45 protein-coding genes and 1 tRNA gene (2 of these 46 only partly in view) are annotated in these 57671 nt (G+C 62.6%); 19 read left to right on the top strand and 27 right to left on the bottom strand.

All coding sequences use genetic code 11. The features are described from left to right. Both J2Z31_RS19180 and J2Z31_RS19175 read left to right on the top strand, forming a co-directional pair. On the top strand, positions 1 to 757 hold the 3' portion of the coding sequence (locus tag J2Z31_RS19180) for a LacI family DNA-binding transcriptional regulator (protein WP_209603482.1). It extends 266 nt beyond the left edge of the window; 757 of the gene's 1023 nt are visible here — the last part of the coding sequence; its start codon lies off the left edge, out of view; the stop codon is at positions 755 to 757. Positions 758 to 827: 70 nt separating this feature from the next. Further along, positions 828 to 1790: a 2-hydroxyacid dehydrogenase gene (locus J2Z31_RS19175; protein WP_209603480.1), complete on the top strand. Its 963-nt coding sequence runs from the start codon at positions 828 to 830 to the stop codon at positions 1788 to 1790. On the opposite strand, the gene J2Z31_RS19170 is transcribed toward J2Z31_RS19175, so the two are convergent. Next, the gene (locus J2Z31_RS19170) at positions 1791 to 2546 is read right to left on the bottom strand and encodes a gamma-glutamyl-gamma-aminobutyrate hydrolase family protein (RefSeq protein ID WP_209603478.1); all 756 of its coding nucleotides are present in this window, start codon (positions 2544 to 2546) and stop codon (positions 1791 to 1793) included. It abuts the gene before it with no gap. A gap of 298 nt (positions 2547 to 2844) precedes the next feature. Here J2Z31_RS19170 and J2Z31_RS19165 point away from each other — a divergent pair, with 298 nt between their 5' ends. The 4 genes from J2Z31_RS19165 (at position 2845) to J2Z31_RS19150 (ending at position 6313) form a co-directional block, all read left to right on the top strand. Continuing rightward, positions 2845 to 3069 (top strand): aa3-type cytochrome c oxidase subunit IV, encoded by a 225-nt coding sequence (locus J2Z31_RS19165; protein WP_209603476.1) that lies wholly within the window; start codon positions 2845 to 2847, stop codon positions 3067 to 3069. Between the two features lie 274 nt (positions 3070 to 3343). Then, the gene (locus J2Z31_RS19160; RefSeq protein WP_209603474.1) at positions 3344 to 4492 is read left to right on the top strand and encodes a Re/Si-specific NAD(P)(+) transhydrogenase subunit alpha; all 1149 of its coding nucleotides are present in this window, start codon (positions 3344 to 3346) and stop codon (positions 4490 to 4492) included. Continuing rightward, a complete protein-coding gene (locus J2Z31_RS19155; RefSeq protein ID WP_209603472.1) occupies positions 4492 to 4902 on the top strand; it encodes an NAD(P) transhydrogenase subunit alpha in 411 nt (136 codons plus the stop codon). Before J2Z31_RS19160 ends, J2Z31_RS19155 begins: the two co-directional genes overlap by 1 nt. A gap of 10 nt (positions 4903 to 4912) precedes the next feature. Then, positions 4913 to 6313: an NAD(P)(+) transhydrogenase (Re/Si-specific) subunit beta gene (locus tag J2Z31_RS19150; protein ID WP_209603470.1), complete on the top strand. Its 1401-nt coding sequence runs from the start codon at positions 4913 to 4915 to the stop codon at positions 6311 to 6313. Between the two features lie 89 nt (positions 6314 to 6402). Here the strand turns inward: J2Z31_RS19150 and J2Z31_RS19145 are convergent, their stop codons facing one another. The 4 genes from J2Z31_RS19145 to rpsU all read right to left on the bottom strand — a co-directional run bounded on the left by J2Z31_RS19145 (position 6403) and on the right by rpsU (position 9762). Then, on the bottom strand, positions 6403 to 7623 hold the full coding sequence (locus tag J2Z31_RS19145) for an adenylate/guanylate cyclase domain-containing protein (RefSeq protein WP_209603468.1): 1221 nt from the start codon (positions 7621 to 7623) through the stop codon (positions 6403 to 6405). A 169-nt stretch (positions 7624 to 7792) separates the two neighbouring features. Next, on the bottom strand, positions 7793 to 8266 hold the full coding sequence (locus tag J2Z31_RS19140; RefSeq protein WP_209603466.1) for a DUF992 domain-containing protein: 474 nt from the start codon (positions 8264 to 8266) through the stop codon (positions 7793 to 7795). A 143-nt stretch (positions 8267 to 8409) separates the two neighbouring features. Continuing rightward, positions 8410 to 9300: a tetratricopeptide repeat protein gene (locus J2Z31_RS19135; protein ID WP_234939524.1), complete on the bottom strand. Its 891-nt coding sequence runs from the start codon at positions 9298 to 9300 to the stop codon at positions 8410 to 8412. 249 nt (positions 9301 to 9549) lie between these two features. Next, positions 9550 to 9762, bottom strand: a complete 213-nt coding sequence (gene rpsU, locus J2Z31_RS19130; protein WP_012709405.1) for a 30S ribosomal protein S21 — start codon at positions 9760 to 9762, stop codon at positions 9550 to 9552. Positions 9763 to 10082: 320 nt separating this feature from the next. Here rpsU and J2Z31_RS19125 point away from each other — a divergent pair, with 320 nt between their 5' ends. From J2Z31_RS19125 to soxG, 4 genes are read left to right on the top strand one after another with little or no spacing between them, the layout of a single operon-like run. Beyond that, on the top strand, positions 10083 to 11336 hold the full coding sequence (locus J2Z31_RS19125) for a sarcosine oxidase subunit beta family protein (RefSeq protein ID WP_209603464.1): 1254 nt from the start codon (positions 10083 to 10085) through the stop codon (positions 11334 to 11336). A gap of 16 nt (positions 11337 to 11352) precedes the next feature. Continuing rightward, positions 11353 to 11694, top strand: a complete 342-nt coding sequence (locus J2Z31_RS19120; RefSeq protein ID WP_209603461.1) for a sarcosine oxidase subunit delta — start codon at positions 11353 to 11355, stop codon at positions 11692 to 11694. Further along, a complete protein-coding gene (locus tag J2Z31_RS19115) occupies positions 11691 to 14684 on the top strand; it encodes a sarcosine oxidase subunit alpha (RefSeq protein ID WP_209603459.1) in 2994 nt (997 codons plus the stop codon). The genes J2Z31_RS19120 and J2Z31_RS19115 overlap by 4 nt, the downstream gene beginning before the upstream one ends. After that, positions 14677 to 15231 (top strand): sarcosine oxidase subunit gamma family protein, encoded by a 555-nt coding sequence (gene soxG, locus J2Z31_RS19110; RefSeq protein ID WP_209603458.1) that lies wholly within the window; start codon positions 14677 to 14679, stop codon positions 15229 to 15231. Before J2Z31_RS19115 ends, soxG begins: the two co-directional genes overlap by 8 nt. A gap of 141 nt (positions 15232 to 15372) precedes the next feature. On the opposite strand, the gene J2Z31_RS19105 is transcribed toward soxG, so the two are convergent. The 15 genes from J2Z31_RS19105 to J2Z31_RS19035 form a co-directional block, all read right to left on the bottom strand. Beyond that, positions 15373 to 16446: a DUF2332 domain-containing protein gene (locus J2Z31_RS19105; RefSeq protein ID WP_209603456.1), complete on the bottom strand. Its 1074-nt coding sequence runs from the start codon at positions 16444 to 16446 to the stop codon at positions 15373 to 15375. After that, positions 16439 to 16927, bottom strand: a complete 489-nt coding sequence (locus J2Z31_RS19100) for a MaoC family dehydratase (RefSeq protein WP_209603454.1) — start codon at positions 16925 to 16927, stop codon at positions 16439 to 16441. Before J2Z31_RS19100 ends, J2Z31_RS19105 begins: the two co-directional genes overlap by 8 nt. A gap of 75 nt (positions 16928 to 17002) precedes the next feature. Then, the gene (glgX, locus tag J2Z31_RS19095; protein WP_209603452.1) at positions 17003 to 18967 is read right to left on the bottom strand and encodes a glycogen debranching protein GlgX; all 1965 of its coding nucleotides are present in this window, start codon (positions 18965 to 18967) and stop codon (positions 17003 to 17005) included. Between the two features lie 260 nt (positions 18968 to 19227). Continuing rightward, entirely contained in the window at positions 19228 to 20856 is a 1629-nt protein-coding gene (locus J2Z31_RS19090) for an alpha-D-glucose phosphate-specific phosphoglucomutase (protein WP_209603450.1), read from the bottom strand. Between the two features lie 5 nt (positions 20857 to 20861). After that, the gene (gene glgA, locus J2Z31_RS19085) at positions 20862 to 22304 is read right to left on the bottom strand and encodes a glycogen synthase GlgA (RefSeq protein ID WP_209603448.1); all 1443 of its coding nucleotides are present in this window, start codon (positions 22302 to 22304) and stop codon (positions 20862 to 20864) included. A gap of 11 nt (positions 22305 to 22315) precedes the next feature. Beyond that, positions 22316 to 23578: a glucose-1-phosphate adenylyltransferase gene (gene glgC / locus J2Z31_RS19080; RefSeq protein WP_209603446.1), complete on the bottom strand. Its 1263-nt coding sequence runs from the start codon at positions 23576 to 23578 to the stop codon at positions 22316 to 22318. Between the two features lie 116 nt (positions 23579 to 23694). Then, positions 23695 to 25908, bottom strand: coding sequence for a 1,4-alpha-glucan branching protein GlgB (glgB, locus tag J2Z31_RS19075; RefSeq protein WP_209603444.1), 2214 nt, complete (start codon positions 25906 to 25908; stop codon positions 23695 to 23697). Continuing rightward, positions 25905 to 28367 carry a glycogen/starch/alpha-glucan phosphorylase gene (locus tag J2Z31_RS19070; protein WP_209603442.1) on the bottom strand — a complete coding sequence of 821 codons (2463 nt, stop codon included), beginning with the start codon at positions 28365 to 28367 and terminating at the stop codon, positions 25905 to 25907. The genes glgB and J2Z31_RS19070 overlap by 4 nt, the downstream gene beginning before the upstream one ends. Positions 28368 to 28737: 370 nt before the next feature. Beyond that, complete coding sequence (locus J2Z31_RS19065; RefSeq protein WP_209603440.1) at positions 28738 to 30024, bottom strand: TadE/TadG family type IV pilus assembly protein; 1287 nt, start codon at positions 30022 to 30024, stop codon at positions 28738 to 28740. A gap of 206 nt (positions 30025 to 30230) precedes the next feature. Beyond that, positions 30231 to 31109 (bottom strand): transglutaminase family protein, encoded by an 879-nt coding sequence (locus tag J2Z31_RS19060; RefSeq protein WP_209603759.1) that lies wholly within the window; start codon positions 31107 to 31109, stop codon positions 30231 to 30233. A 150-nt stretch (positions 31110 to 31259) separates the two neighbouring features. Then, complete coding sequence (locus tag J2Z31_RS19055; RefSeq protein WP_209603438.1) at positions 31260 to 33668, bottom strand: circularly permuted type 2 ATP-grasp protein; 2409 nt, start codon at positions 33666 to 33668, stop codon at positions 31260 to 31262. Beyond that, positions 33669 to 36992 (bottom strand): transglutaminase family protein, encoded by a 3324-nt coding sequence (locus J2Z31_RS19050; protein WP_209603436.1) that lies wholly within the window; start codon positions 36990 to 36992, stop codon positions 33669 to 33671. A 159-nt stretch (positions 36993 to 37151) separates the two neighbouring features. Continuing rightward, complete coding sequence (locus J2Z31_RS19045) at positions 37152 to 37913, bottom strand: VOC family protein (RefSeq protein WP_209603434.1); 762 nt, start codon at positions 37911 to 37913, stop codon at positions 37152 to 37154. Positions 37914 to 37983: 70 nt separating this feature from the next. Then, positions 37984 to 38457: a DUF1579 domain-containing protein gene (locus tag J2Z31_RS19040; protein ID WP_209603432.1), complete on the bottom strand. Its 474-nt coding sequence runs from the start codon at positions 38455 to 38457 to the stop codon at positions 37984 to 37986. An 87-nt stretch (positions 38458 to 38544) separates the two neighbouring features. Then, positions 38545 to 39267 (bottom strand): DUF899 domain-containing protein, encoded by a 723-nt coding sequence (locus J2Z31_RS19035; protein WP_209603430.1) that lies wholly within the window; start codon positions 39265 to 39267, stop codon positions 38545 to 38547. A 152-nt stretch (positions 39268 to 39419) separates the two neighbouring features. On the opposite strand from J2Z31_RS19035, the gene J2Z31_RS19030 reads away from it, so the two are divergent. Next, positions 39420 to 39866, top strand: coding sequence for a MarR family winged helix-turn-helix transcriptional regulator (locus tag J2Z31_RS19030; protein ID WP_209603429.1), 447 nt, complete (start codon positions 39420 to 39422; stop codon positions 39864 to 39866). Positions 39867 to 39887: 21 nt separating this feature from the next. Here J2Z31_RS19030 and J2Z31_RS19025 read toward each other — a convergent pair whose 3' ends face one another. Both J2Z31_RS19025 and J2Z31_RS19020 read right to left on the bottom strand, forming a co-directional pair. Then, positions 39888 to 40334, bottom strand: a complete 447-nt coding sequence (locus tag J2Z31_RS19025; RefSeq protein ID WP_209603427.1) for a DUF421 domain-containing protein — start codon at positions 40332 to 40334, stop codon at positions 39888 to 39890. A 154-nt stretch (positions 40335 to 40488) separates the two neighbouring features. Then, positions 40489 to 40989 carry a hypothetical protein gene (locus J2Z31_RS19020; RefSeq protein WP_209603425.1) on the bottom strand — a complete coding sequence of 167 codons (501 nt, stop codon included), beginning with the start codon at positions 40987 to 40989 and terminating at the stop codon, positions 40489 to 40491. A 201-nt stretch (positions 40990 to 41190) separates the two neighbouring features. Between J2Z31_RS19020 and J2Z31_RS19015 the strand changes: the two genes are divergently transcribed. Beyond that, complete coding sequence (locus tag J2Z31_RS19015) at positions 41191 to 41595, top strand: GFA family protein (protein WP_209603423.1); 405 nt, start codon at positions 41191 to 41193, stop codon at positions 41593 to 41595. A 262-nt stretch (positions 41596 to 41857) separates the two neighbouring features. Here J2Z31_RS19015 and ilvD read toward each other — a convergent pair whose 3' ends face one another. Continuing rightward, entirely contained in the window at positions 41858 to 43696 is a 1839-nt protein-coding gene (gene ilvD / locus J2Z31_RS19010) for a dihydroxy-acid dehydratase (protein ID WP_209603421.1), read from the bottom strand. Positions 43697 to 43958: 262 nt separating this feature from the next. On the opposite strand from ilvD, the gene J2Z31_RS19005 reads away from it, so the two are divergent. The 3 genes from J2Z31_RS19005 to J2Z31_RS18995 all read left to right on the top strand — a co-directional run bounded on the left by J2Z31_RS19005 (position 43959) and on the right by J2Z31_RS18995 (position 49153). Continuing rightward, on the top strand, positions 43959 to 47213 hold the full coding sequence (locus J2Z31_RS19005; protein WP_209603419.1) for an adenylate/guanylate cyclase domain-containing protein: 3255 nt from the start codon (positions 43959 to 43961) through the stop codon (positions 47211 to 47213). Positions 47214 to 47373: 160 nt separating this feature from the next. Further along, entirely contained in the window at positions 47374 to 48054 is a 681-nt protein-coding gene (locus J2Z31_RS19000) for a peroxiredoxin-like family protein (protein ID WP_209603417.1), read from the top strand. A gap of 817 nt (positions 48055 to 48871) precedes the next feature. Further along, positions 48872 to 49153, top strand: coding sequence for a hypothetical protein (locus tag J2Z31_RS18995; RefSeq protein WP_209603415.1), 282 nt, complete (start codon positions 48872 to 48874; stop codon positions 49151 to 49153). A 515-nt stretch (positions 49154 to 49668) separates the two neighbouring features. Here the strand turns inward: J2Z31_RS18995 and J2Z31_RS18990 are convergent. Together J2Z31_RS18990 and cpdR1 are read right to left on the bottom strand one after the other, a co-directional pair. Continuing rightward, positions 49669 to 49743: transfer RNA gene (locus tag J2Z31_RS18990), tRNA-Val, on the bottom strand. Between the two features lie 299 nt (positions 49744 to 50042). After that, positions 50043 to 50405: a response regulator CpdR1 gene (gene cpdR1, locus J2Z31_RS18985; RefSeq protein ID WP_209603413.1), complete on the bottom strand. Its 363-nt coding sequence runs from the start codon at positions 50403 to 50405 to the stop codon at positions 50043 to 50045. Positions 50406 to 50605: 200 nt separating this feature from the next. Between cpdR1 and J2Z31_RS18980 the strand changes: the two genes are divergently transcribed. Both J2Z31_RS18980 and hisN read left to right on the top strand, forming a co-directional pair. Next, positions 50606 to 51487: an N-formylglutamate amidohydrolase gene (locus tag J2Z31_RS18980; protein ID WP_209603411.1), complete on the top strand. Its 882-nt coding sequence runs from the start codon at positions 50606 to 50608 to the stop codon at positions 51485 to 51487. Positions 51488 to 51798: 311 nt separating this feature from the next. Continuing rightward, entirely contained in the window at positions 51799 to 52578 is a 780-nt protein-coding gene (gene hisN, locus J2Z31_RS18975) for a histidinol-phosphatase (RefSeq protein WP_209603409.1), read from the top strand. A 61-nt stretch (positions 52579 to 52639) separates the two neighbouring features. On the opposite strand, the gene J2Z31_RS18970 is transcribed toward hisN, so the two are convergent. Continuing rightward, positions 52640 to 53620 carry an alpha/beta fold hydrolase gene (locus J2Z31_RS18970; protein WP_209603757.1) on the bottom strand — a complete coding sequence of 327 codons (981 nt, stop codon included), beginning with the start codon at positions 53618 to 53620 and terminating at the stop codon, positions 52640 to 52642. Positions 53621 to 54066: 446 nt separating this feature from the next. Here J2Z31_RS18970 and J2Z31_RS18965 point away from each other — a divergent pair, with 446 nt between their 5' ends. Next, positions 54067 to 54528, top strand: coding sequence for an Hsp20 family protein (locus tag J2Z31_RS18965; RefSeq protein WP_209603400.1), 462 nt, complete (start codon positions 54067 to 54069; stop codon positions 54526 to 54528). Between the two features lie 127 nt (positions 54529 to 54655). Here the strand turns inward: J2Z31_RS18965 and J2Z31_RS18960 are convergent, their stop codons facing one another. Beyond that, positions 54656 to 55705, bottom strand: coding sequence for a threonine aldolase family protein (locus J2Z31_RS18960; RefSeq protein ID WP_209603398.1), 1050 nt, complete (start codon positions 55703 to 55705; stop codon positions 54656 to 54658). Positions 55706 to 56242: 537 nt separating this feature from the next. Here J2Z31_RS18960 and gltB point away from each other — a divergent pair. Further along, positions 56243 to 57671 carry the 5' end (the start) of a glutamate synthase large subunit gene (gene gltB, locus J2Z31_RS18955; protein ID WP_209603396.1) on the top strand. It continues 3296 nt past the right edge of the window, so the window shows 1429 of its 4725 coding nt (coding positions 1-1429); it begins with the start codon at positions 56243 to 56245; its stop codon lies off the right edge, out of view.

Below are 57671 nucleotides of genomic sequence, written 5' to 3'. Positions count from 1 at the left end.
TCGCGACAAGCAGACTTTCATCCTTTCCAACCATTACGATTCCGTCGAGAAGCAGCGCGATTTCATCGAGACGCTGCTGCAGCTTGGTGGCGACGGCGTGATCATGTCGCCGGCGATCGGCACGCCGCCGGAAGATATCCAGCTCGCCGAGGACAATGGCATGCCCGCGATCCTGATCGCGCGCTCCATCGACGGGCTGGATGTGCCTATCTTCCGCGGTGACGACGCCTATGGCATCGCCCTTGCGACCAATCATCTGATCGGCCTCGGCCACCGCTGCATCGCCATGGTCGGCGGCACCGACCAGACTTCGACCGGACGCGATCGTTACCAGGGCTATGTCAATGCGCTGCGCAAGGCGAATATCGAGGTCGACCCGGACCTGCGCATTCCGGGGCCGCGCTCGAAGCAGGGAGGCTTCGAAGCCGCGGTTCACCTTCTTTCGTTGCCGCAAAAGCCGACGGCCGTCGTCTGCTGGAACGACCTCGTGGCGATCGGCATGATGAACGGCATTGCCCGTGCAGGCCTCGTGCCAGGCGTCGATATTTCTGTGACCGGCTACGACGATCTCGAGGAGGCGTCGATTGCGACGCCTGCGCTGACGACCGTGTGGAACGGCCAGGCCGAGGTGGGCCGCAGCGCGGCGCGCGCTCTTTTGGACAAGCTCTCCGGCAGTCACGAGCCGGACGGGATCCACCTGATAAAGCCGGAAATGCGCATCCGCCAGTCGACCGGTCCTCTCCGCGTCATCGCTTGATCCCGGTCGCTCTACTGCATGTCTCCAGGATGCGGCGCATCTCGCACCGTCGCTTAGCAAAGGAACTTCGATGAGCCGTCCCCGAATTCTCGTTCCCGGCAAGGTCAATCCGAGCATTCTCGAACGGCTGCCGGAAATGTTCGAGACGGTGCTGATCGAACGTGCAGATCCGGCTCTGGTAACGGCGGATATGGCGGATGTGGCGGGCATCGCCGTTTCCGGTCGGCTGCCGAGCGAATTGATGGATCGGTTCCCGCAGCTCGAGATTATCGCAAATTTCGGGGTCGGCTATGATGGTGTCGATGTCGACCGCGCCGCCGCGCGTGGCATCGTCGTCACCAACACGCCGGATGTGCTCAATGAGGAAGTCGCCGACACGGCGATCGGCCTGTTGATCAATACGGTGCGGCTTCTGCCCCAGGCGGAACAGTGGCTGAGGCAGGGCCAATGGGCGCGCGACGGCAACTTTCAGCTTTCGCCCTTGTCGCTTCGTGGGCGAAAGGTGGGTCTCTATGGTCTCGGAAGAATAGGTCTCGCGATCGCCCGGAGGATCGAAGCCTTTGGCCTGCCGATCGCCTATCACACGCGCACCCGGCGCGAAGATCTCGCCTTTCCCTATTACCCGAGCCTGGTGAGCCTGGCCGAGGCCGTGGATACGCTGATCGTGATCGTACCTGGGACGCCGAGCACGGCGAAGGCGGTCAATGCCGAGGTACTCTCGGCGCTCGGTCCCAAGGGCGTGGTGATCAATGTCGGCCGCGGCTCGACGGTCGACGAAGGTGCACTTGTCGCGGCGCTTCAGAACGGCACGATTGCCGGCGCCGGACTCGATGTGTTCGAGAATGAGCCCCATGTGCCGGAGGCGCTCATCGCCCTCCCGAACGTCTCGCTGCTGCCGCACGTGGCTTCGGCCTCCGTGGTCACCCGCGGCGCCATGGCGGATCTGGTGGTCGACAATCTCAAAGCCTGGTTCACGCATGGAAGGGCCCTGACGCCCGTCGCCGAGACCCCGTTCGAGCGCAATATCCGATAACTATTTGAGCTTGCTCTCCCGGTAAGCGCGAACCGCGTCGCCAAAGGCTCTGAACAAGCCGGCCGACGGGGCGTCGGTCCTGACCCAATATTCCGGGTGCCATTGGACGCCGACGGCGAAGGCCTTCGCGCCGATGACCGATACGGCCTCGATCGTGCCGTCCTCGGCCACGGCCTCGATCGCCAGACGTGGAGCCGTGGCGGCAATCGCCTGGCGGTGCAGAGAGTTGACCCGAACTCGGCCAGCGCCGAGAACGGGAGCGAGGCAGCTCCCCTCCTTGACGATCACGTCCTGGCGAATGCCATAGGCGACGTCGAGATCCGGCACGTCCGGCTTCCGGTGATCCCAAACCCCCGGCTGTTCCTGGATCTCGGTCGCGAGCGTGCCGCCAAGCGCCACATTCAATTCCTGAATGCCGCGGCAGATGGCGAACAGCGGAATGCCGCGGTCGAGCGCACGGCGAATGAGGGGCAAGCTGGTCGCGTCGCGGCCCGGATCGAAGGGGCCATCCGCCTCTCTCGCCTCCCTGCCGTAGAGCGCAGGATGGACGTTGGAGCGAGAGCCGCTCGCGAGAACTCCATCGACGCGGTCGAGGATCTCCTCGATGTCGTTACCGGACTCCAGAGCCGGAATGAGGAACGGCATGACGCCCGCTCCCTCGACCGCCGCACGCACATATTGGTGGGCGACCACATGCCAGACATTGCCGTCGAAATCGCGAAAATCGCACGGGATGGCAACGACAGGTTTCGACATCATCAGGCTCCTCGATCATCTGGATAAAGCCATGGAATCAGATGCCGGCCAAAGTCAACTGGCGAGGTCGATGGAGGCGATTGCCCTGAGCACGGTTGTTCGCAAGGTATGGGGACTGCCTTTGGTGTCGCGCAATCGATTTGCCGCAGTCGTGTGGGCGGGTTTTCGTTGCGAACGCTTCAAGCATTGTGTATGCGGAAACCAAAGGCGACGCTTGCGCATTGCGCAAAAGGCGCTCCGTTTGTGGATCACGGGCCTGCCGCTTGGCGGTGCCGCAGTACTTCTGGAGATTTGGACGATGGCAGAGCATCATTCGGGACCGGTCGAGACGGGCGCTCCGATGGACTATTCCGAACATGAGAAGACCTATAATCTCTTCGTCAACGCGACGAAGTACGGCACGCTGTTCTGCGTTGCGCTGCTGATCGCGATGGCCGCCGGCTTCTTCACGACCATGGGCTTCTTCAGCTCGCTCATCCTCTTCGTCCTCCTCAACGTCGCCGGTTACTTCTTCCTGCGCTGAAATCTTGCCCTGGGTCGGGAGGTAGTCTCCGTCTCGGTTGGCTGACTTTGATCCGGTCGACGGCGGCAAATGCCGCCTTCGATGGAAGAGTACCGTCGCTGCAGCGCAGCCGTCGCTGTAAGGCTTTTGAAATTCTGCAGCTCTTGCCTGGATCGGGGGGTGATCCGAAGAGCTACGCGAGAGGGCGGCCGCTGCGCTGGTTGGTCGCTCGGCAATCGATCGAAATGTCCGTTTTCCAGCCCAGGTCTGGACGCGGGCCGGTGGAGGGGGACTATTGAGCGAGATCGTCTTTGTTGCCAAGGAATCGGATCCCAACGAGCCGCGCGTCGCGGGCTCGGTCGAGAGCGTCAAGAAGCTGACGTCGCTCGGCTTCGAGGTCGTTGTGGAGGCGGGCGCGGGGCTTAGCTCGCGCATCCTCGATGCCGATTTCGAGAAGGCCGGTGCCCGGATCGGCACGGCGAAGGACGCCAAGAGCGCCGACGTCGTGTTGAAGGTGCGCCGCCCGACCGCCGGGGAGATCAAGGGCTACAAGCCGGGCGCGCTGGTGATCGCCATCATGGATCCTTATGGCAACGAGGAGGCGATCGCCGCCATGGCCAAGGCCGGCGTCACCGCCTTTGCCATGGAACTGATGCCGCGCATCACCCGGGCGCAATCGATGGACGTGCTTTCCAGCCAGGCGAACCTCGCCGGTTATCAGGCGGTGATTGATGCGGCCCATGAATATGACCGGGCGCTGCCGATGATGATGACGGCGGCCGGCACGGTGCCGGCGGCGAAGGTCTTCGTGATGGGCGCGGGCGTCGCCGGCCTGCAGGCGATCGCCACCGCAAGGCGCCTGGGCGCCGTCGTCTCGGCAACCGACGTCCGTCCGGCGGCCAAGGAACAGGTTGCCTCGCTCGGCGCCAAGTTCATTGCCGTCGAGGACGAGGAGTTCAAGGCGGCAGAGACCGCCGGCGGCTATGCCAAGGAGATGTCGAAGGAGTACCAGGTCAAACAGGCCGCACTCGTCGCCGATCACATTTCCAAGCAGGACATCGTCATCACCACGGCTCTGATCCCCGGCCGCCCGGCGCCGCGGCTCGTCACCCGCGAAATGCTGCATGCGATGAAGCCCGGCTCGGTCGTCGTCGACCTCGCGGTCGAGCGCGGCGGCAATGTCGAGGGGGCGGAAGCCGGCAAGGTGTCGGAGGTCGCCGGCGTCAAGGTCGTCGGACACCTCAACGTGCCGGGCCGCATCGCCGCCTCCGCCTCGCTCCTTTATGCCAAGAACCTCGTCACCTTTCTGGAGACGATGGTTTCCAAGGAGGAAAAGCGGCTGGCGGTGAACATGGAGGACGAACTCGTCAAGGCAACGGCGCTGACTCATGGCGGCGCCGTGGTGCATCCGGCCTTCGGCGGCACGAATGAGGGGGAAAAGTGATGGCGAACGAACTGTTGGACAACGCACTGACCGATCTTGAACGGGCGGTCGAGGCGGTCAGGACCGCCGCCGAATACGTGCCGGATGCGGCCGGGGCGGTTGCCCATGGTGCCACCGGCGGCGCTATCGATCCCTTCGTCTTCCGCTTGGCGATCTTCGTGCTGGCGATCTTCGTCGGCTATTACGTCGTCTGGTCGGTGACGCCGGCGCTGCACACGCCGCTGATGGCGGTGACCAACGCGATCTCATCGGTGATCGTCGTCGGCGCGCTGTTGGCCGTCGGCATCTCCGCTTCCGGGCTTGCCACCAGCTTCGGCTTCGTGGCGCTGGTGCTTGCCTCGGTCAACATCTTCGGCGGCTTCCTCGTCACCCAGCGCATGCTCGCCATGTACAAGAAGAAAGAAAAGTGAGGCGGGGCCGATGAACGCGAACTTTGCAGCCTTCCTCTATCTCGTCTCCGGCGTGCTGTTCATCATGGCGCTCCGCGGTCTCTCGCATCCGACCACCAGTCGCAAGGGCAATGCCTACGGCATGGTGGGCATGGCCATCGCCATCGTCACGACCCTGCTTTTGGCAGGGCCGTCGATCGGCGGTTTGCTGCTGATCGTCCTCGGCCTCGCGCTCGGCGGCGGCGCCGGTGCCTATATCGCCAAGCGCATCCCAATGACGGCGATGCCGCAGCTCGTCGCTGGCTTCCATTCGCTGGTCGGTCTTGCCGCCGTGCTGGTCGCGGCCGGGGCGCTCTACGCGCCGTCCTCCTTCGGCATCGGCGAGGTGGGCTCGATCCATGCCCAGGCGCTCGTCGAGATGGCGCTCGGCGTCGCTATCGGCGCGATCACCTTCACCGGCTCGATCATCGCCTTCCTCAAGCTCGACGGCCGGATGTCCGGCAAGCCGATCCTGCTTCCCTACCGCCATCTGATCAACCTGGCGCTCGCCGCCCTCGTCGTCTTCTTCATCATCGGCCTGGCGCTGACCGAGAGCCACTTCAATTTCTGGGCGATCGTCCTTCTGTCGCTGGCGCTCGGCGTGCTGATCATCGTTCCGATCGGCGGCGCCGACATGCCAGTGGTGGTGTCGATGCTGAACTCCTATTCCGGCTGGGCGGCCGCCGGTATCGGCTTCACGCTCGGCAACCTGGCGCTGATCGTCACCGGGGCGCTGGTCGGCTCGTCGGGGGCGATCCTCTCCTACATCATGTGCAAGGGCATGAACCGCTCCTTCATCTCGGTGATCCTCGGCGGCTTCGGCGGCGAGACGGCGATCGCCGCCGACGACAGCGGCGTCCAGAAGACGGTCAAGCAGGGCTCGGCCGACGATGCCGCCTTCCTGATGCAGAACGCCTCGAAGGTGATCATCGTGCCGGGCTACGGCATGGCGGTGGCGCAGGCGCAGCACTCGCTCCGGGAACTCGCAGACAAGCTCAAGGAGGCCGGCGTCGAGGTCAAATACGCGATCCATCCGGTCGCCGGCCGCATGCCCGGGCACATGAACGTGCTGCTCGCCGAGGCGAACGTCCCCTATGACGAGGTGTTCGAGCTCGAGGATATCAATTCCGAATTCGCCCAGGCCGACGTCGCCTATGTCATTGGCGCCAACGACGTCACCAACCCGGCGGCGCGCGACGACAAGACCTCGCCGATCTACGGCATGCCGATCCTCGACGTCGACAAGGCCAAGACCTGCCTGTTCGTCAAGCGCTCGCTCGGCTCCGGCTATGCCGGCATCGACAACACGCTGTTCTACAAGGACGGCACGATGATGCTCTTGGGCGACGCGAAGAAGGTCACCGAGGAGATCGTCAAGGCGATCAACCACTGAACGTCAGATCCAGCTCTGAGACAGATGCCCGCCTCGAGGCGGGCATTTGTATTTGCCAGCATGCGTGCGGAAAATCGCAGGCGGCTCGATCACCCGGTCGCGATTTCCGGGTCCCAGGTGAAGAGCTCCTTGGCCCTCCCGATTCCGCGCAGTGCGAAGCGGCCGAGCGAGACGGCATTGGCGCGATGGGCGGGCGGACAGGCTGCAATGAATTCCGATGACATGATCAACTGCCGTTCGACGGAGCGGCACATGGCGACGATGCGGCTCACTTCATTAACCGCCGGTCCGACGACGGTGAAATCGAGCCGGTTCCGGCTGCCGATGTTCCCGTAGAAGACTTCGCCGATATGCAGGCCCAGGGAGACATCGGTGGTCGGCTTGCTTTCCTCGAGCCTTCGTGCGTTCAGCTCTGCGAGTATCACACGCAACTGCCGCTCGGCTGCGATCGCGGCGCTGCAGGCCTCCGCAGGCTCGCGGTAGTTGAAAATGGCAAGGACGCCGTCGCCGATCAGCTTCAGGACGCTGCCGCCGTGGTCCTCGATTGCGGCGATGATAGTGCCGGAATAGTCGTTCAGAAGCGGAATGATCTCCTCCGGCGGGATGCTGTCGGCGATAGCAGTAAAATTGCGGAGGTCGGAAAACCACATCACCGTTTCGATACGCTCCGCCGAGCCTCGTTCGATGCTGCCTTCCACCACTCGTCGACCGGCATCCTCGCCGAGATAGACATCGGCAAGCGTGCGGATGATGCGCATGCAGGAGGCGGTCTTCACGGCCAGCGCGAGTGTCGGTAGCAGCGCCCTCAACGCGCGGAGATCTGCCTCGCTGAAGCCGCCACGTTTCTTGGTCGTCCAGAATGAATAGAAACAGTCCATCTGGCCGATGCGGCCGCGATCGGTGAAGCGGTGGATCAGACTGAGGCTGTCGGTATGGCCTTGCTCCTTCAACGTGTCGAGGGAGGTGAAGAGCACCTGCGGCTCAAGCGCGAGGCGTACACGGCGCTCGGCTTCTTCTGCCTCGAGCATATGGAAGAATACGGAGCGCCGCCAGTTCGCCAGCGCTTCGCCGGCGCTTGTCGAGCCGTAATGCAAGACTTCCGGAACCTCATCGCTCTCACTGTTCCATTGGAAACCGCGGCCTTCGAACTCCGGATGAAGGGTGTCGATAAGCCCGAGCGCGCGGTCGATCGGTAGGCCAGCGGCGCGGCACCGGTCGGCGAAACCGGCGAGCAAATCCTGTTCCTTGAGCCCGCGTATGCCCTCGTCCGACAGCCACAGGACTATGTCGCGGATCTCTTTGTCGTTCATCTAACTCCTGTAGCGCCCGGGTGGCGCATGTGTTGCAGCCTTTGGCCACAGTGCCCCTCCTTAGGCTGGCGTGCAAGGTCGGCTTGGCAATGGATACTTGGAGCTTCATCACCGTTGAGCGGGAGATGGGACTGAGGCCCAAGACCCTGAGGCCTGCCTTGCACAGCCGTCAGCCAGCGGGCGCGAGGACCAGGTGATCCACGCCGACGGCGAGGTTTAGACCTTCCTGGACCTGGATGTTGACCGGCTGCAGCATGAAGGCTTTGTTGGTGCCGCCGGCTATGACCTTCGCTCCTCCGCCCACGGCAAAGCTGGCATCGACGCCGAGACCGTAATACTCGCCGGCAAGCGCGTAGTCAGCAACCGACGTGCCGGTCTTTGCGAGCACGTCCCATATCATTACGCTTTTGCCGGTGGACCCTATGTCGAGACCGATCTTCGTGATCCTGCCCGCATAGACTGCGGGAGGCGAGCCGTCAGCGGGATTGAAGGTGCACATGAGATTCTTCGTGGATGTGACGATAAGCCCCGTGCCCCCCTCGGACCCGCACGTTAGCCGGCCGAGCGTCACATAGCTCTGTGCGGGGGCCGTTGTGGAAAGGGCCGCAAGGGCGGTCGCCACAAGCAAGGTCTGTTTGATCATGGCAGATCTCCATATTTGCCACGGTCAAACTGATTGAGGTCGCGATAGTTCCACAAGCGCCGGTTTCCCCGCCAGCCCGCGAGATAAGAACCGCCCGCGGCGGAGGCGCGGGCGGAGGGAAAGAAAATAGGAAATGTGCCGCGTCAGGACATCGCCTTGACACGCGCAAGCCCAGCGCGGGCGGGCTCGTATTTCGGGTCGAGTTGCAGCGCGTGCGAATAGGACTTCTGCGCCTTGGCCTTGTCGCCGCGGCGCTCGTAGATCAGCGCCTGGTTCGCCCAGGATTCAGCAAGCTTGTTGTTGAGGTTGATCGCCGTGTTGAAATCCGAGAAGGCGTTCTCGTCGTCGCCCTGGGCGGCATAGGAGATGCCGCGACCGTTGTAGGGCTCGGGCGAGCTCGGAGAAAGCGAGATCGCCGTCGAGAAGTCCTCGATAGCCTGCGCATGCTGATTGCGTGCCTGATGGATCAAGCCGCGGTTGTGATAGGCGCGGGGATCCGTCGTGTCGAGCTGGATCGCCTTGTTGAAATCGTTGAAAGCGGCATCGAGCTGGCCGGCCTGGCGATAGAGATTGCCGCGGCCAATATAGGCGACGTCATAGTTTGGGTTAATCTGCAGCGACGCGTTATAATCGGCGAGTGCCGCCTCCTGGTTGCCAACGTTGCGCTGGACGAGCGCTCGATTGGCATAGGCCTGGAAGAAGCGCGGATTGAGCTGAATAGCCTGGTCGAAATCGGCAATGGCGCGGCGGAATTCTCCGGCGCGGCCGTAAGCCGAGCCGCGCACGTTGTAGGCTTCCGGGTCGCTGGGGTTTGCAGAAATCACGCTCGAGAGCGAGGCGATGTTTTCTTCCGAGCCCTGGGCCCGCTCGACTCGAATCATCGATTCCGTATTGTTCGTCGTCTCGCACCCGGCGACGAACATGGCAGAGCCGATGATCAGCATGGCAGCTAGCATCGGCTTGCGCTGGCGGCGGCGAGGCGCCTCTTGGAGGATGAAACCGGAGGCGTCCGCAGTCATGTCAGCAAGTGTCAAAGTCGATCCCTCAATGCGACAAGGTCCCAGTGGCTTTCCGAAGACGGAGAGCGGCGAAGGCGCCGGGTCCCCCGCCGGGGCCTGTCGATGCCCCGGGCGAACCGGCCTGTTTCATTCCGGGCGGTCTACCGTCGCCAATTCATGCAGTCAGCATCACTGCCGACGGACAGGGTGTCCGCAACAAAAAAGGCGGCGGCGAAAACTCGCCCCCGCCACGATTTACATCGGAAAGCGTCGAAAAAACGACGATCAGCGGGCCAGCAGGCCTTCACGCTGTGCGCGCTTGCGAGCCAGCTTGCGGACGCGGCGAACGGCCTCGGCCTTTTCGCGCGCGCGCTTCTGGGACGGCTTTTCGTAGAAGTCACGCATCTTCATTTCGCGGAAAATGCCTTCGCGCTGCATCTTCTTCTTGAGAGCGCGGAGCGCCTGGTCGACATTGTTATCGCGGACAAGTACTTGCACGTGAATCCCGTTCCTTTGGTTCGAGTTGTCACCTCACCCATTGGGAGGCAATAAATCTGCATTCGCTGAGCCGGAGCTTCTGCGATTGATTGAGCGGATACCAGATCATGGCGGCAAAGTCCAGCGCGAGATCGTCGGCGCCCGGTAAAAATCCGCTCAAAGTGCCCCTCGGAGCGCCGGGCACGGTTCGTGCCGCCGCCCATGTCGCAAGTCCGCCCAAGTCCGCCGCATCGCGTCGCAAAAGAAACGTTGCGCGGCCTCGGGATTTGCGATTTCTAACGGCAACGGAACGTTCATCGGGTTCATGGAGTAGCAGGCGGATGCGCAAATATTCTGTTTTCGCCGTGGCGCGCGAGGCGATGCGCGGCCATAAGGGATGGGGGCCGCACTGGGCCTCGCCGGAGCCGCGCAAGCAATATGATGTGATCATCATCGGCGGCGGCGGGCACGGCCTCGGGGCCGCCTATTATCTCGCCAAGGAGCACGGCATCACTAATGTCGCCGTGCTCGAAAAGGGCTGGATCGGCGGCGGCAATACCGGGCGCAACACGACGATCATCCGGTCCAACTATCTCTATGAAGAGAGCATGGACATCTACGAGCATTCGCTGAAGCTCTGGGAAAACCTATCGCTGGACCTGAACTACAACGTGATGTATTCGCCTCGCGGCGTCATGATGTTGTCGCACAATATCCATGACCAGCAGTCGTTCAAGCGGCATATCAATGCCAACCGGCTTTACGGCATCGACAACGAATGGCTGACGCCGGAACAGGCAAAGGCCTATTGTCCGCCACTCGACATCGCCAAAACCGCCCGCTACCCGATCAATGGGGCGGCGCTGCAGCGCCGTGGCGGCACGGCGCGTCACGACGCTGTCGCCTGGGGCTATGCGCGCGCGGCCTCCGACCGCGGCGTTCACATCATCCAGAACACCGAGGTCACCGGTATTCGCCGCGACGAAACCGGGCGCGTCACCGGTGTCGATACCAATCGCGGCTTCATTGGCGCGAAGAAGATCGGTATTTCCGCTGCCGGCCACACGTCGACCTTGATGCGGATGGTGGACGTTCGCATGCCGCTGCAGAGCCAGCCGTTGCAGGCGCTCGTCTCCGAACCGCTGAAGCCGATCTTCCCCTGCGTGGTGATGTCGAACTCGGTGCACGCCTACATCTCGCAGTCGGACAAGGGCGAGTTCGTCATCGGCGCCGGCACCGACCAGTACAATTCCTATTCGCAGACGGGCGGCTTGCAGATCATTACCCATACGCTCGACGCGATCTGCGAGCTTTTCCCGATGTTCCGCCGCGTGAAGATGATGCGGCAATGGGGCGGCATCGTCGACGTCACCCAGGATCGCTCGCCGATCCAAGGTGTGACGCCGGTTCCGGGCCTCTACCTCAATGCCGGTTGGGGAACTGGCGGGTTCAAGGCGACGCCGGGTTCGGCCAATCTCTTTGCCCATCTTATCGCGCGGGGCGAGCCGCACCGGCTCGCTGCGGGGTTGACGCTCGATCGCTTCCGCACCGGGCGGCTCATCGACGAGGCGGCAGCCGCCGCTGTTGCGCATTGATGCGAGGACATTCCAGATGCTTCTGATTTACTGCCCCTACTGCGAGGAAGAGCGTTCCGAGCTTGAATTCCGCAACGGCGGCGATGCCCACATCGCCCGCCCCACCAACATGGCCGAGATCAGCGACGAAGAGTTCGAGGCCTATTTCTTCCTGCGCGACAACCCGAAAGGCGTCATCTTCGAGAGATGGCGGCACATCCATGGCTGCGGCCGCTTCTTCAACGCCGCGCGCGACACGGTCAGCGACCGCTTCATCGCGACATATAGGGCCGGAGAACCGAAGCCTGTCCTCGACGCTGAACCCAAGACGCCCGCGACGGTCGAAACTTACGAGGCCCTGGAAGGAGCAGCACAATGAGCGGGGTCAATCGCATTTCGGGCGCGGGACGCCTGACACCGGCACGCACCGCCCGCTTCACCTTCGACGGTCGGACGCTGACGGCGCTCGAGGGCGATACGGTCGCCTCGGCACTGCTTTCCCATGATATCCATCTCGTCGGCCGCTCGTTCAAATATCATCGTCCGCGAGGCATTCTCTCCGCCGGTGCCGAGGAGCCGAATGCGCTCCTCGACGTCTCGCGTGATGCGGCTCGGCGCCAGCCGAACGTGCGTGCCACGGTGCAGGAGGTCTTCGATGGCATGAAGGTCGCTTCGCAAAACCGCTGGCCCTCGCTCTCGTTCGACGTTGGCAGTTTCAACGATTTTCTGTCGCCCTTCTTCGCTGCCGGCTTCTACTACAAGACCTTCATGTGGCCGAAGGCGGCGTGGCACAAGCTCTACGAGCCGTTCATCCGCCGGGCGGCCGGCCTCGGCGTTACGCCGACCGAGCCGGATCCGGATCACTATGCGAGCCGTTACGTCCATTGCGACGTGCTGGTCGTGGGTGCAGGCGTCGCCGGTCTTGCGGCGGCCCTCGCAGCGGCGAAGGCCGGCGCCAAAGTGATCGTCTGTGACGAACAGGGCGAAGTCGGCGGTGCGCTTCACCACGATATCGGCACCGTCATCGACGGCAAGCCGGGTTATGGCTGGGCACAGCAGACAGGCAAGGCCCTTGCCGCCATGGACAACGTGACGCTGCTGACCCGCACGACCGCTTTTGGTTACTACAATCACAATTTCGTCGCTCTTGTCGAACGCGTGACCGATCATCTCGCCGCCGTCGACGAAACGCTGCCACGTGAGCGGCTCTGGCAGGTGCGGGCAAAGAAGGTGATCCTCGCCAATGGCTCAATCGAGCGCCATATGGTCTTCGCCAACAATGATCGGCCCGGCATCATGCTGGCTTCCGCCGGCCGTACCTACCTCAACCATTTCGGCGTCGCCGTCGGCAAGAGGGTCGGCATTTATACGGCGCATGACTCCGCCTATGAGGCGGCCTTCGACCTGAAGCGGGCAGGCGTCGCGGTGCCCGTCATTGTCGATTGCCGCCAGAAGCCTGGCGAGGCGGTGCTAGAGGAGGCCCGAAACCTCGGCATAGAGGTGCTGACCGGCCACTCCGTCGTCGACACCAGCGGCAAGCTCCGCGTTGCCTCCATCAGCGTCGCCCGTAATGGTGGCGGCGGTCAGCGCAAGATCGCCGTCGATGCACTTCTGGTCTCGGCCGGCTGGACGCCTTCGGTACACCTGTTCTCGCAGTCGCGCGGTAAGGTGAAGTTCGACGCTGCGACGGAACGATTCCTGCCCGGCATCTACGCTCAGGAATGCCTTTCCGTCGGCGCCTGCAACGGCACCGACGACCTGCAGGCGACTATCGACGAGGCGCTTGCTGCCGGAGAACTCGCTGCGCGCGCTGCCGGCGCCAAAGGCGGTGCGCAGGTTGCGCTCAACGGCCGAAACGCTTTCGAGTGGACGGGCGGCATGATCGGTGCGGCCGAAGGGGCGGGGGCCGACAAGACCGTCAAGGCCTTCATCGACTTCCAACACGACGTCTGCGCCAAGGATATCCGCCTCGCCGTGCGTGAGGGCATGCACTCGATCGAGCATATCAAGCGCTTCACGACGAATGGCATGGCCTCCGACCAGGGTAAGCTCTCCAACATGCATGGGCTTGCGATCGCTGCGGAAGCGCTCGGCAAGGAAATCCCGGCGGTGGGGCTTACGACCTTCCGACAGCCATATACGCCGGTGACCTTCGGCACGATCGTCAGTCATTCGCGGGGCAGCTTGTTCGACCCGGCGCGCAAGACGCCGATGCATGCCTGGGAGGAGGCGCAGGGCGCCGAGTTCGAGGACGTCGGCAACTGGAAGCGCGCCTGGTTCTATCCGAAGGCCGGCGAGACCATGCATGAGGCGGTCGCCCGCGAATGCAAGACCGTTCGCGAGGTCGCCGGTGTCTTCGATGCCTCCACCCTCGGCAAAATCGAGGTTGTCGGTCCGGATGCGGCCAAGTTCCTCAACCTCATGTACACGAACGCCTGGGACAATCTGAAGCCCGGCCGCTGCCGCTACGGCATCATGCTGCGCGAGGACGGCTTCATCTACGACGACGGCGTCGTCGGTCGATTGGCCGAGGACCGCTTCCATGTGACGACGACGACGGGCGGGGCGCCGCGCGTCCTCCAGCACATGGAAGACTACCTCCAGACAGAATTCCCGCACCTCAAGGTTTGGCTGACCTCGACCACCGAACAGTGGGCGGTCATTGCCGTGCAGGGGCCGAAGGCGCGCGAGATCATCGCGCCGCTCGTCGAAGGCATCGATCTCTCCAACGAGGCCTTGCCGCATATGAGCGTTGCCGAGGGTCGCATCTGCGGCGTGCCGGCGCGGCTCTTCCGCATGTCGTTCACCGGCGAACTGGGCTTCGAAGTGAATGTGCCGGCGGATTACGGTCAGGCGGTCTGGGAGGCGATCTGGGCTCGTGCCGAGCCGATGGGCGCCTGCGCCTACGGCACCGAAACCATGCACGTCTTGCGCGCCGAAAAGGGCTACATCATCGTCGGCCAGGACACGGACGGCACCGTCACCCCGGACGACGCAGGGCTATCCTGGGCGGTTTCGAGGAAGAAGCCGGATTTCGTCGGCATTCGCGGCCTGAAGCGCCCAGACCTCGTCAGGGACGGCCGTAAGCAACTCGTCGGGCTGCTTACCAAGGACCCGAAGGTGGTACTCGAGGAAGGCGCACAAATCGTCGCTGATCCGAACGAGCCGAAGCCGATGACCATGCTCGGTCATGTGACCTCGGCCTACTGGTCGCCGAACTGCGGCCGATCGATCGCGATGGCGCTCGTCGCCGGCGGCCGCGCGCGCCTGGGACAGACGCTCTACGTGCCGATGGCCGACCGGACGATCGCCGTCGAAGTAAGCGACATGGTGTTCTTTGACAAGGAAGGAGGTCGCCTCAATGGCTGACCAGGCAATGGCAACTCGAAAAGCTCCGCTCGAGGGACTCCGCGGCGGCTCGCCTGCGGCGACGGTCACGCCAGCCGTTCCCGCCTCGCGGATCGCGCTGCGCGCCCCCGCGGAATCGGTTTCGGCCCTCTCCGCCGCGCTCGGCGTCACGCTGCCGGTGCGGCCGAAGACGTCGGCCTCCACGGCCAAGCGCCATGCGCTCTGGCTCGGTCCCGACGAATGGCTGGTGATTGACGAGGACGGCGCCGACCTGATGGCGGCCGCGGCATCGAGCAATGCCCTGCATTCGGCGACAGACGTCTCTCACCGCAATACGGCTGTGATCGTCAGCGGGTCGGGAGCGGAGGTGGCAATCAACAGCGGCTGCCCGCAGGACCTGTCGCTCGCCATCTTTCCTGTCGGCGCCTGCTCGCGCACGATCTTCGGCAAGGCGGAAATCATTCTCTTCCGCACCGCCGAGGACTCCTTCCGCGTCGAATGCTGGCGGTCATTCTCGTCCTTTGTCTTCGGCCTGCTTTCGGAAGGCGCGATCGACGCGGGTCATTGAGGAATTGGCGAATTTGACCACCGCCTGCCCCGTTCTCCGCAGCAGCTGCGGAGGGCGGACCGGTACCTTCTCCCTGCTGGCGGACTGCTGGCGGGGAGACGGCGGCGGCCTACCGCTCGCTTCTTCGCTTGCGGGTGGCGATCAGCCCTTTTCAGACCACCCATCCCATGCGACCCAACGGCCGTGGAAGTCGGCACGGCCGATCAGTTGCTTCGCGCCGCCCGGCCAGAGTTGAAGCGATAATCCGGCGCCAGGCGCCTGGCCGTCTGCCTCCATCTGCAGCCGTGCAACCGGCGCGTCCTCCGTTGCGGCCGCGCCAGCGGCGGCCAGCAGCGCGTCGCCTTCGGCCTGCGCGGCTTTCGGCAGGTATTGCCAGGCGATCGAGTGGTAAACGACGTGCACGGCGCCGGAAAAGCGGCGGGCAAGCCGGTGTTCCAGCCACTCGATGGCGTCAGCGCGTTCCACCAGGCTGCCGGCCGCTGCCGCCCTCTCCAGGGCTTTCCTCGTCCGATCGAGCCTATCCTGCTGATCAGCCCAGATGTAGGAGAGAAGCCGCAGCCGATCTTCCTCCTTCGCCGGATCCAATGGATTGAGGTCGCAGCCGGCGCGCTCCATGATTTCCACGGGCTCGAACGGCGGGATCTCACCGGACCAGTCCGGCGCTATGAGAACCGCGGCGGTATCGTCGCCCCAATGGTCGCTTGAAAGCTGATAGCGATAATTGTCCCAGTGCAGGTTGAGGCCGGCGCTGGCGCCGATCTCGGAGAGGACCAGCGGTTTTCCGAACAGGCGCGCAATCGTGAGGAAGCCGGGTAGCAATGCGGCGGAGCGGCGCACTTCATTCGTCTGCGGTGCCAAGCGAAGGCGATCGAGAATGAAATCGGCGTGCTTCTCAAAGGCGCTTTCGCAGGCGGTCCATAGCAGGTCGTCGTCCACCCGGTTCGGCGGATAGCACGCCTGTATGGCCGGGTCGCGGTTCAGAAGCACCATGCAATGGAGCGTGCCGAACAGACGCAGTGCAACCGCATCGCCCTTGGAGGAGGGGTCGCCGGACCAATCGAGAATGCGGCGTCCTACGCCGCTGCCTCTGTCGAGTCGCTCGGCCGCCAGGCGACAGAGTCGGGCCATGAAGGGCGAGCCGAGCTCCTCGCAGGACTTCGCCTGGTCGCGAAAGGCGCTGCGGATTATGCGCTCGGCCTGCCCCTCCTCAGGCATCCGCCGGCCGGTCCTTCGGGTCGAACTGGATGATTGTCTGCCAGATCGCGGTCAGCGCCGGTTTCCTTTCGCCTTCGACCTCGACTGTCGCGTCGTAGGTGATCATCAGCATACCGGCGCCGCGGAAGCGGGCTTCGGCCATGGTGAAGCGGCCGCGCACGCGCGCGCCGCTCTTGACCGGTGCCATGAAGCGCACCTTATCGAAGCCGTAATTGATACCCATCGTCTGTTCGCGGATCTTCGGCAGGCAATTGTAGTTCATTGCAGAAAGCAACGAGAGCGACAGGAAACCATGCGCGATCGTGCCGCCGAAGGGAGTCTCCGCCGCCGCCCGCACCGGATCGGTGTGGATGAACTGGAAGTCGCCAGTGGCCTCGGCGAAATTGTCGATGGTCTTCTGCGTCACGGTAATCCAGTCGGAGACACCGATCTCCTTGCCGACTAGGTCCTTGACATCGGAAAGTGAAATTTCTTGCGGCATGTAGTCGTCCTGAAGAAGGCCTTACAACCGATCTATAGGCCGCTCGGGCATACCCTAGCAAGTGGTGGTAAGGCTTTAGAAAACCTCGACGAAGAAGCTGACCGAGCGGGCAGGTGCGAAGGCCGCGATTGTCGCGCCCGTGAGCGCGTCGCGCCATTCGCCGTCGAGGCTTGCGGGCAGCTGAAAAGGATGCGGCGCATGGCTGCGGTTGATGACGACGGCCAGTCGCGTGAAGAGCTGTTGAACTCCGTCCTCCGTTGGAAGCATCATCACCAGATTGTCGGTAACTGGATGCTCCCAATCCGCGACCGTCATCGGAAGGCTGTCGAAGCGTAGCCAGGCGACGCCGTCCGTGCCGGTGAAGAAGGTGGTTCCGGCGAAAACGCGGAAGCGCCGGCGCATGGCGGAGAGTGCGGCCGTGCGGTCGATCAGCTGCCGGTCGAGCCTGCTCCAGTCGAGCCAGGTGATGTTATTGTCCTGTGCATAGGCATTGTTGTTGCCGTGCTGGCTGCGCCCGCATTCGTCCCCTGCCGTCAGCATGATTGCGCCGCGTGACGCGAAAAGGCTGCCGATCAGCGCCAGCGCATCGTGTTTTCGTGCCGCCAGAACCTCCGGATCCTCGGTCGGCCCCTCGACTCCGTTGTTCCACGAATAATTCTCATCGTGACCATCGCGGTTGCCCTCGCCATTCGCCTCGTTGTGCTTGCGTGCGTAGGAGACAAGATCCAACAGCGTGAAACCGTCATGGGCGGCGACGAAGTTGACGCTGCGCGTGCTTGTCCCGCCCCAGCGCGAAAACGTATCGGAGGAGCCGGCAAGCGCCGTCGCGAAAGCGCCGACCGCGTGCCGGTCGCCTCGCCAGTAGCGGCGTATGTCGTCGCGCGCCCGATCGTTCCATTCAAGGAAGGCTTCGGGAAAGTTGCCGAGCTGATAGCCGCCGGGACCGGTATCCCAAGGCTCAGCGATGAGAACACGATCGCCGAGCAACGGATCGGCGGCAATGGCCTGGAACAGGGCGGCATCGCGGTGAAATCCGCCCATGTCGCGGCCAAGGATAGAGGCGAGATCGAAGCGGAAGCCATCGACGCCGGCGGCGCGGACGAAATGGCGCAGACTGTCGAGGATGAGCACCTGCACGACCGGATTGTCGCAGGCGATCGTATTGCCGCAGCCGGTGTCGTTGATGAGTTCGCCGGGCTCTTCGGGTACGTGACGATAATAGGTGAGATTGTCCAGCCCGCGCATCGAAAGAGTCGTCCCGTGGCAGTCGCTCTCGCCGGAATGATTGAAGACGAGGTCGAGGACGACGCCAATGCCCGCCTTGTGCAGCGCCTCTACCGTCCGGCGGAGCTCCCGGACGCCGCCGGGAACGAGGCGCGGATCGAGCGCCATGGGGGCGATCGGGTTGTAACCCCAGCCGTTATGCAGCCCGAGCGGCGGCAAATGCCGCTCATCGATCCACGCGACGATCGGCATAAGTTCGACCGTGGAGACCCCGAGCCGCCTGAGATGTTCGATTACAGCCGGTTCGGCGAGGGCGGCCACTGTCCCGCGCTTCTTTTCCGGAATGTCGGGGTGGAGAATCGTAAACGGTTTGACGGCGATTTCGTAAATCAGGCCGCCGGGCGAAAAGAGCGGCGGTTTTGGCCTCACGGGCCTGAAATCGGTAACGATTGCCTTGGGCACGAGATCGGCCGTCTCTTCCCCGTAGATCGACAGTCGCGGATCATGGCGGAAGGGGCGATCGAGTTCCACTGCATATGGGTCGACCAGGAGCTTCGAGGGATCGAACCAGAGGCCATGCTGCGGCGAATATATGCCGTCGGCCCTCAGGCCATAGCGCGTGCCGACGGCGATGCCGGCGAGAGTGAGGCTATGCACATCGCCATCACGTAGCATCGGCAGGCGCTGAAGTTCCGTCGTGCCTGCGTCGTCGAACAGGCAGAGATCGATTTGGGCGGCATTATGCGAACAGACGGCAAACCGGGTTCGGTCGGGCGTGCGGGTCACGCCGAGGCGTGCACTTCCGGGCGTCGGCATTAGGCGCGTCCCTTCTCTGTCTGGATATGCGGTTAGGTTGATACACCTGTCTACCCCGCTGGCCATCTCCCGCACATGGGGGAGAATAGATGAGGCACCCATTGCGTCTCCAACGGCGCTCAGCTTGCAGAAGCGCTCCGGTTTGGGGCGAGTGGCAAACCGCACATTTTCTCCCGCCCCTTGTGGGGGAGATGGCCGGCAGGCCAAAGGGGGCAGGAGGGAAAAAGGGCCGCGGAATGCGCCCCATCCGACATCGCGCGTCAGGTGATGACGCTCGGAGCGCTGCGGCCCGTGCGCGAGGTGATGTCCGCGATCTCGTCGGCGACGGCGATCAGATCGGCAAGCGCCTCCTGCGTGTCGAGATCGTGCCGTGCCGGGTCTGGCTCGTAGCGCTCGATATAGACGCGGAGCGTCGCGCCGGAGGTGCCGGTGCCGGAAAGGCGGAAGACGACGCGCGAGCCGCCCTCGAAGAGGACCCGAATGCCCTGGTTTTTGCTGACGGACTTGTCGACCGGATCGTTATAGGAAAAGTCGTCGGCAGTCTCGACCGTGAGTGCACCGAAGCTCTTTCCGGGCAGATCGGCAAGTTTCTCCCTGAGCGCTGCCACCAGTCCGTTTGCCGCATCGGTATCGACGGCCTCGTAGTCGTGGCGCGAATAATAGTTGCGGCCATAGGCCGCCCAATGTTTTCGCACGATGTCGAGCGCGCTCTCCTTGCGCGCGGCCAGAATGTTGAGCCAGAGCAGCACCGCCCACAGCCCGTCCTTCTCGCGCACGTGATTGGAGCCGGTGCCGGCGCTCTCCTCACCGCAGATGGTCGCCAGGCCCTCGTCGAGCAGGTTGCCGAAGAACTTCCAGCCGGTCGGGGTTTCGTAGAGGCCGATGCCGAGCTTTTCGGCGACGCGGTCGGCCGCGCCGCTCGTCGGCATCGAGCGGGCGATGCCGGCAAGCCCCTTGGCGTAGCCCGGCGCCAGATGCGCGTTGGCGGCGAGAATGGCGAGGCTGTCCGAGGGCGTGACGAAGATGCCCTTGCCGATGATGAGATTGCGGTCGCCGTCGCCGTCGGAGGCGGCGCCGAAGTCGGGTGCGTCGGGCGCCATCATCGTCTCGTAGAGCGCGCGCGCATGGACGAGGTTCGGGTCGGGATGGTGGCCGCCGAAGTCGGGCAGCGGGATGAAGTTCATGACCGATCCCTTCGGTGCGCCAAGCCGCTTCTCGAGAATCTCCTTGGCATAGGGGCCGGTGACGGCGCTCATGGCATCGAAAACGACGCGGAAACCGCCGCCGATCAATGTGCGGATCGCCGGAAAATCGAACAGGCTCTCCATCAGTTCGGCGTAGTCGGCCACAGGGTCGATGACCATCACCGTCATGTCTTCGACATGCTGGGTGCCTTCGACATCGAGATTGACGTCCGGCGCATCGGTGATCCTGTAGCTGTCAATCGTCTGGGTGCGGGCGAAGATCGCATCCGTCACCTTTTCCGGTGCCGGCCCGCCATTGCCGACATTGTACTTGATGCCGAAATCCTCGGTCGGGCCGCCGGGATTGTGGCTCGCCGACAGCACGATGCCGCCGAAAGCCTTGTATTTGCGGATGATGTTGGAGGCGGCTGGGGTCGAAAGGATGCCGCCGCGGCCGACGAGCACGCGACCGAAGCCATTCGCCGCCGCCATCTTGATCGCCTTTTGAATGACTTCGCGGTTGTAGTAGCGACCGTCACCGCCGATCACCAGAGTTTCGCCCTCATAGCCTTCGAGCGAATCGAAGATCGACTGGATGAAGTTCTCCGCATAGTTCTTCTGCTGGAAAACCGGAACCTTCTTGCGCAGGCCCGAAGTGCCCGGTTTTTGATCTCTGTAAGGGTTGGTGCTGACGGTCACTATCATGTGTTTTAGCCTTTCGCGAGAAGACCGGAATAGAGCGAAGCATAACGTTCTGCGCTCTTGGCCCAGGAAACGTCCGACTTCATGCCCTGGTTCTGCAGGCGTGCCCACACTTTCGGCTCGTTGTACGCACGCAGTGCGCGCCTGATCGCAAGACGCAGACCATCTGCAGTTACCGGGTGGAACTGGAACCCGGTCGCGACCCTGGCCGCGAGCGCCGCCTCGTTGGCGTCGATGACCGTGTCGGTCAGGCCGCCGGTACGGGCGACGATCGGTACGCAACCATAGCGCAAACCGTAGAGCTGCGTCAGACCGCAGGGCTCGAATCGCGATGGAATGAGGATTGCGTCGGAGCCGGCTTGCATCAGGTGCGACAGTGGTTCGTCATAGCCGGGCACCATGCCGATATGACCGCGATGGCGCGAGGCGGCGGCCATGAGCGCACCTTCGAGTGCTACATCGCCGGCTCCAAGAACGATCAACTTTCCGCCTAGCGCGACAATATCGTCGGTCACTTGCGCGAGCAGGTCCATTCCCTTCTGCCACGTGAGTCGGCTGATGACGCAGAAGATCGGACCTGGGGTCTTGTCGAGCCCGAAGCGCTCCTCGAGCACCTTGCGGTTTGCCGCTCGCTTCTTCAAAGTGCCGGGGCCGTAGTTCTGGGCGATATACGGGTCCGTCTCGGGGTTCCACGTATCGACGTCGATACCATTGACGATTCCTGCCAGACTGGCGAGCCGGCTTGCCAGAAGCCCGTCCAGGCCCATGCCGAATTCGGCGGTGAGAATCTCCTGGGAATAGGAGGGGCTGACGGTGGTGATTGCACTCGCGGTCTGCAGCCCGCCTTTCAGAAAGCCGACGTCGCCGTAATATTCGAGGAATTGCATGGAGAAGGCTTCCGACGGCAGGGAGAGTTCCGGGAACACGGATGCGCCGAACTGGCCCTGGAAAGCGATGTTGTGGATCGTCAGGACCGTCGGCAAGTCGCGCGCGGAGCCGAAGCGCATGTAGACGGGCGTCAGCGCCGCCTGCCAGTCGTGGACGTGGACGATCTCGGGTTTCCAGCCAGGCACGACATCGTCGCCGGCGATTTCCGCCGCCGCCAGAGACAGGGCGGCGAAGCGGCGAAAATTGTCGGGGTAGTCACGACCGGTCGTGTCGAGATAGGGCCCGCCGTCCCGGTGGTAGAGCGCCGGCTGGTCGAGGACGAGCAGATCCAGCCCGTCATATTCGGCTGCAAGCACCTTGGCGGGATGGCCGAACAGATTGTCGATACCCCCGACCGTCTTCCTCTTCTTCAGCTTGTGGAGCACTGCGGGGTAGCCGGGGACCAGCGTGCGCGTGCGGATGCCGTGCGGTTGAAGGGCGGAAGGGAGCGCGCCGACGACGTCGGCGAGCCCCCCGGTCTTGACCAGCGGATAGACTTCGGACGCAACGGACAGGACATTCATGCAGACGAGACCTAGATTCCCAGCTTGTCAATCATCGGTTGCGTGATCAGGCAGACGCCGTTTTCGGTCCGGCGGAAGCGTTTCGCATCAAGCTCCGGATCGTCGCCGACGATGAGTCCCTCCGGAATGACGACCCGGCTGTCGATGACGACATTGCGAAGAATCGAATGCCGTCCGATCGTCACATCGGGAAGAACTACGGCATTTTCGAGTCTGGAGTATGAATTGACCCGAACACCGGTGAAGAGCAGGCTCTGGTGGAGCATTGCGCCGGAGATGATGCAATCGCCGGAGACGAGCGACGAGGTAGCGGAACCACGGCGGTCTTCGTCGTCATGGACGAACTTCGCCGGCGGCTTGATCTCGGCGAAAGTCCAGATCGGCCAGGTGCTGTCGTAGACGTCAAGCTCGGGCGTGACATGCGTCAGGTCAATATTGGCCTGCCAGTAGGCGTCAATGGTGCCGACGTCGCGCCAATAGGCCTCGCGCTCGAAGTCGGAGCGCACGCAGGAGCGAGTGAAGCGATGTGCGACGGCCTTCCCGTGCTCGACGATGTAGGGGATGATGTCCTTGCCGAAGTCCCGGCTCGACTGGGGATCGGCCGCATCGCGGCGCAGCAGGTCCATCAGGAACTTCGTGTGGAAGACGTAGATCCCCATCGAGGCCAGCGCCATCTGAGGGTTGCCCGGAATGCCGGGCGGATCGGCCGGCTTTTCGATGAAGGCGATGATGCGGTCGTCATTGTCGACATGCATGACGCCGAAGCCGGTGGCCTCCATGCGCGGCACTTCCAGGCAGCCGATCGTCACATCGGCGCCCGAATCGACGTGCTGCTGCAGCATCAGTTCGTAGTCCATCTTGTAGATGTGGTCGCCGGCGAGAATTACCATGTATTCGACGCCGTGGTCCTCGATGATGTCGATGTTCTGGTAGACCGCGTCGGCCGTGCCTTCGTACCATTGGGTTTCCGAGACGCGCTGGCTCGCCGGCAGAATGTCGAAGCTTTCATTGCGCTCGGGGCGGAAGAAGTTCCAGCCGCGCTGGAGGTGCCGGATCAGCGAATGTGCCTTGTACTGCGTCGCGACGCCGATGCGGCGGATACCGGAGTTCAGCGCGTTGGAAAGCGCGAAATCAATGATGCGCGCCTTGCCACCGAAATAAACGGCGGGCTTCGCGCGTCGGTCGGTCAGTTCCTTCAATCGGCTGCCGCGGCCGCCGGCAAGAACATAAGCCATGGCATCACGGGCCAGAGGTTGCGTACGCTTCTCCACCATTTGTCCTCCCCAAGATCATTCGTCGAGAACGGCTTGGCGACCACATGCGACGCCGCGCCGCCCACGTCACTTCGTCCTGTTCCGCCTGCCGGGTCGAGGCCCGCCGCGGCGGATCGCTACTCCTGCTCCAGCATCAAGGTCGCCAAAGGCGGCAGCGTGACGCTGGCTGTCATCACCCCGCTCGATTTCCTCTCCACATGGACGGCACCGCCGTTGCCCTTGCCGCTCCCCCCATAGATCTCCGCGTCGGTATTGAGAATTTCCTTCCAACGCCCCTCGACCGGGAGCGGCACCTCATAGCTCTCCCGGTAAACCGGCGTGAAATTGGTCACGACCGCGATCAGCTTCTCGCCGGGCGCCCTCCTAAGCCATGCAAAGACGGAATTGTCGCGGTCGTCCGCGATCAGCCACTCGAACCCTTCGCCCTCGCAGTCGCGCGCATGCAGCGCCGGTTTCGATCTGTACGTGCCGTTCAGATCACGTACCAGCCGCCGCATGCCCTCATGGAGATTGTATTCGAGCAGGTTCCAGTCGAGCGATCGCTCTTCCGACCATTCGCGCCATTGGGCGAATTCCTGGCCCATGAACAAAAGCTTCTTGCCGGGATAGCCCCACATGAATCCGTAATAGGCTCTGAGATTGGCGAACTTCTGCCAGTCATCGCCGGCCATCTTGGCCACAAGCGAGCCTTTGCCATGCACCACCTCGTCATGCGACAGCGGCAGGACGAAGTTCTCGCTGAAGGCATAGAGCAGCCCGAACGTCATGTCGTTGTGGTGGAACTTGCGGTACACGGGCTCGCGAGCGAGATATTGCAGCGTGTCGTGCATGAAGCCCATGTTCCACTTGAAGCCGAAGCCGAGGCCTCCCGCATGGACCGGATGCGACACCTTCGGCCAGGAGGTGGATTCCTCTGCGACCGTCAGCACCCCCTGATGGATGCCGTAGAGCCGCGAGTTCATCGTCTGCAGGAAGCGCACGGCCGCGAGATTCTCGTTGCCGCCGAACTCGTTGGGTATCCATTCGCCGTGCTTGCGGGAGTAGTCGAGGTAAAGCATCGATGCGACCGCATCAACGCGCAGGCCGTCGACGTGGAACTTCTCGGCCCAGTAGAGGGCATTGTTGACGAGATAGGCCACGACCTCATCCCGTCCGAAATTGTAGATTGCCGTGTTCCAGTCCGGGTGAAAGCCCTGGCGCGGGTCCGCATGTTCGTAGAGCGCCGTGCCGTCGAACCAGCGAAGGCCATGCTCGTCGGTTGGAAAATGAGCCGGCACCCAATCCAGGATGACGCCGATGCCGACCTTGTGGCAGCCGTTGACGAAACGGGCGAAGCCCTCCGGCTCTCCGAAGCGTGCCGTCGGAGCGTAGAGGCCGGTCGTCTGGTAACCCCAGGAAGGATCATAGGGGTATTCGGATATCGGCAGAAATTCGATGTGGGTGAAGCCCATATCGACGCAATAGGGGATCAACCGGTCCGCCAGTTCGTCCCAGGTAAGCATCTCGCCATTATCGCGGCGCTGCCACGAGGCGGCGTGGACTTCGTAGATGGATATCGGCTGGCGTCGCGGATCGACTTCCTCCCAATGGCGTCGATGCGCTTCGTCCTCCCAGACCTGCGCGATCTCGCCGGTCGTCACCGAGGCCGTGTTGGGACGCAATTCGGAGCGACGGGCGAAGGGATCCGCCTTCAGTGGCAGAAGCCTGCCTTCCCGGTCGAGTATCTCGTACTTGTAGGGGGCGCCGTTCGTTACGCCAGGAATGAAGATCTCCCAGATGCCCGTATCAGCGCGCAATCGCATGACGTGCTGGCGCCCGTCCCAATCGTTGAAACTGCCGACCACGGAAACGCGGCGCGCATTCGGCGCCCACACGGCGAAGTGAAAACCTTCCGCGCCCTCATGCGTGATCTGATGGGCGCCCATCTTGTCGAAAAGGCGGAGGTGCGATCCCTCACGGATATAATAGTCGTCCATCGGACCGAGGACCGGGCCGAAGCTGTAAGGGTCGATCACGATCCACTCGCCGCCGTCATTTCGGGCGCGATAGCGGATCGGCTGCTCCTTCCGAAGCGAGACGGGGCCCTCGAAGAACCCGGAATCGTCGCGCCGCTGGAGCGCGCCGATCTCCTCGCCGGAAAGGGTTTCTGCGATAACCGACTGGGCGCCAGGGATGAAGCAGCGGGCTATAAAGGCCTTGGCCGATGCGTGCACGCCGAGAACGGCGAAGGGATTACCGTGGGTGCCGGAGAGGATTGCCGCAATCTCCGGCGCCGGCAAAAGGCCTGAGGCGGTGGGTCCTTCCGGGTCCTTGCCGGGCGAAGCCTTCATCCCGCGCTCCAGATTTCACCGGCATATTGCCGGATTGTGCGATCGGAGGAGAACCAGCCCATGCGGGCCGTGTTCCGGATCGCCTTGGAATACCAAGAGGACGGCGTCGTCCAGAGCTGGTCGACCTCGCGCTGGGCCTTGGCATAGGCCTCGAAGTCGGCGGCGACCATGAACCAGTCATGGCTGTAGAGCCCGTCGACGAGGCCCGAGAACCGGTGGGGGTCGTCCGGTGAGAAGACGCCGGAGGCAATCGCAGCCAGCGCCTGCGACAATTCGCGAGAGCCCTCGATGACGGCGCGCGGGTTGTGCCCGTCCGCGCGCGCCTTCGCCACCTCTTCGGCGGTCATGCCGAAGATCTTGATGTTCTCCTCGCCTACCCAGTCGCGCATCTCGACATTGGCGCCGTCGAGGGTGCCGATCGTCAGTGCGCCGTTCAGCGCGAACTTCATGTTGCCGGTGCCCGAGGCTTCCATGCCGGCCGTCGAGATCTGTTCGGAAAGATCCGCCGCCGGCACCATCACTTCGGCCAGCGAGACGTTGTAGTTCGGGATGAAAACGATCTTCAGCAGGCCCCGCACGGCGGGGTCGTTGTTGATGACGCGGGCGACATCATTGGCAAGTTTGATGATCAGCTTGGCATTGTGGTAGCTTGGCGCCGCCTTGCCCGCGAAGAGCTTGACGCGCGGCACCCAGTCGAGCTCAGGATGCGACCTGATCTGGTCGTAAAGGGCGACAGCCTCGATGATATTCAGCAACTGCCGCTTGTATTCGTGGATGCGCTTGATTTGGATGTCGAACATCGCCGAGGGATCGAGCCTTATGCCGAGCCTCGCCTGAACGAGCTTTGCCAGTCTCACCTTGTTGGCGCGCTTGACGGCAGCGAACTGTTCCTGGAATTCCGCCTTGTCCGCAAAGGTGTCGAGCGCCTGTAGCGCCTCGGTGTTGTCCATGAACTCGTCGCCAATCGCATCGCGGATAAGCGCGAAGAGGCCGGGATTGCATTGCATGAGCCAACGGCGGGGCGTGATGCCGTTGGTCTTGTTGTTGATCCGCTCCGGATAGATCCGATGCAGGTCGGCGAAGACCGTCTCCTTCATCAGTTCCGTGTGAAGCGCCGAGACGCCGTTGATCGAGTGCGAGCCGACAAAGGCCAGATTGCCCATGCGCACGCGCCGATCGCCCGTCTCGTCGATCAGCGAGATGTTGCGGATCTGCTCGTCGGTCGCGTGTTTCTGCCTGCGCGCTTCGATCAGGATCTTGGCGTTGATGGCGTAGACGATCTGCATGTGGCGCGGAAGCAGCCGCTCGAAGAGCGGCACCGGCCAGCTTTCCAGCGCTTCCGGCAGAAGCGTGTGGTTGGTGTAGGCGAAGGTTCGCCGGGTGATGTTCCAGGCCTGATCGAAATCGAGCCCGTAAACGTCCGTGAGCAGGCGGACCAGTTCCGCCACGGAGACTGCCGGATGCGTATCGTTGAGCTGGATTGCAACGGCATCCGGTAGCGAAGTGAAATCCGGATATTGCTGCAGATGCCGCCGCAGAATGTCCTGAAGCGAGGCGGAGGAGAAGAAATATTCCTGTCTGAGACGCAATTCCTGCCCGGCCGAGGTCGCATCGGCCGGATAGAGCACGCGCGTCAGGCTCTCCGCCTTGTTGCTTTCGCGCAGCGCGCCGATATGGTCGCCGGCGTTGAAGGCATCGAGAAGAATCGGATCGATCGGCTGCGCGGCCCAGAGCCTCAGCGTATTGACGCGGGTCGCCCGCCAGCCAACTGCCGGCGTATCGAAAGCCGTCGCGATCACCCGCTCCGCCGGCTTCCAGACGTAACGCTGCACTTCCTCGTCGAGATTGACGGTTTCGACGCTGCCGCCGAAACCGATCTCGTAGGAGCTTTCCCGTCGTTCGAACTCCCAAGGGTTGCCATGCGCCAGCCAAGTTTCCGGTAGTTCGACCTGCCAGCCGTCGGCCATCTGCTGTCGGAAGAGGCCGTGCATGTAGCGGATGCCGTAACCATAGGCGGGCACGTCGACGGTCGCCATGGATTCCATGAAACAGGCGGCGAGGCGACCGAGGCCACCATTGCCGAGTGCCGCGTCGGGCTCGAGTTCCGCGACCACGTCGATATCGACGCCGAGCGAGGCAAGCGCATCGCGCATCTCGTCCATCAGGCCGATATTGGTCATCGCGTCGCGCATCAGGCGCCCGATGAGGAATTCGAGCGAGAGATAATAGACCCGCTTGGCTCCGGTGGAATAGGTCTTGCGCGTCGACTCCATCCACCGATCGGTGATGCGGTCGCGCGCAACCAGAATGGCGGCGGTCAGCCAGTCATGCGGCTTTGCAACCTTCGGATCCTTGCCGATGCGGTATTTCAGGCGCTCGAGGATCTCGACCGCCAGCTGGCCCGGTTCGGAAGACCTCAGTGCGGGCTGCGGCAGTTCGGTTGTGGAGAGCCGATTCATTATCAAAACTGAGAAACCCTTGTTGCATTTGGGAGACCGCAGGCCGGAGCCGACCGGGGCAAGGGCCAATTTATGCATCGATCCGAAGCGCTTGCAACAGATGTTTTTAAAAGGATTAAAACAGCGGCGACGTACGTGTTGACGCCTCCGCGATGCATTTCGGCCAAAGATGTGCGGCGATGTCGGGGGGTGAAATGCCTCCAACGCGGGAGCTGATACGGCGCATGGCGGCGCGGATGCAAGGCCCTTTCGGCTTGCATCAAGTTCTGTGCGACGATGAACGTTGCCGCCCGACAAAAGCCGGGCGGCAGGGTTCATCGTCGCAGCAGACTTTGCGGAAGTGCGGACAATGCAGGCCCTCGAAAGGGGCTCAACCGGTCAGCCGTGGCGCGCTGATTATCTTCTTGAAGAGGGCGCTCATGGCGTCGCTGATGCCTTCGGTGGGAGAGACCTCAAAGAAAAGGCCCGAGGTTGCACACTCCTGCATTTTCTCGCCAATCTCAGATTGGAACGGCATGATCCATTTTTTGTACCAGCCATTCGTCGGGAGAGGCAGATAGGTCGTGTAGAGCACGGCGATCTTGTAGCCCTTCGCCTTCAGGGCCGCGCAGTACTTCGTATCGATCGGCTCCTGGCAGCGCCCTTCTGTGGTTTTCTTCGTGCATGTCGTGGGCTTATAGCTGTCGCCGACCCCATCGGAGACAAAGAAGATGATCTTTTCCGGCGAACTGGCGGTCAGCCCGGAACCCGGCTCTCCCATTTTTGCGGCGATTTGCGTCAGGGCGCGATCGAAATCAGTCTGCTGGTCGTTGTCATAGCCCTGGTAAGGAATCGACATGAGATCGATCAGCGAAGCCTTCTTCTTCGCGTCGGACAGGTTGACGGTCAGCGGCGAGACTTCCAGCAGTTTCGTGTCCTCGGCCTTTTGGCCGAACGTGTATACCGCCATGCGGTATTGATTCGAACTTTTTCGGGACGCCATTGCGGTGTCCATCAGGCTCGCAGTCGCTTTGGCAACGACATTGATACGGACGGTTACGCCAAGCTTCTTTGCCAGATTGTAGTAGCTCTTCTTGTCTTCGACGCCATTCTTGACGATGTGACAAGCAAAGGCGCACTGGTCGGGCGTACTGGCGACCATCTTGTTGACATCGGCTGGCGTCGCCCCAACGCCCATTGAAGGTGTATTGTCCAGTAAGAGGTAGAAATCGCGATACGTCTCGGTCTCGAATTCCGCAGTGGCGGATCCGGAGATCTCGATGCTTTCCTTCCCGAGAATTCTCGACAGAGAGGTCGGCACAGACGCCCTGTAAGTGAAGACTGCCTTCAGCTTGTTGTCTTCCTTGATGACTGTTGCGTCCGCGTCCAGCAGGGTGAAATAGGTATTTGCAGCGAACTGGCTCTCGAAGAACTTGAACGCATCCGTCTCGCTCAGCTGCACAGTTCCGTTCCCGGACATTTCAAGAGCCTCGGTCACGCCGGCGGAGCTTTCAGCAATTGCGCCCAAGACCGCCGCGTCGGCGGCCCCCTGAAGCTCACTCTTGGCCATCAGGGCGGCACTGAAATCCAGGGCGAGCCCCGCGGTGGCTCCGATGGGCACCAACAGCAATGCCGTCATCATGCCGAAATTGCCGCCCCGATCCTTGAGCATCTTCATGAAGGATCCCGCAGTCGATCGACTTCCCATTTTTCGCGCAGCCCCACACCTTGTAAGCGTTCGTAGTGCGACGCTACCGGTGATGCGTTACCACCGCGTTGATCCGTTGGGTGCAATTTTACGGAGCGAGCGGAAAGCCACTCATTTCCACTGGGTCTTGAAGTGTCTCGCCCAGAACTAAAAAGGCACAGACGTGCCAAATTGGTTCACTCGAGCGGAATGACGTCGACCGCCTGTTCGGTCGTCTGGCTGCCGTAGCTCTTCAGGATGCCGATCACCGGCGCCACATCGGCGTAGTCGCGGCCATGGCCGACGATGATGTGGTCGGTCCCGGCCGGGATGTTGTTCGTCGGGTCCAGTTCCATCCAGCCGCCTGTCATGCCGCACCAGAAGCGGACCCAGGCATGCATGGCGTCGGCGCCTTCGAGGCGCTCCTGGCCAGGCGGCGGCAGGGTCCTAAGAAATCCGCTAACGTAACCGGCCGGAATGCCCAAGCTGCGCAGCGCGACGATCATCACATGGGTGAAATCCTGGCACACGCCGCGCTTCAGCTTGAAGGACTGGTCCGGCGTCGTCGTGACTGTGGTCGCGTCGGAGTCATAGGCGAAGTCGCGGTGGATGCGCTCGCAGATGGCGAGGCCGATCTCGCGCACGGTCATGCCGTCGCGGACGAGCCCGCGCGCATAGGCGGCGATTTCCGGGACCTGCCCGAGCAACGGAGTCGGGCCCAAGAAATGGTGGGGGGATTCGGCGTCGATCGACCAGCAGGCGGCAAGCTCTGCCGGCAGGGCGGCAAGCGGCGGCGAAAGATCGGCGGAGGGCGCGTTCGCCTCCGCCTGCACCCGCGCCTGCATGCGGATTATCAGGTGGTCGTGAACCGTTCGGAACAGGATGGAAGTGGTCGGATTTGCGAAGAAGTCGACGCTTTCGGAGCGCTCGAAGGGCGCCGGCTGACAGGTCACCGACCCGGCGATAAGCCGCTGACGCCCAGGGATCGAGACGGGCAGGACCCGGACGAGATGACGTCCGCCGCTGACCGGAACCTCATAGCGATAGGTGATCTTCAGGTTGATGTCGTAGAGCATCGGAACCATCGCTCTCCATTAACACGCGAGGCTGTTTCGATGCGAGGAGGAAGCCCCTCCCCAACACCAAAGCCCCTCCCCCTCGTGAGGAGGGGTTGGCGAGGGGCTAATTCCATTTGGCTCTACGTCTCCATCTCGATTCATTAGATATTACCCGAGATAGGTCTGAGCGAGCAGGTCTGACAGCCTTTCGAGGTCCTGCTCCAGCCGTTTATAGACCGTCGCCGTCATCGCTTCCGGCGTCATCACGGCAAGGCCAGAATGAAGCCGCATGGTTTCCCGGTAGAAGGGCGACATCTGGCCGTTGACGAAGGCATTCGGCAGCAGTTCGACCTCTGTCTTGATCTCGTTCAACTGGTACAGCACCGAGCGCGGATTGAGCGGATCGAGCGCCAGGAGGTCGGTGACGGTCACCGCCGCCGTGTTGACGTTGTAACGGCGCCGGTGGGTCATGACGCTGTCGCCAATCTCCAAGAGCATGTCGTACGCGCCGTCGGGCGCTTCGGGCCCGGACATGTGCCCGAGCAGCCGCGTCATATGCAGTCCGCGCTCGAGATAGCGGCCAATCGACAGAAAGCGCCAGCCGGTGAAGCGGTACATGTTCTCGTGCACGAGGCCGGCGAAACCCGCGAGCTTGCGCAGAAGGATGGTCATCGCATGCGAGGCATCGTCCCCGGCCTGTACGGTCGCATGGAACTTGCGTGCCGTCTTCGACAGGTCGTTGAGCGCGAGCCAGCCATCGGGCGAGAAGCGGTCGCGGATATTGCCGGCGCTGAAGAGCGCGCTGGCGATATCGGAAAGCAGGGTGTCGGGCACCGGTTGGCGCGTTTTGATATCGAGGGCGGCAAGATAGTCGCTCACGTCCTTGAGCAACGGCATGTCGGCATCGGCCGCCTCGGCAAAACGACTGTGCCAGGCGCGCAGGATCCGAAGCGCGCCCTCCGCCCGCTCGATGTAGCGGCCGAGCCAGAAGAGGTTGTCGGCCGCGCGGCTCGGCAGGCTGCCCGGAAGGTTGCGGGTGAAGCTCTCCTCGGTCGGGAGTAGCGTCGTACGCTCGACCGGCTTATCGCTGACGATCCAGACATCGGCGGCGGTGCCGCCGGACTGCATCGCGATAGCGGCCACGTCGTCGCCTGAACCGATGCGGGCGAAGCCGCCCGGCATGATCTGCCAGCCCTCGCGAGTGCGCGCGGCAAAGACCCGGAGACTCATCGGCCGGGGCGTTAGCCGGCCGCGAACCCAGGCGGGTGTCGTCGAAAGCGTGACGACCTCCTGTCCCACCAGCTTGCCACCGTCCGTTGCCAGCCACTCGGCAACGGAAGCCTTGGCCGTGTCGCGAAGCGACGCGCCAAGCACCGACAGGCCATCGTCGTCGAAGAAGGGGCGCGTCGAATAGGCCGGGCCGATGACCATGTCCTCGATGTTGGCGGCGACATGCTCACGCTCGGATTTCTGGCCGCACCACCAGGTCGCGATCGACGGCAGCTTCTGCTCTTCGCCAAGCAACTGGCGACAGATCGCCGGCATGAAGGCGAGAAGCGCGCGCGTCTCCAGAATTCCGGAGCCAAGCGCGTTGACGATCGAGACGCTGCCCGCCCTCAGCGCCTCGACTATACCGGGCGTGCCGATCTGCGAGGATTGATTGAGTTCCAACGGGTCGGCGAAGGAAGCGTCGAGGCGGCGCCAGAGCACGCCGACGGGCTTCAGGCCCGCGACGGTGCGCACCATCACCCGGCCGCCGACGACGGTCAGGTCCTCGCCCTCGAGCAACATGAAGCCGAGATAGCGGGCAATATAGGCGTGTTCGAAATAGGTCTCGTTCGCGATCCCCGGCGAGAGCACCGCGATGCGGTCGTCCGGGTGCTGCTTTCGCGCCTGCAGCGCGTCGCGGAACGCACCGAAGAAGCCCGCCAGCCGACGCACATGCGTTTCCGCGTACAGGTCGGAAAAGGCGCGCGCCGTTGCCACGCGGTTTTCGAGTGCGAAGCCGGCGCCGGAGGGCGCCTCGGTCCGGTCCGAAAGCACCCACCAGTTGCCGTCGGGCCCGCGCCCGATCTCGAAAGAGCAGAAATGCAGGAAGTGCCCGCCGGCCGGGCTGACGCCGACGAGCGGGCGCAGAAACTGGGAATTGGCGGCGATGAGCGCCGGCGGCAGCAGGCCTTCTCGCACCAGCCGGCCTTCGCCATAGATATCGGCGACGACCCTTTCCAGGAGTTCGGCGCGCTGGATGAGCCCCTCGGAGACTGCGGCCCACTCCGCTTCATCGATCAGCACGGGAACGTGCGACAAGGGCCAGCTTCGTTCCGAACTCTCCTTGCCATAGGCGCGATAGAAAACGCCGGCATCGCGCAGATATCGGTCGGCGCGGGCAAAGCGGTTGACGAGCTCCGTCTCGTCCATGCGGCCGAGGGTCGCAAGCAGCCGTTGCCAAACGGGCCGTACATTGCCATGCGGATCGAGCATCTCGTCGGCGACACCCGGCAGGACGCGGTAACCGATCGCCGGATCGCGCTCCTCACTACGTTTGTCCTGCGCTTCGGCCGCTTGCTTCTTCGCCATTTACACTCCTGCCGGACGCCTGAGGTCGAGCGCCAGGGGAAATTCCGCGGATGGGCTCTCGTTCTGCAGTCGATACATGCCCGTTGTGTGGCCCCAGGGCTCGAAACGCGCCAGCCGGCGCGCCTCGGCCTCATTGCCATTGACCGGGAAAGTCTCATAGTTCCGCCCACCCGGATGCGCAACGTGATAGACGCAGCCGCCGATCGCCCGATTCGACCATGTATCATAAACGTCGAATGTAAGGGGAGTGTTCACCGGCAACACCGGATGAAGGCCTGAAGCCGGCTGCCAGGCTTTGTAGCGAACGCCCGCGACGGCGATGCCGTTCTGCCCCGTTTTTGCAAGCGGCACAGGCCGACCGTTGCAGGCGACCGTGTAGCGATCGGGATTGGCGGTCTCGAGCTTCACCTGCAGGCGTTCCACGGAAGAATCGACATATCGCACCGTACCGCCGATCGCTCCCTGTTCGCCCATCACATGCCACGGTTCGAGCGCTTGTCGTATCTCGAGCTTGGCGCCGTCGTATTCGACTTCGCCGCAGTAGGGGAAGCGGAACTCGAGCTGCGCGTTGAACCATTCCGGACGAAGATCGAAACCGTGGGCGCCGAGATCGGCGAGAACTTCGAGGAAGTCCTGCCAGACGTAGTGCGGCAGCATGAAGCGGTCGTGCAACGCCGTGCCCCAGCGGACGAAGCGGCCCTCGACCGGGTTTTTCCAGAAACGGGCGATAAGGGCGCGCACGAGCAATTGCTGGGCGAGCGACATGCGCGCATTCGGCGGCATCTCGAAGCCTCGGAATTCAACCAGGCCGAGCCGGCCGGTCGGCCCGTCCGGCGAGAACAGCTTGTCGATGCAGATCTCCGCGCGATGGGTGTTGCCGGTGACGTCGACGAGCAGGTTGCGGAAGAGCCGGTCGATGAGCCACGGGAGAGGCAGCCGGCCAGTATCGGGTGTCGGCACCTGGGCGAGCGCGATCTCCAGCTCGTAGAGCGCATCATGGCGCGCCTCGTCGATGCGTGGCGCCTGGCTGGTCGGTCCGATGAAGAGGCCGGAAAAGAGATAGGAGAGCGATGGGTGACGTTGCCAGTGGAGGACGATGCTCTTCAGGAGGTCCGGTCGGCGAAGGAAGGGGCTGTCATTGGGGTTCTGGCCGCCGACGACGACATGGTTGCCGCCGCCCGTTCCCGTATGGCGGCCATCGATCATGAACTTGTCGGCGCCGAGCCGGCTCTGGCGTGCCTCCTCGTAAAGAGCGGTGGTGACTTCGACGCATTCACGCCAGTTGGATGCCGGGTGAATATTGACTTCAATGACGCCCGGATCCGGCGCGACACGGATCACATTGACGCGTTCGTCATACCGCGGCGGGTAGCCTTCGATATGCACGGGCATGCCGAGTTCCGCCGCAGCGCGTTCGGTCGAGGCGATCAGGTCGAGATATTCCTCGATGCTCGTTGTTGGCGGCATGAAGACACAGAGCCGGCCGTCACGCGGCTCGACTGTCATTGCGGTGCGGACTTCGCCGCCGATCTCGTCGCGGACAGGCGGCGGCGATGCATGCGGCTCGTCGGACGATCGGAAGCGCGGCGGTTGCGCGCGCCCCTTCTCTTCTCTGAAGTCCGGCAAGGCCTCGCGCGGGACTGTCGGATCGACCGGATTGATATAGGGATAGCTGGAGGGAGAAATGTAGGGCAGCGAACCGAGCGGCAGGCGGTAGCCGACCGGGCTGTCACCGGGTACGAGAAAGATGTGGCCGCGCCGCGTACGCCATTTCTCGCTCATCCAATTGTGGCCGGAGGCGCGGGCATTCCAGGCCTGCACCGGCAATACGTAACCGGTCGGGGTTGTGAGGCCGCGCTCAAAGACGCGTGCAATCCGACTGCGCTCCTCAAGGTCCTTGAGCTTGGAATTGGACGGATCGACATTGTCCGGAAGATTGGCTTCCTTGACGATCCATTCGGCCGGATCCTCGAAGGCCGGCACCACCATGTCCGCCGAGAGATCGAGTTCGCCGGCAATGGCGACGAGCAGGCGCTCCGCGTCCCGTTCCGTAACCTCGTTCCGGCTGCGCTCCTCGGCGATGAGATCGGGCCGATGCCAGATCGGCAGGCCGTCGCGGCGCCAGTAAAGCGAAAAGGTCCAGCGCGGCAGGCTCTCGCCAGGATACCATTTGCCCTGGCCGTAATGCAGAAACCCCCCTGGAGCAAAGCGGTCGCGCAGGCGGCGGATCAGCATGTCGGCCTTTTCGCGCTTGGTCGGACCGACGGCGGCGGTGTTCCATTCGTCGGATTCGAAATCGTCTATCGACACGAAAGTCGGCTCGCCGCCCATGGTGAGGCGCACGTCGTTTTCGGCCAGGACCTGGTCAACCTTATCGCCGAGGGCGTTCAGGGCTTCCCAGCTCTCGTCCGAAAAGGGCTTGGTGATGCGCGGATGCTCGGAAACGCGCATGATCTTCATGTCGAAGGCAAAATCGGAATTGGTTTCCGGGTCGCCGAAGAAGCCGCCGGAGATCGGCGCGGCGTTGCGATAGTGCGGTGTCGCGGCAAGCGGGATGTGGCTCTCACCGGTGAGGAGCCCGGAGGTCGGGTCGAGCCCGATCCAGCCCGCGCCCGGAATATAGACTTCGGCCCAGGCATGGAGATCGGTGAAGTCGTACTCCGTGCCCGAGGGGCCGTCGAGCGCCTTCAGGTCCGGGGTGAGCTGGATAAGATAGCCGGAGACGAAGCGGGCGGCAAAGCCGAGATTGCGGAGAATCTGCACCAGTAGCCAGCTTGAGTCGCGGCACGAGCCTTTTGCGAGCCCCAGCGTCTCTTCGGGCGTCTGCACCCCCGGCGCCATGCGGATGACGTAGCCGATCTCCTTCTGCAGCCGCATGTTGAGGCCGACGACCATGTCGACCGTGCGCTGGCGCGCGCGATCGACCGTCTCCAGGAAGGCTGCGAGTTTCGGCCCGGCCGGCTCCGGCGTCATGTAGATCTTGAGATCTTCGCTCAGGTCCTCGGAATAGCTGAACGGCCAATGCTCGGCCTCCTCTTCGACGAAGAAGTCGAAGGGATTGTAGATGGTCATGTCGGCGACGAGGTCGACCTCGATCTTCAACTCCGTCACCGGATCCGGAAAGACGTAGCGGGCGAGATAGTTGCCGTAGGGATCCTGCTGCAGATTGACGAAATGTGTCGTCGGCGAAACTTTCAGCGAGTGGCTTATGACCTTCGTTTTGGAGTGCGCGGCGGGCTTCAGCCTGATGATTTGCGGTGAGAGCCTGACCGGCCGGTCATATTGATAGTGGGTCAGATGGTAGATACTGGCCTTGATCGACATTAAAACGTTTTCCCCTCGATGGCGGGTCCTTCGCCCGCCATTCGAGAGGACTTTTGTGCAATGCAAAGAAGAAAGCAAGCCGAAACCGGGCACTCGGCTGCGGCCTTCGGCAAGCTTCTGGTCGGCATTAAGGCTCGCGGGCGCGCGAGCCTTGTCTCGTTACCGCTTCGGTGCGACCAGGGCAAAAAGTGCGCCCTGCGGATCCGTGCATTGCACGATCCAGGCGCCTCCGGGCACTTCCATCGGGCCGTTCACGATTTGGCCGCCTTCGGATTTGGCTCGGTCGATCGCGGCGTCGAGCGCCTCGACGTTGAAATAATAGAGCCAGAACGGCGAGGGCACCTCCTTCGGCTTGGTCATCATGCCGCCGATTGCCTGGCCGCCGTGGGCAAAGAGCTGGTAGACCCCCATATCGCCCATGTCCATCGCCTGGTCCTTGGTCCAGCCGAACAGTTTCGAATAGAAATTAAAGGCCGTATCGAGATCCCCGGCCATCAGCTCGTGCCATCCGACATTGCCGGAGGCCATCTGGTCGAGCTGCGGCGGGGGTTCCCCGGTGCCCTTGAACAGGGCGAAGGCAGCGCCGTGGGGGTCCGCCACGATGGCGAAGCGGCCGACACCGGGTATATCGTTGGGTTCGCGATGGACGGTGCCGCCCTCGGCGGTAAGCCGGGCGGCGGAGGCGTCGACGTCGTCGACCGCCACATAGCCGAGCCAGGCAGGCGGCACGTTCATCTCCAGCGCGCCGTCCGGCATGGTCATCACGCCCGCCACCTGATGATCGCCGATGGAAAACAGCGTGTACTCGATTCCCGGCATGCCTGCATCGCGGGCACTCCAACCGACGACCTTCTTGTAAAAGCTCTCTGCCGCCTTCGTGTCCGTCGTCATCAATTCGTACCAGACGAATTTGCCGTGCATCGTCGATCCTCCCGTGTTCAGTGGTATTTTCGTGTTCTGGCAACGGCATGGGTGCCGCATTCGATTCTGGCTATCGGCGGCGGTACTCCGCCCTCATCATCTCCTTCCAGCTTCCGTCCTCGTTCTGCACGCGGGCCGTGAGCGTGCGGTGGTTTGCGTCGACAAACGTTATCCTGTCCTGGTATCGGGCCGTCCTGCCGGGGCTCTCGAAATCCGGACCGTCACAGTTGAGAGCAAGCGTCCGGCCGTCGTCCTCCAGTTCGCCGTCATAGACCCACATATGCGTCATCATCGAACCGACCCAGGTGCCGACGTAGCGGCCTGTCTCAGGATTGAAACCGAGCGTCATCAACGTCTCGCCGGCCTTTCCGTCCGGCATCGCGCCTTGACCATCGCAGACCACCCAAAGGCCGTTCAAAGAGCGAACCTTTTCCACCCAGTCCTGATCCGATGACGCGTTTCCGGTGGGATCCTGTGATGTCACCGTCCACTCGCCGAGCAACTGCTCCAGCCAGCGGTGTTGTTCCTGAGGCTCTCCATGCATTTAGACCTCCCATGTAAGGACACAATTCCCGTTCATTGCCGCGCGCGAGGGACCTCCGGCGGCGATGTCACTCACATTTTTTCTTCGCTAAGTGCGGCGCGGCTCATCCTCGTATTCGTCATGCCGGCGGATGAAGTCCATGATCGTGCCTTCGTTGCGGCCTTTTGGCGCCCGGTCGAGCAGCATGAACGTGCTGGCCAGTTCCTCCAGTCCTCGGGCATAGGTGGAATAGGTGTGGTAGACGGTGCCGTCCTCATCCTTATAGAAGGCGCTCAGGCCCGGCAGTTCCTCGTGCGCGTCCTCACTGTCGATTTCGGTGAAATTATAGACGACCTTGCCGCGCGCCATTTCCGACGGGGTGAAGGAGACGTGGAAATCCCGGTTGAAGTCGCCGCCGTGGGACGAAACCCAGGGAAAGTTCCAGCCCATCCGCTTTCGATAGGCTTCGATCTTTTCAAGGGGAGCATTCGAGGCAACGACCAGCGTGACGTCGTGATGGTTGAGATGGGGCAGGGTGCCATCGAAGTGATCGGCAAGGAAGGAGCAGCTGGGGCAGCCGGCCTGCCAGTTTTCACCCAACATGAAATGATAAAGAAGAAGCTGGCTGCGTCCGTCGAAGAGTTCGTCCAAGCTTTTCTGACCCTCCGGCGTATTGAAGGTGTAGGTTTTCTCCAGCTTCACCCAGGGCAGCGCCTGGCGCTCTGCGTTGACCCTGTCGCGCAGGTGCGTGTGTTCCTTTTCAAGTGCGAGAAGCGATTTGCGGGCCTGCAGCCACTCCTCGCGCGATACGACGGCATGGTCCTGTCTCATGTCCGGTCCTCCTCCCTGAGGTGCATCCCTGAATTGATATAGTTGCGGAAATCGGCAATTTAAAGTGGTTTCAGCGGTCATTGGCGCGCTCCAACGGCGCGCGGCACCACGTGGCGCTTGACTAATTATGTTGATATCAACATTACTGATCCATGTCAAAGTCGCCGCTGATACCTTTTACCACCACTTTGCTTGTCAGGGATACCTGTCTTTGCCTTCATGTGCAGCGTGCCGCACGGGCGCTGGCCCGCCGCTTCGACGAGGCGCTTAGATCACTCGACATCACCAATGGACAGTTTTCGCTGATGATGTCGCTCAACCGGCCGGAGCCGCCGACGATCAGTGCCGTGGCGTCGGTGCTGGCCATGGACCGCACGACACTGACGGCGGCGCTGAAGCCGCTCGAGCGGCGTGGACTCATCGAGATCTTCGCCGATCCGGGAGACCGGCGATTGCGCCGCATTCGGTTGACGCCAGACGGCGAGCGGCTTCTCGCGGAGGCCTTGCCGATCTGGAAGGAGACACATGAAATACTCGATAGCCAGTTCGGCGAAGGCGGCTCGGATCGGCTGCGCGCCGATCTGCTTGCCCTCATTTAGAGCGCAGCGCCCCTGAGCACGTCACGACTTCTGCGGCAGGATGCTAATTCCGCCATCGGCTTCAAGGACGGCGAATTTGATCTGGTCCAAGCGAGACAAACCCTCCTGCTCTCGCGCAGCCGCCAGTATGTCCTCGATGTCGATCCTCGCTCGCTTGATCGCGCGCGCATCGATTTCGCCGTCCGCTATCAGAACCGTCGGCGTGCCGTCCAGCACCAGCCGAGCCCGCGGCGACCATTGCTTCATGTAGGAAAGGACGATGTCGAGGCTGAACAGCGTGAGAATGAGCACCGTCGCATTTATGATCGAGAAATCGTCGCCCAACAGCGCCTGCTGGGTCGTTTCGGCCACGATGAGCAGCAGCACGAAGTCAAAAGGTGTCATCTGCGCAACCGTACGTCTTCCGGACAGACGCATAACGATCAGCAATATGACGTAGATAGCAAAGCCGCGACCAACTGAATCCATCTCGATGCCTCCTTGAGCGGAATTGCGCCCACTGTCGTTCTGCCATTTGTCTTGAGGCCGCCCGAGCGGGTGCAACCTTCGCTCCACCGCTCTTTCTCTATGTTTTTGCCGCATCTGGGCGACGCCAGGTGAATCCACCTGACCGCAAAATGCTCTAAGGCCAAACGATCGTTCGCGCCGTTTGCGCCGGTCCCCCATTGACGCTCACCTGGTATTTGACGATTCCCGGGTTTTGGGAGCGAAGATGCATCGTCAGAGCCAGGGGCTGGCCCGCATCGGCTTGGAAATGATAGACGATCGCGCCGCTGCTCCCTTCGCTACTGCGCGGCGGCGGGTCAATGTCTTCCACCTGGAACGTGCGGAAGAAATCCGAACCAACGGAAAGGCTGTGGCCTGCTGTGCCGGGCGGCAGCAGCGCAGTCAAGCTATCCGACGCTTCCCAGCGGCTGAACCGCGGCACCTCGACGAAGCCCTCATCGAATGCGAGCTTCATCCGCGCTCGCAGCCCCCCGGATCCGGTCACCCCCAGGAGGGCGAGGAGGATGATCACGCCGAAGCAGACCCAGGCAATCCGTTCCGCTTTCCAGAACTTCTCCTGAAAACCACGGTGTTCATCAATTTGCAGTCCATCGCGTCGAACCGGCGGCTGTTCCAAAGCTCACCTCCTTCCGGGGCCTCGGAAAACGCATTCAGAGGCCGCAGGTTCCTCTTTTGGCCGCCTCACAGCCGTTGGAAAGCGACGGTTGCAAGTTTCAGAAGTCTGGTTTTAGTTTGGGGCCAATCAGTTCGGGCCTAGCTGCCTCCGTGAGCAGGCCGATGACGTCGCCATTGCAAGACGCCTGAGGGAGGAACGACGATGAAGATGACTTATAAAGGCAGCTGCCACTGCGGCCGGATTCGCTTTGAAGTGGATGCAGACCTGCATGTCGGAACGAGTCGCTGCAATTGCTCGTATTGTTCGAAGCGGCGCTATTGGGGCGCAAACGTGAAGCCGGAGGACTTTCGCCTGATGTGCGATGAGACGGGCATCGGCGATTACCAGTTCGGGACGATGAGCGGCCATCACCGGTTCTGCACAGCCTGCGGGGTGGCACCGTATAGCCACGGCTATGTCGAAGAGATCGGCGGCGCCTTCGTCTCGATCAACATCGCCTGCCTCGACGACGTCGATCCGGCCCTGCTATCAGATCTCCCCGTCCAATACATGGATGGCTTGCACAACAACTGGTGGAACCCGCCCGCGGAGACACGGCACATGTGATCTCCGGACTATCGAGAAGGCAGACTGGGGGTGATCCCCGTCTGCGCTGCCAGGTATCTCGCCTACTGCATGTCTCCTTAAATCGACTCGATGCAAGGAGACATGCGGCGCTTCAAAGGGCTACAGCGACCTTTGTGCCTCACACGCGGCGCTTTAGGGCAGCGGGGGCGGCCGCTAAACAATCAGCGGTCAGCAGCCCACGCAAGACACCCCAGCCAGCCTGTTTCGGTCTGATAGGGGTTCCGCCTACCGGTCGCCCAGGCTACCGGTCACCCAGGTCACGCACGGCGCCGCGGTCCGCGGACGTCGCGAAGGCGGCATAGGCCTTGAGTGCCGTCGTTACCCGGCGCTTGCGCTGTTCTGCCGGCTTCCAACCCTTGGCATCCTGCTCTTGCCTGCGAAGTGTGAGTTCCGCTTCGTCGACGCGCAGGCTGATCGTGCGATTCGGAATGTCGATGTCGATCATGTCGCCGTCGCGCACCAACCCGATGGTGCCGCCATTCGCCGCCTCGGGCGAGACATGGCCGATCGAGAGGCCGGAGGTTCCTCCCGAAAAGCGGCCGTCCGTGATCAGAGCGCACGCCTTGCCGAGGCCCTTCGACTTCAAGTAGCTGGTCGGATACAGCATCTCCTGCATGCCCGGCCCGCCCTTCGGCCCCTCATAGCGGATGACGACCACGTCGCCGGCCTTGATCTCGTTGCCAAGGATTGACTTGACCGCGGCGTCCTGGCTCTCGAACACCCGGGCGGGGCCGGAGAATTTCAGGATGCTCTCGTCGACCCCGGCGGTTTTCACGATACAGCCGTCGAGCGCGATATTGCCCTTCAAGACGGCAAGACCCCCATCCCTGGAGAACGGGTGCTCGACCGAACGGATGACACCGTTCTCGCGGTCCGTATCGAGTTCCTCCCAGCGGGCGTCCTGGCTGAAGGCGACCTGAGTGGGGATGCCACCGGGCGCGGCACGGAAGAAGTTGCGCACCTTTTCGCTGGAGGTGCGAGTGATATCCCAGCGGTCTATGGCGTCGCCGATCGTCTCGCTGTGCACCGTTGCGCAGTCGCGATTGATAAGGCCGCCTTTTTCGAGCTCGCCGAGAATCGACATGATGCCTCCGGCCCGGTGCACGTCTTCCATGTGCACGTCGGACTTGGCGGGTGCGACCTTGGAGAGACACGGCACCTTGCGCGACAGGCGGTCAATGTCGTCCATGGTGAAATCGACCTCGCCTTCATAGGCTGCGGCAAGGATGTGCAGCACGGTGTTGGTCGAGCCGCCCATAGCGATGTCGAGCGCCATCGCATTTTCGAAAGCCTGCTTGGACGCGATCGCGCGCGGCAGGACGCGCTCGTCCTCCTGCTCGTAATAGCGGCGGGCAAGATCGACGATCAGGTGGCCGGCTTCAACGAAAAGGCGCTTGCGGTCGGCATGGGTAGCGAGGGTCGAGCCGTTGCCGGGCAGCGACAGGCCAAGCGCCTCGGTCAGACAGTTCATCGAGTTCGCGGTGAACATGCCCGAGCAGGAGCCGCAGGTCGGGCAAGCGGAGCGCTCGATGACCTTGACGTCCTCGTCAGAGACATTGTCGTCGGCGGCGGCGACCATCGCGTCGACGAGGTCGAGCGCGTGCTTCTTGCCGTGCAGCACCACCTTGCCGGCCTCCATCGGACCGCCGGAGACGAAGACTGCCGGGATGTTGAGCCTAAGGGCCGCCATCAGCATGCCGGGAGTGATCTTGTCACAATTGGAGATGCAGACCATCGCGTCGGCGCAATGGGCGTTGACCATGTATTCGACGCTGTCGGCAATGATCTCGCGCGACGGCAGAGAATAGAGCATGCCGTCATGGCCCATGGCGATGCCGTCGTCTACGGCGATCGTGTTGAATTCCTTGGCGACGCCCCCGGCCGCCTCGATCTCGCGCGCGACGAGCTGGCCGAGATCCTTCAAGTGCACGTGGCCCGGCACGAACTGCGTGAAGGAGTTCACCACCGCAATGATCGGCTTGCCGAAATCGCTGTCCTTCATGCCCGTCGCGCGCCAGAGGCCGCGGGCGCCAGCCATGTTACGGCCGTGGGTGGTGGTGCGGGAGCGATAGGCAGGCATGAACGTCTTCCTTCGGACGAAATGTAGATACGCAAACATGGCGATCCGTGAGCGCCACTGCATGGGGGTACTAGCGCAAAATCGCGCCCGCGTCATCTTTCGCATCGGATTATTTGCGCCGTAAGCATCATCTGGCGATCCGAGGCGCGGGCGATGACACCCGTCTCGCTTGTCAAGGCGGCGCAAGAGGTCCATTCTCGTCGGGCATTCACGCCCGATCGTCCGTGCTTGCGGCGCAACGGCCTTAAAAGGTTCGTTGGAGATGAACTGTTACGAATGCGGCTCACAGATCGCGAGCGGCTTCGCCTTCTGCCCGAAATGCGGAGCGAAGCAGGAGACGGAATGTGCAGAGTGCGGCTATCCATGTCCACCGCACTTCGCTTTCTGCCCTCGGTGCGGTACCAGACTCGGTGCGACTGCCCAACCGCGGCCGCTGCTCCGGCCCACGCCATTACCGTCGCCGCGACCGACACCCTCGTCAATTGGCCCGGACACGGGAGCGGATCGGCGCACCGTCACCATCGTCTTCGCCGACCTGTGCGGCTTCACGGGTCTTAGCGAACGGGTCGACCCGGAAGTCCTGCAGGTGCTTCAGAACGAGCTTTTTGAGGAACTGACGCAAGCCGTCGAGGCGTTCGGCGGATTCGTCGACAAGTTCATTGGCGATGCGCTGCTTGCACTTTTTGGCGCACCGGTGGCGCATGAGGACGACCCGGAACGAGCGCTGCGCGCAGCGCTCGACATGGTGAAAAGGGCAGGGCGGGTGAGCGAGCGTTGGCGCAGGGAAATCGGCCTGCCCCTGAGTCTCCACATCGGCGTCAATACCGGGCCGGTCGTTGCCGGCTCCTTTGGCGCCGGCGGCACCAAATCCTACTCGGTCACCGGCGACACGGTGAATATCGCCCAGCGCCTGCAGGCGACGGCCGGGCCTGATGAAATCCTCGTCGGACCGGTCACGCACAAGCTCACCCGGCACGCCTTTGCCTTCGACACGCTCGGCGCGCTCGGCCTGCGCGGCAAGACCGGCAGCCTGCAGGTCCATAGGGTGCTCGGAGCGCTCGGCGCGCCGCGGCCCGCGAGGGGACTCGATACGCTAGGCCTCAGCTCGCCGCTCATCGGGCGGGACATCGAGTTCGGCCGCCTGAGGGAATGTCTGGCAGTCGCCTGCTCCGGGACTGCGCAATTGGTGCGGATCAGTGGTGAGGCCGGCATCGGCAAGTCGCGCCTCGTCAATGATTTCCTCGCGAGCATCGGCGAGGACCAAAGCTTCGCCCATGTCGTCGTCAGGCGCGCGGCCTGTTCGCCGCTCGGCGAGCCGTCCTACGGAACGCTCGCCTCGGTCCTGCGCAGCGCCTATGGGATAGCGAAGGCCGATACGCCTGAAGAAACAAGGGAGCGGCTGGCCTCGGGGCTTGCCGAGATAGGGTTCGCCGCCAGCGAGATCGCCGGTCTGATGCCTCTTCTCTTCCATATCCTTGGCATGGCAGAGCGTGAAGGCGCTCTGCAGCACGTCGCTCCGGAGCAGGTTCGACGCCAGCTCTTTTCGGTCATCCGTTCCATATTCGAGCGACGGCTCGATCGCGCGCCGCTGCTACTCGTCGTCGAAGATTTGCACTGGGCGGATGCGGCGTCGCTCGAGGCGCTGCAATTCGTGCTTGACCGGCTGGATCGCCGCCCGCTGATGGTGATCGTCACCCAGCGACCGGTAGGCGGGCCCGAACGGCTTGCACCCGCCCGCACGGGCACGACCTCCTTGCGCCTCGCTCCGCTCTCCGTCGCTGAAGGCCAGCGGCTTCTTTGCGCCCTTTTCGGTGAGAGTGGCCTCCCAAAGCCGCTGCGCACGAGCATCCTGGCACGGGCCGGCGGCAATCCCCTCTTCATAGAGGAGATCGTGCGCGGCCTGATCGAACTTCAAACCTTGAAACGCGACGGCTCCCGGTGGCAAGTGGCGGACGCCGAAGTAACCGCAGAGATCCCCGTGGGCATCGAGGCGATGCTGCTTGCACGCATCGACCGCTTGCCGCAGGAGGTGCGTCGCCTCGTACACCATGCTGCGGTCATCGGCCCGCGATTTGACACCGAGCTACTGACAGCCATTTCGTCTGATCCCGCCGAGGTCGCTTCCGGCCTGGACCTGCTTTGCGATGCAGAGATCATCGACGAGGCGGCCGAGGGCGGAGTTCAGGCCTATCGTTTCGTGCAGTCGCTGCTGCACGAGGTCGTCTACAACAACCTGCTTGTGAAGCGCAGGGCGGAGATCCACGCGGCGATCGCAAGCGCCCTGGAGCGCCGCTATGGCGAGAGCCCGGAGCACTTCGAGGATCTGGCCTTTCTCGGTCATCATTACAGCCAGTCGGCCGACCGGGCGAAGGGGGCTCGTTACCTGATTGCTGCGGGAGATCGCGCTCGTCAGCTCTACGCCAACGAGGACGCCATCCGTTTCTACGGCCAAGCCATGGCGGCGCTTGCCACGCTCGGCGAACAAGGGGCGCAGTGGTTCCTTGCCCGCGAGCGCGTCGCCGATCTGCTCGTTCCTTCGGGCAAGCGGGCGGAGGCGGAGGAGCATTACCGTGCGCTGCTCGGCTCTGAGCGCATTTCGAAGGACCCGGTGACGTCCGCCCGCATCCTTCGCAAGCGCGGCCATCTACTTTGGGAGGCAGGCAAGCGTGATCGTGCGCAGGCGAATTTCGCCGAGGCCGCGGCGCTACTCGAAAGCGTGGAGGCCCCAGTCGAGAGCGCCTTGCTGCTGCAGGAGCGCGGCCATCTCGCCTTTCGGATGGGCGACTATCTGGCCGCCGCCAGCTGGGCTGACGAGGCCCTGACGAGGGTCAAGACGGTGGCGGCGGATGCCGGCGAGGAGACGACGCGAGAGGCGGCGCTCGTGACGGCCGAGGCGCTGAACACGAAAGGCGTGGCGCTGGCGCGGCGTGGCCGCACCCCGGAAGCGATCGAAGCTGTGGAAAAGAGCGTGGCGGTCGCCGATGCGGCGGAACTGATGCAGGCGGCATGCCGCGGCTATACCAACCTCGCCGTGCTCTACACGATCGTCGATCCGAGGCTTGCCATCGACGTCTGCCGGCGTGGCCTCGACATGGCGCGGCGCATAGGCGACCTCGGCTTCCAGGCGCGGTTGCTCGCCAATCTCGCGGTGGCTTATTGCACCTTCACCGACCGCTGCGGGGCGGCGGGCATGCCGGCGGCAGAGAAGGCAGTCGAAATCGACCGCGCGCTGGACCAGCGCGATCATCTTCCGGTGTCGCTCCTGGTCCTCGGGCAGATCTGCCAATGCCATGGCCGTCCCCAGGATGCCCGCACGCTTTACCAGGAAGCACTCGATCTTGCCGGCGAGACGGGCGAAGCGCAGGTTTTGTTTCCATGTTATGATGGGCTGGCGACACTTTGCCTCGATGAAGGCGACCTTGCCGAGGCCGAACGCTATTTTGGTTTGGCTCACGACCTTTGCGCGCGCCATGAACTTGACCCGGCTGCCTTGGTGATCCTGCCGTTCCTCGACTGATTGGCATGTCGTGAGGTGAAGCCTCGAGACCAGCGTCCGCTGGCGTGCGAGACTCGACGCTGCCTGACGTCGCTAGAACCGCCGCAAATACAAGGGCTAGAGCGCCGGCGCGAACACATGTGAGCGCATATACTCTAGGAATTATTGGGAGGAGACAGCCATGGACGAATATCGCAGTTCCGGGCCGTTGCAGCCAGGCGATCGGGCGCCCAACGTGGTGCTTGATGCGATCACGCATGAGGGCAAGATCGCCATCGACGACTTTCGCGGCCGCAAGCCGGTCCTTGTGGGGCTGTTCAGGGGGCTTCAATGTCCCTTCTGCCGCCGCCAGATCGCCACCATGGCGCAGCTCAAGGCCGCGTTGAACGAAAGAGGTGTTGAGAGCCTGACGGTCGTGAACACGCCGATCGAGCGGGCACGCCTCTATTTCCGCTATCATCCCTTGCCGGATCTTCTGGCCGCCGCCGACCCCGAGCGAATCTCCCACCGGGCTTTCGGCCTGCCGAACCTGGAATTCACCGAGGACGAGGATGATTGGCCGCACAAATTGAGCATGCAGACGGCAATGTCGATGCGTGTGGAAATGCCGGGCGAATTGCCGGTACCGATGAATCCCGTCGAGGCTTCCGAATATCTCCAGCAGGCGGACGGCTACGAGATGACGGAGGACGACAACCGCATGAACGCGGTCGCGATGGGCCAACTCGTCGGCGAATTCCTGCTCGACCGCAATGGTGTCGTGCGCTGGTGTTTCACCGAGGCGACACCCGACGGGCGTAACATGTTCCGGGCTCCGTCGCCCGACGAGGTGATGTCGGCGGCAGCGCAGGTGGCGCATTGAGGGTGTGAACGGCGATCGCCGAAGACTTTCGGCGTTCAAACGCGGCCGAGACCGTTGTTCTGGTGGCGCGCTGGAGTGGACGCGGCAAACAAAAAGGTCGGGGCAAACCCGACCTTCCGCGTGACCTCCGCCAGTGCCAGTACATCCGTGGTCAATGGCGAGGTGGTTATCTCTTACCCTTCAATCGTGACAAGGGCGTGACACAGCCGCGCGGGAATGATCGATCCGTCGCCAAAAGGCCGAGATGGGCTCAATCGAAACGTTCATCGCACCGGACTGCGGAAGGACGGGCGTGTCAATCTTGGCTGATTAACGCTTCTGCAGAAACGGCACGGTAAGCCTTTTCAGCCGCACGGGATCGCGAACACCGAAGTTATAACAGAAGATCAAGCGTGTAACGATCCCCTCTGCTACAGCGCTAAAGCGGGTTATTTGATGATCCTGTAGCAACTCCTCGAACACATCGCTGAGCATGTCGACGTCCTGGAGGGAAATGCGAGATTCAGTCCTCAAAGCGCACCTCCTCCGCAACTAGAAAGGACCGGAGCGGTTGGAGTTCCCAGAGGTGCCTAGAAGGGACGTTTCAGGCAGCTCTGAGACCACCACGCACCCGAGCGGCTGACTAGGATGACACCACAGGGGCTCACCGTAATATGTGCCGAGAGCATCACTCGGCAACCGACCTAGGACCTTTACGACCGGCGTGTCGGACTAAGGTCCGATCACTTCTTCAACCTTCAGGTGGCATTCAGACGCATCTCCGAAACTAAGACACCACCGGGGCGCTGAGTCGATCCATGGGTGAAGGAGCAGAACGATGAAGATTATAACCTTGGTAGCTGCCGCGGGCGTTGCGTTCACAGGTTTCGCCGGTATTGCCTTTGCCGATCCCTGGAAAGACGAAAGCGGCCACGGTCGCTGGCGCGGAGGCTACTACGGCGAACCTCGATACGCGCGAAGAGCATACAAGGAAGAGTATCGTCGCGGTCGGTGCAAGATCGAGCGGAAATGGGATGACGATGAGTACAAGGAAGAGATCAAGTGCAAGCGCGGTGCTCGGCCCATCTACGGGTACTATCGGTACCGAGATGGCTGGTAATCCTTCCGCGCCGCTGCCACAACGGCGTCACTGCCTGGGCATGGCGCTATCGTAGGCTTCAAATCACGAAAAACATCCGGGCGAGGGTCATTATCTCGACGGCCGCGATCTCCTGACCCGACTGTGGCTTGCCGTTCTCCAGAGGCGAACCCCCTGATCACCAGGTGGAAACGCGGCTCCCGTATCGCCGATGCGCTTGATCGGCCGAATCGGATAGAGTTCAGTGCAGCGCCGGCGGCCTCGGCTCGATTCCATAACGAATAGATTGGTATCCCGCGGACAACAAAAAAGGCCGGCTAGAACCGACCTTTCGCTGTCACCCCCAATGCCGCTTCCAGTACATCCGTGGTCAACGGCACCGGGGGGACCGTATGCCTCCAATGTACGCGCTGATTGAGTTTTAATCAAATCGGAAATCAAAGGGTGCTCGCCACGGGCGGGTTCATTGCACCTAAAGAGCGCTATGCAAAAAGGCCTCTCGATTTCTCGAAAGGCCTTTAAATCAGAAACTTAGATGGTGGGCGTGACAAGGATCGAACTTGTGACCCCTACGATGTCAACGTAGTGCTCTCCCGCTGAGCTACACGCCCATCCGATGCGGCGCATAGACCACAAAACCCGCGTCCGCGTCAATAGGTTTTTCGAAGGTTTTTAGACAGAATTTTCGGGAGCCAGCGAAAGCCCGTTTCCGCCCGGGCGTTCACGTCCGCTTCAAGGATTTCTACCGTTGTATAATGGCTAAGTCCTTGAACAAAAAGGCCATTGCCGACGCTGACGTCTGCGACGGCCTTAATGAAATTATCTCGGGGCTGCGGTCCAGCGAAGGCGATCTGCGGCCGGAACTTCGCAAAAAGCGCGATGGAAGCCGTGCCTCTTGACGCAGCGGCAGTTACGCCGCCAGCATCTTGTTGACCTCGTTGACGAGGTCGCGCAGGTGGAAGGGCTTCGACAGGACCTTGGCGTCCTTCGGGGCCTTCGAGTCGGGGTTCAGTGCCACTGCGGCAAAGCCGGTTATGAACATCACCTTGAGGTCGGGGTCGAGCTCCGTTGCCCGGCGGGCGAGTTCGATGCCGTCCATTTCGGGCATGACGATATCGGTCAGGAGCAAGGAAAAGGGCTCTTCACGAAGCCGATCGTAGGCGCTGGCGCCGTTGTCGTAGGACTGGACCTTGTAGCCCGCCTTTTCCAACGCCTTCACAAGGAAGCGGCGCATGTCGTTATCGTCTTCGGCTAGGAGGATTTTCGCATTCATGAATTCGGCCGTGGCTACTTCTTTTCGATGCTGTCTATGCTTCATGGGGCGCGGCAGCTCAGCAAACCGCAAGCGCGTAAATATCCGGTGAACGGCGTGGGTCAATCCCCCTAAACCGGGAAGCGGCCACTATGGACACAGAGCCGACCAACTGGCAACATGATCGAAGCGGCAAGATCCCGGCATGGTAAAGGGTTGCAATGGGGGAAGTGGGCGAGTGGGAAATGTTCGAAATTCTGGAACCCGCGGCCCAGCGGATTCCCTTCGTGTTCAACTCGCCGCATAGCGGTCGCCTCTATCCCCAATCGTTCCTCGACCAGTCGCGGCTCGATGCACATTCGATTCGCCGCTCAGAAGACCACTTCGTCGACGAGCTGTTCCAAAGCGCCACCTATCTCGGCGCGCCGCTGCTGAGGGCGCATTTCCCCCGGGCTTTCCTTGACGTCAATCGCGAACCCTACGAGCTGGACCCGCGCATGTTCGACGGAGCTCTGCCGGCGCACGCGAATATCGGTTCCATGCGGGTCGCCGGCGGGCTTGGCACTGTGCCGCGGCTGGTGGCCGAGAACATGGAGATCTATCAGGGTCGGTTCCCGGTTGAAGAGGCGCTCACGCGCATCGAGACGATTTACAAGCCGTATCACGCCACGCTCAGGAAGCTCATCGCCCGCACCCATGTGCAATTCGGCATGGCCGTGCTCATTGATTGCCATTCGATGCCCGGCAATGTGCATCTTCCTGGCACCGGCCAGCGTCCGGATTTCATCATCGGCGACCGCTACGGAACGAGTGCAGCGGCGGAGCTGTCGCGTGTGGCGGTCGAGCTTCTGCAGCAGCTCGGCTATGCGGTGACCCGCAACAAGCCTTACGCCGGCGGCTTCATTACCGAGCATTACGGACGGCCGACGCGGGGACTTCACGCGCTGCAGATCGAAATCAACCGCAGCCTCTATATCGATGAGGCGACGCTGGTGAAAAAGCCGGGCTTTGCCGCATTGGAGGCCGATCTCGGGACCTTCATTGCCGCGCTTGCGCGCCACGTGGAAGAATATGCGGCCTATATGCCACTTGCGGCGGAGTGAGGAGCTCTCCGAATGGTCACAAAAAGAACCGCGCCAGCGGCGCGGTCAAGTCTAGGGAGGAAACACCCAAGGAGGGTATTTGCAGCCACGAGTGACCGCAAAAAGAAAGCTAATATTGCGCTGCACAATTGTCAAGTTTTGAGGCGGGTCAACTTTGCCGCGCAGCATAAATCATTCGTGACTGGCACTTGGGTGCATTCGTCTTGAGTCTGTTTCCAGACTCCGCGCGCCGGGCGGGCGGCTGCGGATCGTTGCCTTTCGCTGGATTTCGTCTATTCAGGAACTTTCCTCCCGCCGCTTACGAGTGTGACATGTTGCCCGACCGCTCATTCTTCGACCGCCTCGCCGACGCCGCCAAGGCGGAGACCATGCCGCGCTTCCGAACCGGCACCTGTGTGACGAACAAGCTTGAGGGCGGCTTCGATCCCGTCACCGAGGCGGACGAGTCCGCCGAGGAAGCGATCCGGGCGCTGATCGAAAGCTCCTATCCCGAGCACGGCATTCTCGGCGAGGAACACGGCAATATCGGCCTCGACCGCGAACATCTCTGGGTCATCGATCCTATCGATGGAACGCGCGCGTTTATTTCCGGCCTGCCGGTCTGGGGGACGCTGATCGGCTTCTATCGCAGCGGCAAGGCGATCATGGGGCTGATGGATCAGCCCTTTACCGGCGAGCGCTATTTTGCCGACGGCGAGAAGTCGATCTATCGCGGCCCGGACGGCGAGAAGGTGCTTGCGACACGCGATTGCGGCGGGCTCGCGGCCGCCGTGCTGTTCACGACCTCGCCGCATCTTTACGCCGGCGGACTCCGGGAGCGGTTCGAGGCGCTCCAGTCAAAGGTCCGGCTCTTCCGCTACGGTTGCGATTGCTATGCATTCGCCCTCCTTGCGGCGGGCCATGTCGATCTCGTCATCGAATGCGGGCTGAAGCCCTATGACGTCGGCGGCCTGATTCCGCTGATCGAACAGGCCGGCGGTGTCATCACCGATTGGCAGGGAGGACCGGCCGAAATGGGCGGCGAGATAATCGCAGCAGGCAGCCGCGAACTCCATGCGCAGGCGCTGGAGGTACTGAGCGGGAGGGGCTGATCGTTGCAGCCTTCTCAGCCACCGCCGCACAAGGGGGCCACGTGGCCACGCCACTCCACCTTCATGCCTCTTCCATGGTGGGAACTGCGATCTCCTCCTCGGCTTCCATCCCGGGCAGGAAGGCAAGGATAGCCGCCATGGCCTGAGCTCGGTAGCGGTCGGCCTCCTGCAGGAGTTCGTGGCGCGCGCCATCGATCGGGATCAGGTGGCCGGCGCGAAAATTGGTGGAAAGGCGCTCGACCGCGAGATACGGGACGAGCGGATCGGCCGTCGGTGCGAGGAGGAGAGTGGGCACGGTGATCCTCGTCAGATGCTCGCGCTGCGTCACCTCTCGGATCGTCTGGAAGGCCTCGTTCAACCATCGCGCCGTCGGCGGCCCAAGCCGCAATTGCGGACACGCATCGACCAGCAGCAGGTTGCGCGCATAGCGGCGGCTATCGGCGGTGAGCGGATTGCCCGCGAACGGTCCGCGGCCGCCCTTGTCGCGCTGAAGCGGCAGGTTTCCGAGACCAAGCCGGCGCATCACCGCCGCAATGGCGGAGATGCCCGGCTCGCCGATTGGCTGACCGCTCAATCCGAGGAAAGGCGCGAGCAGCGCCATGCGATCGATGCGGCTTGCGAGCCGGGGCCCCAGCGAGAGGCAAACCAGGGCCCCCATCGAGTGGGCGACAATGGAAAAGGGCAGGCGTGTGTCGGGGAGCACGATCTGCTCCAGGAACATCATCAGGTCACGCCCGTAGTCGGCAAAACGCTCCACATGGCCCAAGGCCGGGTGCGGCAGCAGCCGTTCCGAACAGCCCTGGCCGCGCCAGTCGAATGTGGCGACCCAATAGCCCGCGTCCAGAAACTCGCCGATCGTTTCGAAGTATTTCTCGATCGATTCGTTTCGCCCCTGCAAGAGCACGATCGTGCCGCGCGCGACGGGCATCTTCGTCTTGAACACCGCATAGCGGATCTTGCGGTTGCCGGCGCCATCAAAAAAGCCCGCCAAGAAATCGCCCGGAATCGGATTGTCCGGTGTGGAGTGGAGGATTGGAATCATGGGCGCGTCGGACGAAAGCAACCGGGTGATCGATATACCGCGATCGGGGAGGACGGCGACTAGCCGCGACATCCATTCCTACTGCAGCTATCCACGGATAGGCGGAGCGCCTTCGCCCGTCAAAGGAAAAAGCCGGAAACGGTGGATGAAGTCCGGGCGATCACCGTTTCCGGCCGCTGAAGGGAGAAGGGACATGTCACTTCAGCACTGGGCACCTTCGCACCCAGTATGTCGCTTGTAGCCCACCGCCGCTGAACCGCGGCCGAACCGCCCGTTCATATGCGGTTCACCCCGAGCGTATGCGCTTCACCCAAGCCCTTGAACTCGTGCCCGCGCATTCCCATGTCTTCGCCGGACGCCGTTTAAGGGTCCGTTCACCGGTCGCGCCATTGCCGGATGGGATGGCAGGCCAGGCATCGCAAACAGTTGCTCTTAAGGAGGACAACATGCGTCATTTCGATTTCTCCCCCCTCTACCGCTCCACGGTCGGCTTCGATCGCCTGTTCACGATGCTCGACAGCCTCGGCCAGCCCGATCAGGCCCAGGGCTATCCGCCCTACAATATCGAGCGCACCGGCGAGAACGCCTATCGCATCACCATGGCCGTCGCCGGCTTCGACGAAAGCGAGCTTTCGGTCGAAGCGCGTGAAAACACGCTGACCATCAAGGGCGAAAAGGGCGAGGAAAAAGGCGAGGAGACCCAGTTTCTCCATCGCGGCATTGCCAAGCGCGCCTTCGAACGCCGCTTCCAGCTCGCCGATCATGTCGAGATCAGATCTGCCTCGCTGAAAAACGGCCTGCTCCACGTCGATCTCGTTCGCGAGATCCCGGAAGCAGCCAAGCCGCGCCGGATCGAGATCACCTCGGTCGGTTCGCAGGCGAAACAGATCGAAGCGCAGAGCGCCTAATCCTCAGGTCGCGATAGCACTTTGATTGCTGCATGTCTTTGTCTTTGAATCGAGGTCGATTTGAGGAGGCATGCAGTTGGGAAGGGCGCCCGAATGAGGCGCCTTTTTCCATGAGGTCCCGCCGATGTCAGCAGGCGGCGGCGAAGCGGGCGACGTCTTCGGATGTGGTGGCATAGCTCGTGACCAGCCGGTAAAGACCCTCATCCTCGGCGAGACCGCCGGCGAGATGGTGCGGCACATGCCAGTCGTAGAAGATCGCGCCCTGCCGCTGCAGCCTCTCTGCCACCTGCCGCTTCATGATGGCGAAGACTTCGTTGGCCTCGGCGTCCCACGCTAGCCGGCTGCCGCTTTCAGAAGCCGCGATGCCGGCGGCGAGGCGCGTAGCCATGGCGTTGGCGTGACGGGCAAGATCGAGCCACAGATCGCCGGCGAAATAGGCCTCGAACTGAGCGGCGATGAAGCGCGACTTGGAAAAGAGCTGGGCCGCGCGCTTACGCAGGAAGTGCATCTCGCGCGCCTTGGCGGGGTCAAAAAGCACCACGGCTTCTGCGCACCAGCAGCCGTTCTTCGTTCCGCCGAAGGACAGGAGATCGACGCCGCTTTTCCAGGTCATCTCCGCCGGCGTGACGCCGAGGCTGACGAGGGCGTTGGCGAAGCGCGCACCGTCCATGTGGAACGGCAGATCGTGGCGCCGGGCGATGGCGGCGATCGTCTTGATTTCGTCGAGTGAATAGATCGTGCCGCTCTCGGTCGCCTGGGTTACGGTCACCGCCATCGGTTGCCCGCCATGTACGAACTCAGACGGAAAGCGGCCGATATCAGCTTCGAGTCGTGCCGCATCCATCTTGCCGCGCTCGCCGTTCACGGGGCAAAGCCTCGCTCCATGGGAGAAGAATTCCGGCGCGCCGCATTCGTCGACATGCACATGGGCTTCGCGGTGGCAGAAGACGACGCCGCCGGGCCGGTTGGCGCTCGCAAGCGCCAGCGAGTTCGCGGCCGTGCCCGTGCCGACGAAGAAAACCGCCACCTCCTTGTCAAAAATCTCCGAAAACCGTCTTTCGACCTTCCGGTCAAGTTCGCTCGTGCCGTAAGCGGAGACATAGCCCGCTGCATGTGCCGTCAGGTTCTCGGCAATCGCCGGATGGGCACCGGCCCAGTTGTCGGAAGCAAAGATCATTACAAGTCGCCCTGTGCTCAGCTGTTCTCGGCGAGACCATAGCCGAGTTGGTGCGGCTGGCAATGCATCGTGCCGAGCTGATGCCAACTGCAGACCAGTTTGAAACCAAAGGCAAGAAACATTCGCGCTCACGTAATTAAATTTCAAAACGGCGCAATCTCTGGCAATGTTCGACAAAATCTTCTTCATTATTTCCCGGAGGAGGCCTTGCGGAGGGGGGTGCTTTCTGGCATAGAGTGCGTGAAATAGGACAGTGTTGCTGTCCTATTTCGGTCTAGGGACCGGAGCAATCGTCCGGAGGTCAGCAGAATGCGGCAGCCGGCGGGGGAGCGCAGGGGTTAACCGATTTAATTCGGGCCACTGCCATCAGGATGGTCGCGGACATTCGTGCCTGGTGCAGCCGCGCTTCATTTGCGACCTGATCAGGATCATGCGACGATAATGCCCCGCTTGCCGTCATGCGAGGAAATGCAGGACGACGGCAGCTGCGCGGGCCGCGCTATGCCCGGATCGCCGGGGCAAAAGGAGGGAATAAGGATGACGGATCATTCGCCATCGCAAAGGATTGGGCTCAACCTCGCGCGCAAAGCTGCGACGGCTGAAAAAACGCCCGCATTCCCGTCCGGACTGCCGCGCAAACAGGGGCTTTATGATCCGCGCAACGAACGCGACGCCTGCGGCGTAGGCTTCGTCGCCCATTTGAAGGGCGAGAAGTCGCACCAGATCGTGCGCGACGGCCTCTTCATGCTGGAAAATCTAACCCACCGCGGCGCGGTTGGCGCCGACCCGCTGATGGGCGACGGCGCGGGCATCCTCGTGCAGATCCCCGACCGCTTCTTCCGCGAGGAGATGGCGAAGGAGGGCGTCACGCTGCCGAGGGCCCGCGAATATGCGGTCGGTTATCTCTTCATGCCGCGCGATGAAAAGCTGATCGCCCATTTCAAGGAGGTGATCAGCGAGGTCGTGGCCGAGGAAGGCCAGCACCTGCTCGGCTTCCGCGACGTGCCGGTCGACAACTCGTCGCTGTCGAAGGCGCCGGACATCGCTGCGACCGAGCCGCACCACGTTCAGGTCTTCATCGGCGCCGGCCGTGACGCCGCCGCCAACGACGAGTTCGAGCGCCGGCTGTTCACGCTGCGCAAGGTGATCTCCAACCGCATCTATGCGGAAGCGGACGGCGGCGATCTCGGCTTCTATATCGTCTCGCTGTCGACCACGACCATCGTCTACAAGGGCATGTTCCTCGCCTATCAGGTCGGCGCCTATTACAAGGACCTGTCGGACGAGCGCTTCCAATCGGCGGTGGCGCTGGTGCACCAGCGTTTCTCAACCAACACTTTCCCGTCCTGGAAGCTCGCCCACCCCTATCGCATGGTTGCCCACAACGGCGAGATCAACACGCTGCGCGGCAACGTCAACTGGATGGCGGCGCGGCAGGCCTCCGTCTCGTCTCCGCTCTTCGGCGACGATATTTCCAAGCTCTGGCCGATCTCCTACGAGGGCCAGTCGGACACGGCCTGTTTCGACAATGCGCTCGAATTCCTGGTCCGCGGCGGCTATTCGCTCGCGCATGCGGTGATGATGCTGATTCCGGAGGCCTGGGCCGGAAACCAGCTCATGTCGCGGGAGCGCAAGGCGTTCTACGAATATCATGCGGCGCTGATGGAGCCTTGGGACGGGCCGGCGGCGGTCGCCTTCACCGACGGCCGGCAGATCGGCGCCACGCTCGATCGCAATGGCCTGCGCCCGGCGCGTTACATCGTCACGAGCGACGATCGCGTCATCATGGCCTCGGAAGCCGGCGTGCTGCCGGTCGCCGAGGACAAGATCGTCAAGAAATGGAGGCTGCAGCCGGGCAAGATGCTGCTGATCGACATGGAGGAGGGCCGCATCATCTCCGACGAGGAAGTGAAGTCGGCGCTCGCCGGCAAGCATCCGTATCGGCAGTGGCTCGACAATACCCAGC

The organism is Sinorhizobium kostiense (genome assembly GCF_017874595.1).
Lineage (GTDB): Bacteria > Pseudomonadota > Alphaproteobacteria > Rhizobiales > Rhizobiaceae > Sinorhizobium > Sinorhizobium kostiense.
This window is presented reverse-complemented; position numbering and strand designations above follow the sequence as displayed.

Bases quoted from the DNA above. Each gene is read 5' to 3' on its own strand.
- J2Z31_RS19175 (WP_209603480.1), top strand. From the start codon at position 828: ATGAGCCGTCCCCGAATTCTCGTTCCCGGCAAGGTCAATCCGAGCATT.
- J2Z31_RS19170 (WP_209603478.1), bottom strand. From the start codon at position 2,546: ATGTCGAAACCTGTCGTTGCCATCCCGTGCGATTTTCGCGATTTCGAC.
- J2Z31_RS19165 (WP_209603476.1), top strand. From the start codon at position 2,845: ATGGCAGAGCATCATTCGGGACCGGTCGAGACGGGCGCTCCGATGGAC.
- J2Z31_RS19155 (WP_209603472.1), top strand. From the start codon at position 4,492: ATGGCGAACGAACTGTTGGACAACGCACTGACCGATCTTGAACGGGCG.
- J2Z31_RS19150 (WP_209603470.1), top strand. From the start codon at position 4,913: ATGAACGCGAACTTTGCAGCCTTCCTCTATCTCGTCTCCGGCGTGCTG.
- J2Z31_RS19145 (WP_209603468.1), bottom strand. From the start codon at position 7,623: ATGAACGACAAAGAGATCCGCGACATAGTCCTGTGGCTGTCGGACGAG.
- J2Z31_RS19140 (WP_209603466.1), bottom strand. From the start codon at position 8,266: ATGATCAAACAGACCTTGCTTGTGGCGACCGCCCTTGCGGCCCTTTCC.
- J2Z31_RS19125 (WP_209603464.1), top strand. From the start codon at position 10,083: ATGCGCAAATATTCTGTTTTCGCCGTGGCGCGCGAGGCGATGCGCGGC.
- J2Z31_RS19120 (WP_209603461.1), top strand. From the start codon at position 11,353: ATGCTTCTGATTTACTGCCCCTACTGCGAGGAAGAGCGTTCCGAGCTT.
- J2Z31_RS19115 (WP_209603459.1), top strand. From the start codon at position 11,691: ATGAGCGGGGTCAATCGCATTTCGGGCGCGGGACGCCTGACACCGGCA.
- soxG (WP_209603458.1), top strand. From the start codon at position 14,677: ATGGCTGACCAGGCAATGGCAACTCGAAAAGCTCCGCTCGAGGGACTC.
- J2Z31_RS19105 (WP_209603456.1), bottom strand. From the start codon at position 16,446: ATGCCTGAGGAGGGGCAGGCCGAGCGCATAATCCGCAGCGCCTTTCGC.
- J2Z31_RS19100 (WP_209603454.1), bottom strand. From the start codon at position 16,927: ATGCCGCAAGAAATTTCACTTTCCGATGTCAAGGACCTAGTCGGCAAG.
- glgX (WP_209603452.1), bottom strand. From the start codon at position 18,967: ATGCCGACGCCCGGAAGTGCACGCCTCGGCGTGACCCGCACGCCCGAC.
- J2Z31_RS19090 (WP_209603450.1), bottom strand. From the start codon at position 20,856: ATGATAGTGACCGTCAGCACCAACCCTTACAGAGATCAAAAACCGGGC.
- glgA (WP_209603448.1), bottom strand. From the start codon at position 22,304: ATGAATGTCCTGTCCGTTGCGTCCGAAGTCTATCCGCTGGTCAAGACC.
- glgC (WP_209603446.1), bottom strand. From the start codon at position 23,578: ATGGTGGAGAAGCGTACGCAACCTCTGGCCCGTGATGCCATGGCTTAT.
- glgB (WP_209603444.1), bottom strand. From the start codon at position 25,908: ATGAAGGCTTCGCCCGGCAAGGACCCGGAAGGACCCACCGCCTCAGGC.
- J2Z31_RS19070 (WP_209603442.1), bottom strand. From the start codon at position 28,367: ATGAATCGGCTCTCCACAACCGAACTGCCGCAGCCCGCACTGAGGTCT.
- J2Z31_RS19065 (WP_209603440.1), bottom strand. From the start codon at position 30,024: ATGAAGATGCTCAAGGATCGGGGCGGCAATTTCGGCATGATGACGGCA.
- J2Z31_RS19060 (WP_209603759.1), bottom strand. From the start codon at position 31,109: ATGCTCTACGACATCAACCTGAAGATCACCTATCGCTATGAGGTTCCG.
- J2Z31_RS19055 (WP_209603438.1), bottom strand. From the start codon at position 33,668: ATGGCGAAGAAGCAAGCGGCCGAAGCGCAGGACAAACGTAGTGAGGAG.
- J2Z31_RS19050 (WP_209603436.1), bottom strand. From the start codon at position 36,992: ATGTCGATCAAGGCCAGTATCTACCATCTGACCCACTATCAATATGAC.
- J2Z31_RS19045 (WP_209603434.1), bottom strand. From the start codon at position 37,913: ATGCACGGCAAATTCGTCTGGTACGAATTGATGACGACGGACACGAAG.
- J2Z31_RS19040 (WP_209603432.1), bottom strand. From the start codon at position 38,457: ATGCATGGAGAGCCTCAGGAACAACACCGCTGGCTGGAGCAGTTGCTC.
- J2Z31_RS19035 (WP_209603430.1), bottom strand. From the start codon at position 39,267: ATGAGACAGGACCATGCCGTCGTATCGCGCGAGGAGTGGCTGCAGGCC.
- J2Z31_RS19030 (WP_209603429.1), top strand. From the start codon at position 39,420: ATGTCAAAGTCGCCGCTGATACCTTTTACCACCACTTTGCTTGTCAGG.
- J2Z31_RS19025 (WP_209603427.1), bottom strand. From the start codon at position 40,334: ATGGATTCAGTTGGTCGCGGCTTTGCTATCTACGTCATATTGCTGATC.
- J2Z31_RS19015 (WP_209603423.1), top strand. From the start codon at position 41,191: ATGAAGATGACTTATAAAGGCAGCTGCCACTGCGGCCGGATTCGCTTT.
- ilvD (WP_209603421.1), bottom strand. From the start codon at position 43,696: ATGCCTGCCTATCGCTCCCGCACCACCACCCACGGCCGTAACATGGCT.
- J2Z31_RS19005 (WP_209603419.1), top strand. From the start codon at position 43,959: ATGAACTGTTACGAATGCGGCTCACAGATCGCGAGCGGCTTCGCCTTC.
- J2Z31_RS19000 (WP_209603417.1), top strand. From the start codon at position 47,374: ATGGACGAATATCGCAGTTCCGGGCCGTTGCAGCCAGGCGATCGGGCG.
- J2Z31_RS18995 (WP_209603415.1), top strand. From the start codon at position 48,872: ATGAAGATTATAACCTTGGTAGCTGCCGCGGGCGTTGCGTTCACAGGT.
- cpdR1 (WP_209603413.1), bottom strand. From the start codon at position 50,405: ATGAATGCGAAAATCCTCCTAGCCGAAGACGATAACGACATGCGCCGC.
- J2Z31_RS18980 (WP_209603411.1), top strand. From the start codon at position 50,606: ATGGGGGAAGTGGGCGAGTGGGAAATGTTCGAAATTCTGGAACCCGCG.
- hisN (WP_209603409.1), top strand. From the start codon at position 51,799: ATGTTGCCCGACCGCTCATTCTTCGACCGCCTCGCCGACGCCGCCAAG.
- J2Z31_RS18970 (WP_209603757.1), bottom strand. From the start codon at position 53,620: ATGATTCCAATCCTCCACTCCACACCGGACAATCCGATTCCGGGCGAT.
- J2Z31_RS18965 (WP_209603400.1), top strand. From the start codon at position 54,067: ATGCGTCATTTCGATTTCTCCCCCCTCTACCGCTCCACGGTCGGCTTC.
- J2Z31_RS18960 (WP_209603398.1), bottom strand. From the start codon at position 55,705: ATGATCTTTGCTTCCGACAACTGGGCCGGTGCCCATCCGGCGATTGCC.